Source organism: Deltaproteobacteria bacterium, assembly GCA_003194485.1.
In the GTDB taxonomy this organism is placed as follows: Bacteria; Desulfobacterota; Dissulfuribacteria; order Dissulfuribacterales; family UBA3076; genus UBA3076.
This window is the reverse complement of record PQXD01000016.1, coordinates 1-53,870: the sequence shown is the minus strand read 5'-3', so window position 1 is coordinate 53,870 and position 53,870 is coordinate 1. Positions and strand designations below refer to the sequence as shown.

55 protein-coding genes, 3 pseudogenes and 2 riboswitches are annotated in these 53,870 nt (G+C 50.0%); of the genes and pseudogenes, 39 read left to right on the top strand and 19 right to left on the bottom strand.

Going from position 1 to position 53,870, the window contains the following annotated elements; all coding sequences use genetic code 11:
- Window positions 1–107: 107 nt before the first annotated feature.
- Genes C4B57_09250 through C4B57_09235 form a run of 4 tightly spaced genes read left to right on the top strand, consistent with a single transcriptional unit; the run spans window position 108 to window position 2,983 of the window.
- Window positions 108–557: a hypothetical protein gene (locus tag C4B57_09250; protein ID PXF53765.1), complete on the top strand. Its 450-nt coding sequence runs from the start codon at window positions 108–110 to the stop codon at window positions 555–557.
- Window positions 557–1,414 (top strand): hypothetical protein, encoded by an 858-nt coding sequence (locus C4B57_09245; GenBank protein ID PXF53764.1) that lies wholly within the window; start codon window positions 557–559, stop codon window positions 1,412–1,414. The genes C4B57_09250 and C4B57_09245 overlap by 1 nt, the downstream gene beginning before the upstream one ends.
- A complete protein-coding gene (locus tag C4B57_09240; protein ID PXF53763.1) occupies window positions 1,368–1,688 on the top strand; it encodes a hypothetical protein in 321 nt (106 codons plus the stop codon). Before C4B57_09245 ends, C4B57_09240 begins: the two co-directional genes overlap by 47 nt.
- Complete coding sequence (locus tag C4B57_09235) at window positions 1,688–2,983, top strand: hypothetical protein (GenBank protein PXF53762.1); 1,296 nt, start codon at window positions 1,688–1,690, stop codon at window positions 2,981–2,983. Before C4B57_09240 ends, C4B57_09235 begins: the two co-directional genes overlap by 1 nt.
- A gap of 162 nt (window positions 2,984–3,145) precedes the next feature.
- Here the strand turns inward: C4B57_09235 and C4B57_09230 are convergent, their stop codons facing one another.
- The gene (locus C4B57_09230) at window positions 3,146–3,469 is read right to left on the bottom strand and encodes a hypothetical protein (protein ID PXF53761.1); all 324 of its coding nucleotides are present in this window, start codon (window positions 3,467–3,469) and stop codon (window positions 3,146–3,148) included.
- A 489-nt stretch (window positions 3,470–3,958) separates the two neighbouring features.
- Here C4B57_09230 and C4B57_09225 point away from each other — a divergent pair, with 489 nt between their 5' ends.
- The 13 genes from C4B57_09225 (at window position 3,959) to C4B57_09165 (ending at window position 15,156) form a co-directional block, all read left to right on the top strand.
- On the top strand, window positions 3,959–5,104 hold the full coding sequence (locus C4B57_09225; GenBank protein ID PXF53760.1) for a hypothetical protein: 1,146 nt from the start codon (window positions 3,959–3,961) through the stop codon (window positions 5,102–5,104).
- A complete protein-coding gene (locus tag C4B57_09220; GenBank protein PXF53759.1) occupies window positions 5,101–5,958 on the top strand; it encodes a hypothetical protein in 858 nt (285 codons plus the stop codon). The genes C4B57_09225 and C4B57_09220 overlap by 4 nt, the downstream gene beginning before the upstream one ends.
- Entirely contained in the window at window positions 5,772–6,953 is a 1,182-nt protein-coding gene (locus C4B57_09215; GenBank protein PXF53758.1) for a hypothetical protein, read from the top strand. Before C4B57_09220 ends, C4B57_09215 begins: the two co-directional genes overlap by 187 nt.
- Window positions 6,954–7,107: 154 nt before the next feature.
- The gene (locus tag C4B57_09210; protein ID PXF53757.1) at window positions 7,108–7,701 is read left to right on the top strand and encodes a hypothetical protein; all 594 of its coding nucleotides are present in this window, start codon (window positions 7,108–7,110) and stop codon (window positions 7,699–7,701) included.
- 237 nt (window positions 7,702–7,938) lie between these two features.
- On the top strand, window positions 7,939–8,133 hold the full coding sequence (locus tag C4B57_09205) for a DUF2191 domain-containing protein (protein PXF53756.1): 195 nt from the start codon (window positions 7,939–7,941) through the stop codon (window positions 8,131–8,133).
- A complete protein-coding gene (locus tag C4B57_09200; GenBank protein ID PXF53755.1) occupies window positions 8,130–8,528 on the top strand; it encodes a VapC toxin family PIN domain ribonuclease in 399 nt (132 codons plus the stop codon). Before C4B57_09205 ends, C4B57_09200 begins: the two co-directional genes overlap by 4 nt.
- 175 nt (window positions 8,529–8,703) lie before the next feature.
- Window positions 8,704–10,155, top strand: coding sequence for a B12-binding domain-containing radical SAM protein (locus tag C4B57_09195; protein PXF53754.1), 1,452 nt, complete (start codon window positions 8,704–8,706; stop codon window positions 10,153–10,155).
- Window positions 10,156–10,434: 279 nt separating this feature from the next.
- Window positions 10,435–11,163 (top strand): 3-oxoacyl-ACP reductase FabG, encoded by a 729-nt coding sequence (locus C4B57_09190; GenBank protein ID PXF53753.1) that lies wholly within the window; start codon window positions 10,435–10,437, stop codon window positions 11,161–11,163.
- On the top strand, window positions 11,160–11,807 hold the full coding sequence (locus C4B57_09185; protein PXF53752.1) for an outer membrane lipoprotein carrier protein LolA: 648 nt from the start codon (window positions 11,160–11,162) through the stop codon (window positions 11,805–11,807). The genes C4B57_09190 and C4B57_09185 overlap by 4 nt, the downstream gene beginning before the upstream one ends.
- Window positions 11,804–12,517 (top strand): hypothetical protein, encoded by a 714-nt coding sequence (locus C4B57_09180; GenBank protein PXF53751.1) that lies wholly within the window; start codon window positions 11,804–11,806, stop codon window positions 12,515–12,517. Before C4B57_09185 ends, C4B57_09180 begins: the two co-directional genes overlap by 4 nt.
- The gene (locus C4B57_09175; protein ID PXF53750.1) at window positions 12,478–14,190 is read left to right on the top strand and encodes a hypothetical protein; all 1,713 of its coding nucleotides are present in this window, start codon (window positions 12,478–12,480) and stop codon (window positions 14,188–14,190) included. Before C4B57_09180 ends, C4B57_09175 begins: the two co-directional genes overlap by 40 nt.
- The gene (locus tag C4B57_09170; GenBank protein ID PXF53749.1) at window positions 14,187–14,780 is read left to right on the top strand and encodes a hypothetical protein; all 594 of its coding nucleotides are present in this window, start codon (window positions 14,187–14,189) and stop codon (window positions 14,778–14,780) included. The genes C4B57_09175 and C4B57_09170 overlap by 4 nt, the downstream gene beginning before the upstream one ends.
- Window positions 14,758–15,156 (top strand): hypothetical protein, encoded by a 399-nt coding sequence (locus tag C4B57_09165; protein PXF53748.1) that lies wholly within the window; start codon window positions 14,758–14,760, stop codon window positions 15,154–15,156. The genes C4B57_09170 and C4B57_09165 overlap by 23 nt, the downstream gene beginning before the upstream one ends.
- A 139-nt stretch (window positions 15,157–15,295) precedes the next feature.
- Here C4B57_09165 and C4B57_09160 read toward each other — a convergent pair.
- Window positions 15,296–15,379: pseudogene (locus C4B57_09160) on the bottom strand (four helix bundle protein).
- Window positions 15,380–15,474: 95 nt separating this feature from the next.
- Here C4B57_09160 and C4B57_09155 point away from each other — a divergent pair.
- From C4B57_09155 to C4B57_09130, 6 genes and pseudogenes are all read left to right on the top strand, one after another.
- Window positions 15,475–15,942, top strand: a complete 468-nt coding sequence (locus C4B57_09155; GenBank protein ID PXF53747.1) for an acyl-CoA thioesterase — start codon at window positions 15,475–15,477, stop codon at window positions 15,940–15,942.
- Complete coding sequence (locus C4B57_09150; protein ID PXF53746.1) at window positions 15,939–17,090, top strand: beta-ketoacyl synthase; 1,152 nt, start codon at window positions 15,939–15,941, stop codon at window positions 17,088–17,090. Before C4B57_09155 ends, C4B57_09150 begins: the two co-directional genes overlap by 4 nt.
- A 116-nt stretch (window positions 17,091–17,206) precedes the next feature.
- Window positions 17,207–17,329: pseudogene (locus tag C4B57_09145) on the top strand (hypothetical protein).
- Entirely contained in the window at window positions 17,329–17,526 is a 198-nt protein-coding gene (locus C4B57_09140; GenBank protein ID PXF53745.1) for a hypothetical protein, read from the top strand. Before C4B57_09145 ends, C4B57_09140 begins: the two are co-directional and overlap by 1 nt.
- Window positions 17,527–17,534: 8 nt before the next feature.
- Window positions 17,535–18,536, top strand: a complete 1,002-nt coding sequence (locus tag C4B57_09135) for a hypothetical protein (GenBank protein PXF53744.1) — start codon at window positions 17,535–17,537, stop codon at window positions 18,534–18,536.
- Between the two features lie 6 nt (window positions 18,537–18,542).
- Window positions 18,543–18,800: a hypothetical protein gene (locus C4B57_09130; protein ID PXF53743.1), complete on the top strand. Its 258-nt coding sequence runs from the start codon at window positions 18,543–18,545 to the stop codon at window positions 18,798–18,800.
- A gap of 345 nt (window positions 18,801–19,145) precedes the next feature.
- Here C4B57_09130 and C4B57_09125 read toward each other — a convergent pair whose 3' ends face one another.
- From C4B57_09125 to C4B57_09100, 6 genes are all read right to left on the bottom strand, one after another.
- Window positions 19,146–19,724 (bottom strand): hypothetical protein, encoded by a 579-nt coding sequence (locus C4B57_09125; protein PXF53742.1) that lies wholly within the window; start codon window positions 19,722–19,724, stop codon window positions 19,146–19,148.
- A 404-nt stretch (window positions 19,725–20,128) separates the two neighbouring features.
- The gene (locus C4B57_09120) at window positions 20,129–20,362 is read right to left on the bottom strand and encodes a hypothetical protein (protein ID PXF53741.1); all 234 of its coding nucleotides are present in this window, start codon (window positions 20,360–20,362) and stop codon (window positions 20,129–20,131) included.
- Window positions 20,362–20,733 carry a 4-amino-4-deoxy-L-arabinose transferase gene (locus C4B57_09115; protein ID PXF53740.1) on the bottom strand — a complete coding sequence of 124 codons (372 nt, stop codon included), beginning with the start codon at window positions 20,731–20,733 and terminating at the stop codon, window positions 20,362–20,364. Before C4B57_09115 ends, C4B57_09120 begins: the two co-directional genes overlap by 1 nt.
- A gap of 41 nt (window positions 20,734–20,774) precedes the next feature.
- Entirely contained in the window at window positions 20,775–22,277 is a 1,503-nt protein-coding gene (locus tag C4B57_09110; protein PXF53739.1) for a hypothetical protein, read from the bottom strand.
- Window position 22,278: 1 nt separating this feature from the next.
- On the bottom strand, window positions 22,279–22,551 hold the full coding sequence (locus C4B57_09105; protein ID PXF53738.1) for a lipid A biosynthesis protein: 273 nt from the start codon (window positions 22,549–22,551) through the stop codon (window positions 22,279–22,281).
- A gap of 27 nt (window positions 22,552–22,578) precedes the next feature.
- Window positions 22,579–23,397 (bottom strand): glycosyltransferase, encoded by an 819-nt coding sequence (locus tag C4B57_09100; GenBank protein ID PXF53737.1) that lies wholly within the window; start codon window positions 23,395–23,397, stop codon window positions 22,579–22,581.
- 673 nt (window positions 23,398–24,070) lie between these two features.
- Window positions 24,071–24,280: riboswitch (cobalamin riboswitch) on the top strand.
- 134 nt (window positions 24,281–24,414) lie between these two features.
- Here C4B57_09100 and C4B57_09095 point away from each other — a divergent pair.
- The 16 genes and pseudogenes from C4B57_09095 (at window position 24,415) to C4B57_09020 (ending at window position 45,311) form a co-directional block, all read left to right on the top strand.
- Entirely contained in the window at window positions 24,415–25,203 is a 789-nt protein-coding gene (locus tag C4B57_09095; protein PXF53736.1) for a hypothetical protein, read from the top strand.
- Complete coding sequence (locus C4B57_09090; protein ID PXF53735.1) at window positions 25,200–26,024, top strand: hypothetical protein; 825 nt, start codon at window positions 25,200–25,202, stop codon at window positions 26,022–26,024. Before C4B57_09095 ends, C4B57_09090 begins: the two co-directional genes overlap by 4 nt.
- A 22-nt stretch (window positions 26,025–26,046) precedes the next feature.
- A pseudogene (locus C4B57_09085) lies at window positions 26,047–27,147 on the top strand (ABC transporter substrate-binding protein).
- Window positions 27,144–28,172: an iron ABC transporter permease gene (locus C4B57_09080; protein ID PXF53734.1), complete on the top strand. Its 1,029-nt coding sequence runs from the start codon at window positions 27,144–27,146 to the stop codon at window positions 28,170–28,172. Before C4B57_09085 ends, C4B57_09080 begins: the two are co-directional and overlap by 4 nt.
- Window positions 28,169–29,431, top strand: coding sequence for an ABC transporter ATP-binding protein (locus C4B57_09075; GenBank protein ID PXF53733.1), 1,263 nt, complete (start codon window positions 28,169–28,171; stop codon window positions 29,429–29,431). Before C4B57_09080 ends, C4B57_09075 begins: the two co-directional genes overlap by 4 nt.
- A gap of 114 nt (window positions 29,432–29,545) precedes the next feature.
- Window positions 29,546–30,640 (top strand): radical SAM protein, encoded by a 1,095-nt coding sequence (locus tag C4B57_09070; GenBank protein PXF53732.1) that lies wholly within the window; start codon window positions 29,546–29,548, stop codon window positions 30,638–30,640.
- A complete protein-coding gene (locus tag C4B57_09065; protein PXF53731.1) occupies window positions 30,637–34,410 on the top strand; it encodes a cobalamin biosynthesis protein CobN in 3,774 nt (1,257 codons plus the stop codon). The genes C4B57_09070 and C4B57_09065 overlap by 4 nt, the downstream gene beginning before the upstream one ends.
- A 164-nt stretch (window positions 34,411–34,574) precedes the next feature.
- Window positions 34,575–36,590, top strand: a complete 2,016-nt coding sequence (locus C4B57_09060; protein PXF53730.1) for a magnesium chelatase — start codon at window positions 34,575–34,577, stop codon at window positions 36,588–36,590.
- Window positions 36,587–37,624, top strand: coding sequence for a magnesium chelatase ATPase subunit I (locus C4B57_09055; protein PXF53729.1), 1,038 nt, complete (start codon window positions 36,587–36,589; stop codon window positions 37,622–37,624). The genes C4B57_09060 and C4B57_09055 overlap by 4 nt, the downstream gene beginning before the upstream one ends.
- Window positions 37,621–38,460: an ABC transporter gene (locus tag C4B57_09050; protein PXF53728.1), complete on the top strand. Its 840-nt coding sequence runs from the start codon at window positions 37,621–37,623 to the stop codon at window positions 38,458–38,460. The genes C4B57_09055 and C4B57_09050 overlap by 4 nt, the downstream gene beginning before the upstream one ends.
- Window positions 38,454–39,194 carry an ABC transporter gene (locus tag C4B57_09045; protein ID PXF53727.1) on the top strand — a complete coding sequence of 247 codons (741 nt, stop codon included), beginning with the start codon at window positions 38,454–38,456 and terminating at the stop codon, window positions 39,192–39,194. The genes C4B57_09050 and C4B57_09045 overlap by 7 nt, the downstream gene beginning before the upstream one ends.
- A gap of 78 nt (window positions 39,195–39,272) precedes the next feature.
- A riboswitch (cobalamin riboswitch) is annotated at window positions 39,273–39,482 on the top strand.
- A 182-nt stretch (window positions 39,483–39,664) separates the two neighbouring features.
- Entirely contained in the window at window positions 39,665–41,695 is a 2,031-nt protein-coding gene (locus tag C4B57_09040; GenBank protein ID PXF53726.1) for a TonB-dependent receptor, read from the top strand.
- Between the two features lie 67 nt (window positions 41,696–41,762).
- Complete coding sequence (locus C4B57_09035; GenBank protein PXF53725.1) at window positions 41,763–42,089, top strand: hypothetical protein; 327 nt, start codon at window positions 41,763–41,765, stop codon at window positions 42,087–42,089.
- A 389-nt stretch (window positions 42,090–42,478) separates the two neighbouring features.
- The gene (locus C4B57_09030) at window positions 42,479–43,855 is read left to right on the top strand and encodes a cobyrinate a,c-diamide synthase (GenBank protein PXF53767.1); all 1,377 of its coding nucleotides are present in this window, start codon (window positions 42,479–42,481) and stop codon (window positions 43,853–43,855) included.
- A 50-nt stretch (window positions 43,856–43,905) separates the two neighbouring features.
- Window positions 43,906–44,556: a precorrin-8X methylmutase gene (locus tag C4B57_09025; protein ID PXF53724.1), complete on the top strand. Its 651-nt coding sequence runs from the start codon at window positions 43,906–43,908 to the stop codon at window positions 44,554–44,556.
- Window positions 44,553–45,311, top strand: coding sequence for a precorrin-6A synthase (deacetylating) (locus C4B57_09020; protein ID PXF53723.1), 759 nt, complete (start codon window positions 44,553–44,555; stop codon window positions 45,309–45,311). The genes C4B57_09025 and C4B57_09020 overlap by 4 nt, the downstream gene beginning before the upstream one ends.
- A 181-nt stretch (window positions 45,312–45,492) precedes the next feature.
- Here C4B57_09020 and C4B57_09015 read toward each other — a convergent pair whose 3' ends face one another.
- The 11 genes from C4B57_09015 to C4B57_08965 form a co-directional block, all read right to left on the bottom strand.
- Window positions 45,493–46,422 carry a GDP-fucose synthetase gene (locus tag C4B57_09015; protein PXF53722.1) on the bottom strand — a complete coding sequence of 310 codons (930 nt, stop codon included), beginning with the start codon at window positions 46,420–46,422 and terminating at the stop codon, window positions 45,493–45,495.
- 45 nt (window positions 46,423–46,467) lie between these two features.
- Window positions 46,468–47,523, bottom strand: coding sequence for a GDP-mannose 4,6-dehydratase (gene gmd, locus C4B57_09010; GenBank protein PXF53721.1), 1,056 nt, complete (start codon window positions 47,521–47,523; stop codon window positions 46,468–46,470).
- 235 nt (window positions 47,524–47,758) lie between these two features.
- Complete coding sequence (locus C4B57_09005; protein ID PXF53720.1) at window positions 47,759–48,949, bottom strand: NAD-dependent dehydratase; 1,191 nt, start codon at window positions 48,947–48,949, stop codon at window positions 47,759–47,761.
- A gap of 83 nt (window positions 48,950–49,032) precedes the next feature.
- The gene (locus tag C4B57_09000; protein ID PXF53766.1) at window positions 49,033–49,425 is read right to left on the bottom strand and encodes a diversity-generating retroelement protein bAvd family protein; all 393 of its coding nucleotides are present in this window, start codon (window positions 49,423–49,425) and stop codon (window positions 49,033–49,035) included.
- A gap of 443 nt (window positions 49,426–49,868) precedes the next feature.
- Complete coding sequence (locus C4B57_08995; GenBank protein PXF53719.1) at window positions 49,869–50,948, bottom strand: capsule biosynthesis protein CapD; 1,080 nt, start codon at window positions 50,946–50,948, stop codon at window positions 49,869–49,871.
- A 65-nt stretch (window positions 50,949–51,013) separates the two neighbouring features.
- Window positions 51,014–51,193: a hypothetical protein gene (locus C4B57_08990; GenBank protein ID PXF53718.1), complete on the bottom strand. Its 180-nt coding sequence runs from the start codon at window positions 51,191–51,193 to the stop codon at window positions 51,014–51,016.
- A gap of 36 nt (window positions 51,194–51,229) precedes the next feature.
- Window positions 51,230–51,484, bottom strand: coding sequence for an excinuclease ABC subunit C (locus tag C4B57_08985; GenBank protein PXF53717.1), 255 nt, complete (start codon window positions 51,482–51,484; stop codon window positions 51,230–51,232).
- 12 nt (window positions 51,485–51,496) lie between these two features.
- A complete protein-coding gene (locus C4B57_08980; protein PXF53716.1) occupies window positions 51,497–51,685 on the bottom strand; it encodes a hypothetical protein in 189 nt (62 codons plus the stop codon).
- An 80-nt stretch (window positions 51,686–51,765) separates the two neighbouring features.
- Window positions 51,766–52,749, bottom strand: coding sequence for an epimerase (locus C4B57_08975; GenBank protein PXF53715.1), 984 nt, complete (start codon window positions 52,747–52,749; stop codon window positions 51,766–51,768).
- Between the two features lie 65 nt (window positions 52,750–52,814).
- Window positions 52,815–53,273 (bottom strand): DNA-binding protein, encoded by a 459-nt coding sequence (locus tag C4B57_08970; protein ID PXF53714.1) that lies wholly within the window; start codon window positions 53,271–53,273, stop codon window positions 52,815–52,817.
- Window positions 53,270–53,497 (bottom strand): hypothetical protein, encoded by a 228-nt coding sequence (locus C4B57_08965; GenBank protein PXF53713.1) that lies wholly within the window; start codon window positions 53,495–53,497, stop codon window positions 53,270–53,272. The genes C4B57_08970 and C4B57_08965 overlap by 4 nt, the downstream gene beginning before the upstream one ends.
- Window positions 53,498–53,870 lie beyond the last annotated feature (373 nt).

The window sequence follows — 53,870 nt, the reverse complement described above, 5'->3', positions numbered from 1 at the left end:
GGGGTGGAATAAGGCTCTTATGACAATGAATCTCAATAATCAGCATTTCCAGAAAGTCCAGAGGGGCATAAGGCCAAAATTTGGCCGAATCGAAATCTTCGGCTGATATGATTTACGGGACACGCTCTACAGCGCCACATCCTGAAGGACGGGGCCTCAAGTGCGCCTTCGGCAAGGCAATTTCAGACGCCGGTGTCCATGTACAGGATATTGCCCTGATTAATGCCCACGGGACAGGAACCAGGGCAAATGACCTTGCTGAGGCCAAGGCACTGGCAGCTCTTTTGCCAGATCCTGACGAGGTGCCGATAGTTTCCACAAAGGGGTTGACCGGCCACACCCTTGGTGCTGCCGGAGCCATTGAGGCGATTTTCACGCTCCTAGCGCTTCAACATGGGCAGGCTTCCGGAACAGTCGGGTGCTCTGTTCCAGATCCGGTCCTGTCGGTGAAACCATTGCCTGAGGGCCAGACAAGCCTATTGCGCAATAAACTGGGGATATCTCAGTCCCTTGCCTTTGGCGGTGGCAATTCAGTCCTGATTTTAGAGGCGGCTTAATGATTTCCCCGGTGGCAGTCAGTGCAACAAAGAAGGTGGTATCATCAAAGGATCTTTCGGTCCCAGACTCACTTGCCAGGGCCTTGCGTCGTGCCGACGATTTCATCAGATTGGCCGTTGTCAGTGCCAAGTCAGTTATCGATCTGGCTCCGTCCCGGCAACTGTTACCAGAGCAGATCGGCACCTTCATGGGTACGGCTTACGGGCCTATAGAGACCAGTTTCAGATTTCTGGATACCCTTATTGATGATGGAGAGAGGCAGGCATCCCCTACACTCTTTTCTCACTCGGTACACAATGCGGCAGCGGGTTATGTGGCCAGGTTACTCGATATCCAGGGTCCGGCCCTTACTATGACCTCCTTTTCATGGCCTTTTCTGACTGCTATCAGCGAAGCCAGGCTGGCAGTGGATTCAGGCCGTGTCCGCAGGGCATTGGTACTTGGAATAGAGGCAAATAGTCCCGTCTTGGAAGACGCATGCAGGCAGCTTCAAGGCAATAAAGCAGTTTCTTGGCAGCCGGGAGCTGTAGCCTGGGTACTGGATACTGTTGATCAGGCAGGCAGATATGCTGTTTTACTGGAGGACACGGTGCTTACAGAAATCCCTTGCAACCCTGATGTCTTTCTGACCAGGACCGGAGAGGCCTGGAACATGGACGGCTCTATTCCTCGTGGCAGCCGTCACCCCATGGCCTATGCATATGCCTTGACTGATGCTGTTTCAAGGTTGCGTTATTCAAGCCAGAATATTATAAAATGGACTATTACCGCTCCATTTGGTCAAGCTCAACTGACATTAAGAAACAGGGATTTTGATAAGCAGGGTAAGCTCAGGGAGATCGTTGGACAGTATTAATATTCGCGGAACATTACAGGACAGACTTGTAGAGGAAATTCAGGCCGGCCTCCAGACCTATATCTGTCAGGATTTAGGTGGCGACATCCCGGATCTCGATCCAGAGACTCCCTTGGCCAACGCAGGCATTGACTCCATGGCCCTGCTTCGGATCCTGCTATTTGCGGAAGAACGCTTCGGGGTATATCTGCCTGACGAGGCCCTGACAGCCGAGAATATTTACAATCTCTCCTCCCTGTCCGCTGTCATTGCCTATTACAAGACCCATCGCTAATGACTTCCGATGTTCTTCGTGGGACTGATCTGTTTCTGGATGTACTTGACTTTGATCAGCGTCGGTCGGGCCTTGCCGGAAACCTGGTACAGTTAATCCTTTACCTGGAATCCACGCCTGAGCGGGATAGACTTGAACAACGCATAGCAGATTGGACGGCAACAGAGCCTGCCTGCCGGATTGCCATTAGCAGATCCCTGTGGAAGTTGCCGCGATGGCGTTTTCTCTCGAAGCCTGTGCCACCGCCAGTCAACTGGCACAGGGCAGTTGACCCGGCTTCAATCCTGGATCAGAGGATCAACAGCCCTATTTCCATTTCAAGACTACCTGCCTTTGCCATAGATATTATTGCGCTTGAGGACGGAGGAGCCATTCTGGCACTGACGTGGCACCACCTTCTGACCGACGCGCATGGCGGCGAGTTTCTCCTGGCCCGATTGGCCGCTACTTCATCGGCGCCGACCGGGTACCTTCCGGCTGCAGACAATTCTTCCCTGCTTTCACGCCTTAAGGAGGCCAGGCGATTCAGGCCGGTTGTCAGGCAAATGGCCGTTGGCGGAGTGACGTCCCCGGGAAGAGAAAAACCGAAGGGTCCTTTCAGGCTGGCAAGCACCTTCAGGGTAATTGAACCAGAGGCTACGGCTGTGCTGTCAAAACGGAGCCACAGGGTGCATCCCATTTTCGGGGAGACCGCCCTTTTGCTGGCCGCAGCCCTTCGACGCGTTAATATACTCTGCCGGGGCCAGGACAGGAAATATGGAGGCTATCTTGTTCCTGTCCCGGTCTCCAGGCGTCTGCCGGGAAGCCGCTCACCTGTTCTTGGGAACCCCGTGAGTTTCTTTTTCATTTACATCAAGATATCAAGGATTGAAGAGTCCGATATGGATGCCGTAGCCAGGGATATTGCCCGCTCATTTGTTGAGCAGGTCCGTAATGACCTTCCTTTGGCGGTGGACGCATCCCTTTCCCTGGGCAGCCATCTCCCCAAGCCATTTTATCGGTGGTTACTCCGCAGGACAATGCAGGGAGAATTGGCCTCGTGCTTTTTTGCAAATACAGGTCCTGTCAGTTTGGGAGAGAGTCCGGGCGGGCATTATGATTTTTTGGGAGTGCCGGTAACTGCATGCTTTCACCGCCCGATGATATGTCAACCTCCTGGAGTAGGGTTTTTTGCATGCAGATATTCAGGCTGCCTTCACCTGACCATCTGCTGGATCGACGGCGCCCTTGAAAGAGGAATAATGGAAACAGCGGCCAATGATCTGGTAAACGAACTGGTCAATGACAATAAGTAGAGTCTATGCGGCCACGACATATGGCTTAACTACCATTCGAACCATAAAGCCGCAAAGGCCGTAAAAAGAAAAGCATAAATTCATGATGTCCCCTATTTTCATCCTAAAGCTCCCTCTGGGGGTCAATCTCAAGCCACCACCTCTGGTAATGGTTTGTAAAATTTATTTTTCCTTAACTACTGTTCCCCTTATGGTAGTACTGTAACCGTTAAGAACATAAGCCCAGAACCACCGTTCTGAAATTACCGGATTAAGCAATTTATCCCCACCCTTACTCCTTACTGCAGCATTATACGCCTTTTCAAATCGGTGGTTTTGATTAATGGGAATAAACTGAAACAGCATTATGCCGACTGACCGACCCATGCCTTCTCCCAAGACCTCATATTTGCTGGGATCTGGAGCAGGGCTGGTCATGCGCACAGGAGTCCCGGCACAACCGGCAACAAAGGTTATTAAAATCACGCATAGCAATGGTTTTTTCATTGTTTCCCTCCCTCCCTTTGTTTATATTTATAATAACTCAACTTTTGGGGTAGTCTTCTCGTAACTTTTCAATAAGTCAGGCGTAAATATTTACTCACAGAATTTTGTCATTCCAAGCGTAGCGAGAAGTCCTGTATTACGATTTTCCATAGCCAAATGAACATTTCAGTTTTGTTCCCGGATTAAAAATCTTCCAGGGCTAAATCATCTCAAAAGTCTAAGATCATATAGTCTTGAACTGGTATACGCTGAACTCACTGTGCCGTCAACCCATGAGTCTACGAATCAGATCTTCATCTATCCTGCCCTTATGTTTCAGCTTCCCAGAGCTCTCATCATAAATGGCTTGAAGTCCTGGTGGTTGTTCTGCATAATATTCCATAATGACTATTGTGTGAGACCTTGCGGATGATATATAGAGGAGGTAACCGCATATATGGATTGTCTTTGCGATTTTCGTTCAGAAACTCGCCCCGTATAACAAGCTGAATGTCACAGGCTGAACCAATTTTGTCCGCTCATGTTATGGTCGCAGGGGCAGGACCGGCCGGACTGGCTGCTGCCCTGGCTGCAGCACGGAATGGAGCAAACACTCTGTTGGTGGACAGTCATAATGAAGTAGGGGGTACTGTAACTCATGCAGGGATCTGTAGCGTATGCAGGCTTTTTGCCCCAGACAGGCCCTATCCTGAGTATGTGGCCGGACCGGAGGCCATTAAATGGGCGAAGTCTTTAGGTGGCCATGTCGTCCGAATGGGAAGGCTCTTTGTCTTGACTTTGAACCCCGGTGCTTTCACTGCAACGGCCCGCGGATTTCTCGATGACTGCCCCAACCTGACTATCTGCCTTGGGTGCCGCCTGAAATCCGGCATGCGTTTGAGGGTCAGGGTCCTGGTGGACTGCACTGGTTGTGCAGCATTGGCGCATCTCCTCGGGCGATCCGTCAGACAGACTGAACCTGCATGTCCGGCTCTTGGGTTCAGGATAAGCGGCGTAGACCTAAAACGCCTCGCTCCTGGCTGCTTAAATATCTTGAGGCACTTGGAAAAGGAGGCTCCTGGCTGTCTTTTTCGTCTCTATCCGGACTTTAGTAATCCCGGAGGAGAAATCCCCGGATTTCTGAATCTCCCACCTGTTATCCGTCCTGCTGATCAGCGGTCTCTTTACGAGAAGGCCTTGAGAGAGTTAGAAAGAATTCTGACATTGCTTCGCGCCTATCAACAAGGATTTCGTATGGTCAATCTGGCCTGGGTTGCAGAGGAAATAGGCTTCAGGAGTGGTGAGACAATAGTTGGTGAAGATACACTGGATATTGACTTGGCCTTAAATGAAACCAGCGATCAAGAGCAAGCTCATAGCTGGTGGCCTGTGGAGCACTGGACAGGGACGACAGGCCCATGCTTTACCTATCCCGGTCCTGCAGGCTATTTGATAACAGACGGGTGTCTTATGTCTCCCGGGGAACCGCCATTATTTGCGGCCGGTATGAGTCTTAGTGCCACTTCCAAGGGGCAGGCCTCCTCAAGGGTCATTGCTGCCTGCCTGGATACGGGTTTTCGTGCCGGTACTCTCGCGGCTGAAGCCGCCAGTGATGGGCAGACATACGATATATATTTACAAGATTATATAACATGACCCCTGATCTCAACAGCACCAACGTCCTGACAGGCATCGAAAGGCAGGCGGAGACAGATCCGGATCATCAAGCACTGGTCTCTGATGCCATTGTAATGACCTATGCCGAACTCTGGCAGAAAGTCTGCTGCCATGCTGCAAAGCTGGGGCAACTGGGATTGCAGCCAGGCGAACGGCTCGCCCTGACGATGGAAAACCGTACAGATCATCTGGTTTGGGCACTTGCAGTGATCAAGGCCGGGGCCTGCCTTATTCCTCTGCCGCCAGATGCTACTTCATCAGAGACAGAAGATTATTTACGCTGCTCGGCAGCACAGGGCCTGCTGGATCTGGATCAAGGAAATGCCAATTTAACCCTGGTTTCCGAAGTCGAAGACCCTCTGACTGAAACAAGATTTGCCACCTTGTCTTCACCTCCTGCCATTATAAGGCCTACCTCCGGGACTACAGGGGCACAAAAAGGCGTCCTTCTCTCCCATGCATCTGTTGCAGGCCGGATTGCCTGTGCAAACAGTGTCCTGGGGATTGGGCCAGACGATATCGTCCTATGGACCCTTCCCTGTGCCTATCACCTGGCCGTGTCTATTTTCCTGTATCTGAACTACGGTGCAACTATCCTCCTTGCAAAGGACCAAAGTCCTGATACCTTACTTGAGCTCGCCTCTATATGGCCAGTGACAACTCTTTTTACGGTACCCCATGGCAGTATAGGCTTCTGGCTGCAGATGTTACAGACCGTAATTTCCCTGATCTGCGCTGGGCCATTTCTACAGGGATTTTTCTTCCAAGATCTGTTGCCCTGGCGTTTGAAAAGCGCTTCAGGCATCCGGTCCGCCAGGCATATGGTGTCATAGAAGCCGGACTTGTTGCCATCAACGCTTCAGACCCCCCGGCACCCGATGATTCTGTTGGTCAGGTGGTCCCAGGCTATGAAGTGACCATATTGGATGAATTCGGCAGTCCAGTGTCTGACGGAGAGGTCGGTGAAGTCCTGATACAGGGACCTGGCCTGTTTGAAGGATATGTGTCTCCGTGGCTGCCAAGGGAACAAATCGGATTTCACCCCGGAGATTTTGGGCGTTATGAGAATGGGGTATTGACATTGATGGGCCGCAAATCCTGTGTGTTGAATGTGGCCGGGCTCAAGGTCTTCCCCGAGGAGGTGGAGGCAGTGCTTCTTGAGCATCCATCAGTATCAAAGGCCAGGGTTTTCGGGGTTCCGCACCAACGTTCAGGTGACATAGTCCGCGGCGAGGTGTGTCTGCATATCGGGGAAAACTTAGAGAGAGAAGAACTGCTGGCCCTCTGCCGCAGGCATCTTGCATGTCATAAGGTGCCGGTGTCACTGAAGGCAGTATCTGATATCCCCACCACTTCCAGTGGGAAAGTGCAAAGGCGCCCCCTGCCGTATCCCGCCCAGCTTCTGGTCCCACATCGCCCGCCCATGCTCATTATTAACCAGCTCCTTGAAAAGGATAAGGATACAGCGGTGGCGGAGGCTGTGGTCCCATCAAAGGGTATCTTTGTGGACCCGGATAAAGGGCTTCTTCCCGAGTATATTATCGAGTTGGTGGCACAGTCCATGGCCGCAGCAAACGGATTTGACGCCAAGCAGAGCGACCAAATTCCATCCAGGGGCTTTTTGGTTGGAATAGACAACTTTTCCTGGATGGGCAAAGTTTGTCCAGGAGAGACTTTGCGGGTGGAACTCAAAAAGACCCTTAAGTTTCAGGCAGTAACCATTATGGAAGGCAGAGTAGTTGGTCCCAATGGACTTGTAGCCTGCGGTGAAATCAAGGTGTGGGAGGAAAAAGAAACGGCAAACTTCCATCATTTATCCACGACATAAGTGAACCTCAAACAGGACCCCTGAACCACGCACTGACCATTACTAAGGCGCTTACGCACTTGCGAGGCAAAGGACCTGATGATATTATCGATTTTAATATTACGTCTCCTTTTGGAGATGCCCGGCTAATCTGACGTATAAAGGAGGAAAAACCATGAAGATGACCGGTGTATGGTCTTTGGTCTGTGTATTCATTCTTTGTCTTGTCTTGATGCCTACCCACAAATCAGCTCTTGCAGGCAACAGTGATATCGAGGCCGGCAAAACATACTATCTTAAATGTAATCTCCATGCCGACCCGAACAACAACAAATTATCATCAGTAAACTATCAACTGGCAGGTAAGGTGCTGAAATGGGGCACCCCGATAAAAATAAAGAAGATTTCTGGGAAAAAAGTCAAGTTTGAGGCATCCGGCGAAAACTTTACGTACGAAATCCATAAACGGACACGTAAAATAACAACGGTTAGAGATCACTTGGCGCGTTTCCTGACTACTGATCCCAACAAGCTTAAAACAAGGGTCGGGAGTCTGTCGAGCGTGGACAAAAAGGGGATTGAGGACGCCAGGGCCATGGTAGGTATGAGCAAGCAGGGTGTCCTGATTGCTATAGGATATCCGCCTGAGTTTGTTGTTTCTGATCCCATGGCGGCTTCGAGTTGGCAATACTGGCGGAACCGGTGGGGTAAGTTTATCGTAGCCTTTGGTACGCATGGCAAGGTCAAAGATATCATAGGAAACTATTAGAGCGGGAATTTATCTAAAAGATGCCATTCTGCGGATAGTCAATCGCATAGCAGTTGTTGAACTACAGAACCGATAATTGATTTTTCCAGGACTTCCGGTCCCCTGTCACAACCTGAATGCGTGCGCTGCCATCCATGTGTACATCTGCTTACAATTCATAAAAAATATCAGGTCTTGACATCGATCGAATGTGTATGTATTATATTTTTAATACACATTAATCATAGAGGCAATACTATGAGAACCAATATTATTATAGATGACGAATTAATGCATGAAGCCATGACACTCAGCCAGCTAAAAACCAAAAAAGCTGTTGTTGAGACAGGGCTTAAATTATTGGTTCAAATTAAAAAACAAGAACGTATCAAAAGCTTACGTGGAAAATTGAAATGGGATGGTGACCTTGATGCAATGAGGTTAGACCAGTGATTTTGGTCGACTCATCCGTATGGGTCAATTATTTCAACGGTATTTCCACATGGCAAACAGACCTTCTTGACAATTACCTTTCAAATGTACCCGTCGTCATCGGTGATTTAATTCTCACAGAGGTCCTTCAGGGTTTCAGATCTAATAAAGATTACGAAATAGCCAAGAACTTCCTCAGTGATCTTCCGTTTCGTCAAATCGGTGGATACAATGTCGCCATTAAAAGTGCCCAAAATTACCGACTCCTTCGAAAAGCTGGTGTCACTGTACGAAAAACAATTGATATAATAATCGCGACGTTTTGTATTATGGAGGGATTGACCTTGCTCCATGATGATCGTGATTTTGATCCCATGGTATCCCATTTCTCCCTGAAGACACCTATGCCATTATAATTTCGTTTTGCTTTCTTCTCAATTATTGCCTTGATGTACAACTATTTAAGTTAATGTTACTTTCAGGTACATTAGCTGAAGACAGCTCGTCTATATAAGCCTTTGAAGCTCCAGACGTGCCTTATTGACTCGTACGCTTTTTCAAAGGATTGCGCCTCAATGGCATGAAAAGAAAATGACCACTCTGAATGCAAAAAATATTCTGCTGGTCCATCCGCTCGGCTATCGGACAGAAGCCGCGGGCAGGGACATCTCCAGAATGGCAAACATCATGCCTCCTCTGGGACTGGCAAGCATTGCGGCCTTTCTCAAAAGACAGGGAAATGATGCCGCCATTATCGACTACTACGCCCGGCCTGACTCGGATCGTCTTGTCCGTGATTATCTGTTGACAGAACAACCTGCCTTTATAGGCGTGAGCTGCACCACATCGAGTTTTCTTGACGCAGTCCGCATCATAAAAATTGCCAAGAGCATCCTGCCTGACATCCAGGCGGTATTGGGCGGTCCCCATGTTTCGGCCATGAAAGAACGGGTCTTGGAAGACTTCCCTGTTATTGATTTTGTCGTTGTAGGTGAAGGGGAGCAGACCCTTGCCGAACTGATGGAGTGCGGCGGAAAAGAGGCTGCCCTGATTCAGGGTGTAATATACCGGGATGCCGGAGGAGATACCTGTTTTACCGGTTATCGGGACAAAGGGATTGTGCTCGACACCCTTCCGTTTCCTGCCTACGAGGAGTTGGAAGGGTACCCCGAAGCCTACAGGCTGCCCATATTCAATTATCCCAGGGTTCCCAATACCAGTTGCATATCCAGCCGTGGCTGCCCTTATGCCTGCAGCTATTGTGACCGGTCTGTATTCCGGCGCACTTTCCGTTACAACTCAGCCGAGTATATGTATCACCACCTGCGCTATCTGAAGGAACGCTTCGGGATACGGCACATCAATTTCTATGACGATCAATTTACTTTCAACCGCAAAAGGATTGATAAATTTACACAGATGCTGATAGACAGCCCATTGGGAATGAGTTTTAACTGTGCAGTGCGGGCTGAACATATCGATTTGGATCTGCTTCGACAGATGAAGGCAGCGGGATGTTGGATGATCAGCCTTGGAATTGAAACCGGTGACGAGAATCTCTTGGCCCGACACCGGCAGCATGTAAACCTGCAACTATTGGCAGACAAAATACGCTTGATCAAACAGGCAGGGATCCGTACTAAAGGACTTTTGATGATGGGGTTGCCGGGTGAGACTGAAGCCAGTATCAAGAAGAGCATGGACTATGTATTTTCCCTGCCCATTGACGATTTTAACCTGGCCAAGTTTATTCCATTCCCCGGCTCTCCCATTTATCAAAACATCCATGAATTAGGAGAGTTTGATGAAGACTGGGAAAAGATGGACTGCATGCACTTCCAGTTCATTCCAAAAGGGATGACCAAGGAGCAAATGGAGGAACTTTTCCAGAAATTCTACAAGACCCATTTTATGCGCCCGAAAGTCCTTTTAGGTTATGCGGCCATGGTCTGGCGCTCACCTGATAGTTGGTTACGTTTTTTGGAGAATATGGGAGATTTTCTCAGATTTGCCAGAAGCAATAAACGACTTGGAGAGGGCTGAAAAGATGAACGTCGAACATCGAACGTCGAACGTCCAACGTCCAACGTCGAATGAAAAACAAATATTCAATATCGAACATTCAACGGTACACGCTGAATGAGTTTTAACTATCTCCGGGTTTCCCTAACTTCCTTTAATAAGATACGAAGCTTATGGATAAAGTCCTTTTCCCCATTCAATATTCGATGTTGGACGTTCGATGTTCGATGTTCATTTTTTTCTCGAACCCTAAACCTCTGAACCTGTGAAAGGTTACGATGTTATGCATAGGAACGTATTATGGACAAACCACGCACAGTATTGATTACAGGCGGCAGCCGGGGTATTGGAGCTGCGATTGCCAAAAGACTGGCCAGCGCGGGCTATGATATCTGGCTCAATTACCGCTCCTCGCATGAAGCGGCCGCATCTGTAAAAAGTGACATAGAGGCCCGGGGACAGCGCTGTACTCTCCTGCCCTTTGATGTGGCTGACGAACCGGCTGTGGACAAGGTTCTCACCCCATTGCTGGATGAGGAAGTGCCATACGCTTTAGTCCACAGTGCCGGAGTCACCCGTGACACAGTGGCGGCCCTGATGCGCAGGGAGGATTGGGATACAGTGCTCAACGTTCACCTGACCGGTTTCTTTCTGCTGACGCGTATTTTGTTAAAGGCCATGCTGTCCAAAAGACAGGGCCGGATCATTGCCATTGCCTCTGTGTCAGGGGAGACAGGCCTGGCAGGTCAGATTAACTACTCTGCGGCAAAGGCAGGGCTCATAGGGGCATCCAAGGCCCTTGCCAGGGAGGTGGCCAAGCGCAACATTCTGGTCAACGCAGTATCACCCGGACTCATTGAGACGGAGATGATCCGGGACCTGCCCAGGGAAAAACTGCTCCCGACTATTCCCCTTGGCCGCATCGGACGGCCTGAAGAGGTGGCAGGGGTGGTAAATTTCCTGCTGAGCGATGAGGCAAGCTACATTACAGGGCAGGTTATAGGGGTAAACGGGGGCCTTTACATGTGAGCGGAAAAGGAATGAGGCAGAAACTGATACTTATACTTTTATCCTTTTTTATTATTTCTCCTGTTTTTGCAGAAGACAATGGCAGACTTTCATCATTTATCCACGAGGTAGAGGCAAAGGCCGCCACTGTCAAGACCTTAACGTGCACACTGAAACAGGAACGTCATTTAGCCATCTTTGCCCGGCCGGTTATTTTTCGAGGCCGCATGGCCTTGGAAAAGCCGGACAAACTGCGCTGGGAATTCACAAGCCCTATAGCCTCTGTGTTGATTTTTAATGGCGCCAAAGGGATAAAATGCAGTGGCAATAGTGAGCCTCAGAGATTTAATCTGGCTACGGATCCGGTAATGCAAATGGTATCTAAACAGATATGGACCTGGGTAAACGGATCATATGCTACTCTACAAGAACAATACCATATGGTATTGCTTGAACCAGGCCCTTGCCTTGTACTTACAGCAAGCGATCCAAAGATAGCAAGGGCAATTTCCAGTGTAAAGATCAGCTTTAATCCTGATTCGTTGCAACCAACCACAGTAAGAATACAGGAAGCCGGCGGGGACCATACTGTAATTTCGTTTAGCGATTTTATCCTGAACCAACCCCTGAACCAATCCCTTTTTACCAGGTGTAGCAGCCCGTGAACACAAAGTCCGTCTGGCTGAAATGGGGCATTGCTTTTTTTCTGGCCGCATTTGGATTGTTTGCAGCCAGGGGGATATATCTTGGAGAGGATGCATTGGACCTCTTGCCGGATTCAGCAGTACGCGGGGATATCCAGTTGCTACAACGTATGGGGCTGGTAAATCGTGTCTTTATCAGCTTGGAAATAAATCCTTCCCAGACGACTGTTTCAAGGAATGGAATTGAACAGGCACTCAAAACTTCTGCCAGACAAGTTGGATCAGTTCTTGCAGAAAATCCCGTATTCAGGGAAGTGTTATATCAGCTTCCTCCAGGCTATGAATGGAGACTTCTGGATCAACTATGGTCCCATCTGCCGGCCCTTCTGGCAGAAGAAGACCTGCGCTGGATACAATCCCAGCTTACTACGGATGGACTTAATCAGGCCCTTACAGAGGATTTTGCCCTGTTAAACAGCCCTGCCGGATTGCCACTCAAGGAACAGATACGCCGGGACCCGCTTGGGCTGTCACGTCTTCTTATAAAGCGCCTTTCCAGGCTCCGTGGTGAATTTACTGGTCAAATTCGAGATGGATTTTTTTTAGTCAGGACGGCAGAAGTTGTCTTATTTGGGCTGAAAGCGCACTCCCGCTTACAGATTCCAAGGCTGCGGAACAAGTACAGGGTGAGGTGCAAAAGGCCCTTAAGCAGGGCCTGGTTCATGGAGTAAGCGCACGAATCATCGGCGCCCTTCCACATACCCTGGCAAACGCCCGCACAGTCCAGAAAGATCTGCGCAAGCTCCTGCCATTGGCCACTTTGACACTGTTTATATTCTTTTTCCTGATTTTTCGGGATCCCCGCGCGTTATTGGTAGTGGGCATTCCCTTTATGGCCGCCCCTGTGGCAATAGCCGTTCTGAGGCTCTTTTACGACCGGGTAAGTGCTATTGCCCTCGGGTTCGGCATTGTCCTTCTGGGTATTGCAGTAGATTCTGCTATACATATCTATCTTGCGCTTTCCAGAAGTCCCGGCGGCAAAGATGCTGTCCTCAAAGGTGTTAAACGCCCGGTAATTTTGTCCACAGCGACCACTCTCGCGGTCTTTGTGGTGTTGCTCTTCTCTGAAGTCCCATCTCACAGGCAAATGGCCGCTTTGGCCATAACCGGGGTCTTTCTGGCAGTGGTATTGGCCTGGATACTTGTGCCCACCCTCGCAATAAGAAAACCCCGGATTTCAAAAGAAGAACATATAAAGCCCGGCCTCCGGTATTCAAAATCAAAGCTCATACTATGGGGGCTGTTGCTTGCCGCCGGAGCTTTGGCCTGGCCCAGGTTGCACTATAACGGAAACCTTCAGACACTGGACATGATTACTCCAAAGATAAAAGCAGACGAGGCCCATTTTCGCGCTACCTGGGGACCCGCTGGAGATGAGGCATTTGTTCTGGTTTCAGGAAGCACCCTGTCACAGGCCCTGGATCGAAACGACCGAGTCTATGAGGAACTTCAGCATCATTCCATATCGGGTTTGCGAAGTATTTCTCCAATTCTTCCCGGACCATGCCTGCAGGCACAAAACATATCAAACTGGAACATTTTTTGGGAAAAGCGGCGCGTTAGCGCTGAAAAGGAAATGGACCGAATTGGAACAGAACTGGGTTTTATCCCCGGGGCCTTTTCACCCTTTTTTGAATGGTTGTCTGCCGAGCCTGTTATCCTGGATCCAGGTGTTCTGATTTCCGGGCCGCTTTCACCATTGATATGTTCCATGCTGCGTCTGCCGGATAAGCACGGCACAAAAAACCAGGACAATAATCGGCATGAGATAGTGATAGCTACAATTGCCCCGGACATCCCCGGCACATGGCCTGTGCTTAAAAAACTGGAGGAACAAATTCCCGGAGTTGCAGTCCTCTCCAATTCCAAATGGCGCTCCAGCATAGAGATACTATTGCGTCGCGACTTAACCAGGCTTTCCATCGCAGCCGGCATACTCATAGTATGTCTGGTGTGGTTTTTCTTCCGAAGGCCGATGCCTGTGCTTGCAGCATTGGCCCCTGTGCTTTCCGCCCTGTCGTCCATGGTCATATTCAATTACCTGTGCAACAAAGACATCAACCTCATGCACATTCTCATTGGGATCATGGTAATAGGCATTAGCGTGGACTACGGCATCTTTGTAGTATGCGCCTACCAGAGGGCGATTTTCAAAACCACGTTTTTTGCCGTGAGCATGTGTACTGCCAGTACCCTTTCAGGCTTTGGGGTATTGACCCTGGCAGAGCATCCGGCCCTCCACATACTGGGAGCCACAGTGCTTGCCGGGATCGGTGCAGCCTGGCCGACCGCACTATGGATAACACCGGCGATTCTGAAGCTACATAATGGAAATGTAACATGATGCATTGGATATCGTTGATATTAATGATTCAGTTTATTTCAGGATGTGGTATCAACAGGATCCCTGAACATGCCGGTCTGCATTTTCCATATGTGGAGGAATCTCTCTGGAAACTTACTATAGAAAAATGGGGGGCTGAACGATTTACCGGTCTGCTGGTAGTGAGGACTATTGGCCCTGATTTCCATTTGGCCCTGCTTGATGCCACTGGGATTAAGCTGCTGGAGACCACAATGTCTAATGGAAGTGATGTCAGAGCTATTTTTGCCTTAAAGTCAGTGCGCGACCGCGGTTTGCCGGAATATCTTTCCAAATCCGCCTCACGCATTTTTGATACCGTGTCAGATGATGTCCATTGTTTCAGACATGGTTTCATCAGAATATGCAAGAAAAAGCCTGCTTCGGATGTGGAAAGAAAAGAGGCCCGCTTCGGCCCTTTTTTGCTTTGGTCTGTGGACTATTTTTATAGTAAAGACACATCTGAAGGATTTGTTTGTGCGGTGTTGCAAGAGCCATGGAGGCGCTCTAAGCTGACCCTGGAGCTATTCCATGGTTTATATCTGACTTATGATAAAAGAAATCGATACTGATTCCATAGAACAGGCTTTGATGGAATCTCTATCTGAATACACTGTAGATAGAGATGAAGACATATCAGTGAATGGCACGTTTGTCTTTCAGCCTGATTTCCCCTGCTTCCAGGGCCACTTCCCAGATCAAGCAATACTCCCGGGCATCATACAAATGGCGGCGGTTCGTTCATTGGCCAATAAGGCCCTGAACCAACAGCTTGTGCCTACTGCTGCAAAACGAATCAAATTCCGAGGCCTTATCCAGCCAAAGGAGCGAATATCGATAACCGTGAACTTGAAAAGGCACCGAATGACATGGAGGGCCATATTCAGCATCCGTAATGAGAATGAGACTGTGTCTACAGGTAGAATAGATTTCTGTGAAAAAAATTAGATCTGTGCGGTTAGCGGTTAGCCATTAGCATTAAGTTGTTTTGTAAAAGTTCACAGGTTACATTTATGCCGTAATGAATTGTTTTGAAAGATGAACGTCGAACGTCGAATGAAAAAACGAATATCCAATTCCGAACATTCAACGGTATACGCTGAATGAGTTTTAACTGTCTCCGGGTCTCCCTAACTTCCTTTAATAAGATACGAAGCTTATGGATAAAGTCCTTTTTCCCCATTCAATATTCGATGTTGGACGTTCGATGTTCGATGTTCATTTTTTTCTCGAACCGTGAACCCGGAACCCCTGAATGGAGAAGACATGAGATCTCAACGTTGCTACTTTCCTCAAGAGCCTGATGCTCCCAGGCCTCTTACAGTCACTGTTCCCCGCAGGGTCAGGTTTGAAGAAATAGATCCGTTGGGGATGGTATGGCACGGCCGGTACGTGAGTTATCTTGAAGATGGCCGCGTGGCATTTGGAGACAGGTACGGCCTGCGTTACACGAAGTTCCGGGATGAAGGGCTGGCAGCTCCTATTTTGAAAATGCACATCGACTATAAGGCCCCGTTACGCTTTGATGAGATAATGAACATTGAGACCGCTCTACACTGGAGCGATGCCATGAGGCTGAACTTTGAATATCATATTACAGGCCAGGACGGACGTTTAGCAGCCACTGGGTATACGGTCCAACTCCTGACAGATATGAAGGGGGATGTTTTGCTCGTACCGACTGCCTGGATTGAAGATTTCCGGCAAAAGTGGAGAGATGGCAAGCTGGAATGAAATCAGTAGCTATTGTGGCCACCAGAGCGATAACTTCTCTTGGCAATTTAGACGAGACGTGGAGCGGACTGATGGAAGGACGCTCTGCCCTTGCCTGTCTTAAATCAGACGGTTTGTTTGGCAGATGGCCGGTAGGGTCAATAGATAGGCTTGAAGGAGAGCCGGGAACGGCAAAACGCCTTTACGCACTGATAAAATTGCTTCTTGCTGACAGCCCCCCGGTTCCGGATGACACCACCCTCATTCTGGCTATTACAAAAGGCGCTCCGGACGAACTCCTTGCCCGGTCAGTCGGTCCCACACCAGGCCAACCTTGTGATACTGCAAGTTATATAGCGAGAGAACTCGGCCTTAAGGGTCCTGTAAGCACAATCAGCGCTGCCTGTGCATCCGGAACAATAGCTATAATCCAAGGAATACACAGGATTATCAGTGGTGATGCAAAAACGGTCGCCGTAATCGGTATAGATATATTAAGCCGGTTTGTGCTGGCCGGTTTTGCAAGTCTTATGGCGCTTTCCACTCAACCTTGCCGTCCTTTCGATCATAGACGTGATGGGCTTAGCCTGGGCGAAGGGGCTGGAATCATACTTCTATGCGCCACAGAAGAGGCCCATAAACGCGATCGGCCCATCCTTGCCCGGATAACCGGATGGGGGGCGGCCTGTGACGCAGCTCACATCACAGCGCCGGACAGGGAGGCGAGCGGGCTGATAGCTTCCATAAAAAAAGCTACGGACAATTGCCGCAGGAAAGTAGGCGCCATAAACGCCCACGGTACCGGTACCCGGCATAACGATGCCATGGAGATATGCGCATTTACCACTCTGTGGGGCAAAAACAATCCGCCTTTTCATTCTGTGAAAGGAGCTATAGGCCACTGCCTTGGAGCTGCAGGCGTAATTGAGGCGGTCTTATCTGTTGAAAGCCTGAAGAGGGGCCTGATTCCTCCAAGCGTTGGACTGACGACACCGGAATCCGGCATCGGCCGTATAACCGGACAAAAACCCCTCGCCGTGGATCATCCATCCATATTATCCTGCAACTCAGGATTTGGCGGCATAAATGCAAGTTTACTTATTGGAGCAAAGCCCCTTAATCAGCTTAAAGGGGTTGATTACGATAGCTCTTTGAGCTTTTATCTTTGACTTTGAGCTGATTTCTGTGCCCGGCACCTGCCTGCCGGCAGGCAGGTGTCGGGCTTTTTGAGCAGTATCATATTTCAGAACTTTTTGTAGTATAATTTTTTACAAGCAGGCAGAAGAGGAAGTTGGGTTCAAAGGCCTACTGGCAACAGTTTGAGCCAGCTCCTGAGTTCGTTGTCATGTTTTTACCAGGAGAAAATTTCTTCAGTGCGGCCCTGGAGCAGGACCCCGCGCTAATCGAATGAGGTGTAAAAGATTGTATAATCCTTGCGACACCGAAGAGAGAAGGGTGTTTCCGTCAGCCAGGCGCTTTACGGAACTTGGCGCTTCATCAAAAAAAGAGATATCACCGATATTGCCTGCAGAGAAATTGTCAAAGATGCCTCTAATGCCGGAACTTGTTCACGACCAAGGTCCGTCAGAGAATGAGCAGAGCTGATTGGCATTATGATCGACTTTTTGGGATCAGGAGCACTCAATCTCGATCTGGTCTATGAGATAGATGACCTTGAGGATGTGCGGTCAGCAGGCTTTGATCTCTATGCCGGGCGCGAGATATCAGGAGATCACAAGACGGCAAGAGTCCTTATCGATTTTCTGGATAACCGGGGGACCCTCATTACCAAAAGCGGAGGTGGCTCTTCCGCCAATACCATATGTGCTCTCAGCCGTCTCGGACACAGGGTCGGCTTCATAGGTACAGCAGGTAAAGACGAAGCCGGGGATTTCATACTTGGCTCCATGAAGGGTGTGGAATTATCCCTTGTGAAACAAGTAGGGAAAAGCGCTGTCTGTGTCGTTGTGATAGATAAAGAGATGCGGAACAGGGCCATGTTTGTTGCACCTCATTATCATAAGGCAGGCTTTCCGGATGCCGCTGTCCTGAAAGGCGTATCCGATACAAGAGTGCTCCATTTCAGTTCCCTGGCCCAGCCCGGCGGTATCTCTGCCCAGACAGAGATGGCCAATGCCCTTAAGCCGGAACAGATACTTTCCTTTGATCCGGGTGAGCTATATGCAGCAAGGGGTATTGAGGCACTGTCAGATATTCTCAAAAGGACGGATTTGCTATTTATCACGGAAGAGGAAGTAAGGATAATGACGGGCATGGCAGGCGGGGCCGGGCTTGAGGCCGTTTATCCCCTGCTGGGTCGCAACGGCTCTTTGGGATTAGGCCTCTTCAAAGACACAGGAGGAGCTGCCATAATATGCAAACAGGGTCCAAAGGGTGCAGCTATCTATAGTCCTGAAGTATCTTTTACAATTCCGGCCGAAAAGGTTCCGGAAATAGTTGACAACACCGGTGCAGGGGATGCATTTAATGCCGGTTTTTTGGACGCCATGCTTCAGGGGGCACCTGCCCTTGAATGTCTCAGGTCCGGTGCCCGGCTTGCCGCCTTTTCTCTGTCCGCCTTTGGCAGAGGCTGGCTGGACAGACTGAAGGCCTGAAAAATATTGAGCTTTCAGATCTATTCAGGTAAATATCTGGTGAACCCGTTATATCCTGCCTTGAAGCGGTTGCCTTTTTCCGGGTTTCAAAGCTCACTCATCGCAGACCGGAGAGGCAGTGCAATCCGGCCCGCGGTTGAAACCCTGCAAAAGGCAAACCGCTCCTGCGGCAGGGCACGGATGGCAACTTCCATAATGGACCACGGGTTCACCGAATATTTACATCTGCTCCTGAATCAGAAGCGGGGGAATCAAATTCCCTAATCCCCTCCCCTGTCAGGAAGGGATTAGGGTGGGAGATGAGGGATAATCCCGAATTATGCAGCAGCCAAGTTTGCCAAAGATGCGAGGCGGAAGGCACGCAGACGTACTTTTGTACTTCAAGTGCCTGACAACAAAGCAGATTTGGTAAAATTGGCTGCCCCTTGTGGCTTCAAATACCGAACAATTTTTAACTCCGGTGGAATGCACCTTTTGGGTGAACATTCCAAACTGGACAATACACCATAACTTACTGATTTTTCTATTTGTTCCTTATTGTTCGGTGTTTGAAGTGCATAATTTGGGATAATTATTTATTGCAAATACTTACTCAATAGGCATATTCTTCTATATTATAACTAAGTAAGCCCGCCACGCATTCTTATTGAACCAGAACATATTATCATTCTGAGGCTCGACACAGACAATTTTGTTGTGCTGGTAAGAATAAAAGATATTAATAGCGTGACCCCAATGCTCCGTCTTATGGTAAAACCAGAGGGTACCAAATGGAATTCCCTTGAATACCCGGTTAATACTTCCCTGCAAAACCTGGGCGAAATCGTCGCAGTCGAATATCTGTGACATGTAAGGAATCAGGTCGGTATGCTCAGAATATTTGAGGTATCTCCACAGCTCGTTAAGAGTGTATCCAGTATAACTGCTGTCGGATAGATAGGCATGATAACCTGTATTACCAAATGCGGCTTTGATTGCATTGGCGACATTTATATTGGGAACATTGGGATGTCCAGCATACGGCAAACCTACTTCCTCTTCGACTGCAAATTTCTCTTCATCAACAAATTCCACTTCTGAAGCTTGCATAGGAATAGCTGTCGAACCCCTTCTATCCCGTATTATAACCTTAGCCTCTTCTTCCATCATTCTTCTACTGTCATCACTTCCAGGAATAGTAATGCCCATTTTTTTTCTCCTTTTCGATCTTCGAATGCTTCAGCACATTCTTTCTGGATATTATCTTTTGTATCTGCCAAGAAATTAGTAACTCTTTTACAGAGTCCGGTTAGTGGAAATTTTTTTATCCTCCTTTTCTCATTTGATTTTGATCACTCCCTTTTTCGTTTTCTTGAAATTGCTATTGAGCGAATATTGTGCCAGACTGGGGAAACGGGGAGGGATGCGGGGATTTTTGATAATAACTTACGGATTTACTGATATAATTTAATGTGAATTTGATTCTAAGGACGCGCTCCAAGACAAAGAAAGATAATGCATTCTGTCAAGCTAATATACATTTTCAGAAATAAAATGTAAATTCAGTTGACAGAATGCGCTTTTCTGGAATCGATTTCTTGCCTATTCAATTATTATACTTGTCTTGGATCTGTGGACATGAGGCTCTCAGAGAATAAGCAGGAATGGCAGGAACAAAGACAAAAGGAATAAATTGAGAACACGGAAAATCGTAAAAGATGGTATCCCTTGACAGTGGTCAGCCAGCCGGAGCGCAGGCTGTCCGCCACCTCGTCTATTTCTGCCTGGCCGATGGTCGGGCGGGAAAATGGCAAAAAAACGGACCTCACAGGGATGTTGCCAGTCATTATACACTCCTTGTAACGAGATATACACCCAGGCAGATTATCAGTATGCCTGCCCAGCGTACAGGCCCCAGGACCTCGTCAAAGAAAAACCGTCCTGCAAAGGCAGTCACGATGTAGCCCGCGCTCAGTAGTGGATAGGCATAGCTCACGTCCACCCTGGAGAGGACCATCAGCCACACGATGACACTCATCACGTAACAGAGTATACCTGCCATTACAAAGGGGTTCAGTGCCACTTTGACCCCGATGGGTAAGATATTTTGGATGGAAAATGCAAAATGGCCTATGTTGCGCATGCCCTGTTTGAGTACGAGTTGAGCACAGGCATTCAGCAAGACCCCTGACAGGATCAGCGGTAGGTATCTGTTCATTTCTTTATCATCTCTCTCCGTTCTTAATCATTTATCATTGATCAAAGACGCTTCGGCATACAGGATTTAGGTGCCTCCTTTTCTGCCAGACATGTGACCCAGTATCTGTCATGAAACCGCTGAAAATCAATACCTGATTCTTTCAGTATATTACAGAGGCTATGGGCCTCCTTCTTATCTGTAATAAATACATATGATCTTGACGATCCCGGTCCTCTTATTTTTCTTATGTCCTCCTGTATGCTTCCATCGGCCCAAGCCTCTCTACCGGTAAGAGATGTCCTGCGAAGGTCTCCGTTCAGATAGTACTGAAGGCCATAGAGCTTTGATCTATTGAAGGAAACAAACCTTGTATCGTCCCGGCCAACTTCACGACACAGTTTGTAAAGGGCTTTCATGTCCTTTTTGTTAAAAGAATAGGATGTAACTCCCTTTAGGCCGGCGAGCGTGAATGCCGTGAGCACACTTATAATAACAACTCTGTGCAAAATGCCGGTTCTCCCGGCGCCTGTGTAAATCCCCCGCGCAATAGCCAATACAATAGGGGCGTAAATGGGCAGGACATAGAGCTCCAGCCGGCTCTTTACCAGGCAAAATATAATCAGGGGGAGGAGGAGCCAGAGCAACAAAAAGGAGCCTTTACTCCCTTTTCGCAAGTGAGATCGAAGGACTGTTGGACTGATGATGCGTTTCTGCCAGAGCACTCTTAATCCGAAATACAGCCATGGTCCTGCGCCTAAGGTCAGAACCGACAGATAAACAACAAACGGTTTATACCATTCGTGGTTATGAACAGAGTTTGACGTGACCCTGTCTATTATCTCATGACCCAGAAAATATGACATAAGCCCCGGATGACGGAGACAGACGAGCAGATACCAGGAAAATCCTGCCAGGATGAACAGGAGTATCCCCAGGGGACTTATAACACTTATCTGTGGCTTGTGCTGGAAATGCCATATGAGAACAGGTATGAGTGGAAGTAATACTGCCGGGCCTTTGGTAAGAAAGCCAAGACCGAAAGATATCCACATTGCCGCGATCCATCTTTTCCCTTCTGCTGAAGACATGGCATGGTATGCTTTGATATAGCATAGGACAGCGCTTACCTCCCAGAGGGTCAAAAGCGTGTCAGTAGTGACTGCGTAAGCACCAAATACCGGAAAAGGTGACGATACATAGATAAGGCCTGCCATGAGTCCGGTGGTCTTATCCCAGAGTGTCGCCCCGATGTAAGCTACGGCCAGGACCGTAAAGAAAAAGGCGATCACATTGTAAAATCGGACTCCCCATTCGCTGGGGCCCAAGAGTTTTATGCCTCCTGCAATGGCCCAATATGTCAGAGGGGGTTTTGCCCAGTGAGGCCGGTAACCCAATGTCGGCTCCAGGTAGTTTCCACTTTCTATCATCTCGCGGGCACATTCTGCATATCGCCCCTCTGAAGTCTCATAGAGTCCCCTGGAACCCTGAAAGGAAAAGGATACCAGCAGGGCCAAAAAGACCATTGCCAGCCATGACTTCCCAGGTATATTTTCATTGTGCATCTCAATCAATATGGGGCCTTCTCTTCTCACGCCGGATCAGATAGAGGTTCCGGCTGTAAATAAATATCCCGCCCGCCTGACCGAAAATAAAGACCGGATCCTGACGATATATCGCATATATCAAAAGCAGGACAGACCCTGCAAGGCTCAAATACCAGAACAGGACGGGAACGACGCTCTTGCCGGCCTTCTCACTGGCTATCCATTGGACAAGAAACCTTGAAGAAAAAAGTATCTGGGCGAAAAAGCCCAGACCTAACCAATAAGTATTCATACCGTCTTTTCGTACAATTCAAGTCCGTCATCGGGTTTGGGGTCCGCGAAGACGCGGTTTACTGAACATGTACGTCCTTTCTTTCTCTTTATTCAACGATGAAGTCTTTATCTCTGGATATACCATTCGAGTCTGCATCCATCGCACGGCCAGGGTATCCATCAACCCTACCCAAAGACGGTTATGGATGCCATACTTTGTCTGTCCATACCTGCGAGGACGGTGGTTCACCGGCATTTCAAGTATGACGGAACACCCGCTGATTCGTATCAGTGTAGGTAAAAAGCGGTGCATTCCCTTGAATACCGGGATATTTTCCACGCACCGGTGGCGAAAGACCCGCAGTGAGCAGCCTACATCATGTATCTGTTCATTGGTAACCCAATTCCGGAAGGCATTCCCAATACGCGAGGAGACCTTCCGTATGAAGGTGTCCCTTCGTTTCCGGCGAAAGCCGTTTACCATGTCTGCATTATCTTCAAGCAGACGTCTTACCAGGACAGGGATATCCTTAGGATCATTTTGTCCATCACCATCCAGGGTGACCAGAATCTCCCCGCGCGCGCAACCAAAGCCTGTATATAGGGCTGCCGATTGACCATAGTTGCGTGACAGGGCAATAAATTGATGGCGGGAATCCTTTGCGTTTATTTGCTGTAGTTCGGATAGCGTATTATCTGTTGATCCGTCATCCAGCCAAAGGCATTCCCAGGACCATAATGCGGCATTCATCACCATTCCGACCTCTTTTGCAAGTCGGGAGATATTTTTTTCTTCATCCTTGACAGGAATGATGATGCTCAGGTCTAAATCCCATCGGTTATTTTTATCCGCAATCAAATCCATATATCTGTATATACTGGTTCTCGTTTCCGGCACGGTGGTCCAATGAGAAGTTACTAAATATTCGGTAAATTAGTATAGATAAAAACCGCTTTACATATTTATCAAGGATGGATACTCAGTATGCATTTTTTCGCTGATCAGCATATTCACAATCGCCTAATTTTTAAATTGGTTCTTACTTTCATATATCATTCTTCCTTATATGACAATTTCAAAACCCCATAGCGAGTCTGTTTTGAAAGCATTGCCCTTTTCCGGGCATCTCTTCCGAGGGATGCCTGCCTGATTATTTATAGGAACGCCTTGAAAAGGCTAAGGAAATCATTGACTCCGGGTAAATATCCGGTGAACCCGTTATATCCTGCCTTGAAGCGGTTACCTTTTTCCGGGTTTCAAAGCTCACTCATCGCAGACCGGAGAGGCAGTGCAATCCGGCCCGCGGTTGAAACCCTGCAAAAGGCAAACCGCTCCTGCGGCAGGGCACGGATGGCAACTTCCACAGTGGACCACGGGTTCACCGAATATTTACGACTCCGGACATGTCATGGACAGGCTATAGGAGTGGGCGGAAGTGCAAAATCGCGATCCAGAAGTGGGGAGGGATAAGCTGGGGGCCTTGCTGGAGAAACTTTGGGTTCATTTCGATATTTTTTTCTTGACAATGGCACCCGCTTTCGGATAAAGGAAATTCGGTGCCCTCATGGGCTTAATAGGGAATCCCGTGAAAGTCGGGAGCGGGCCCGCCGCTGTGACCCTGCCCTTTTTCATTAATAAAAAGGGAACCCTTTTAGCATTCATGTGCCACTGTTCCGGTGAACCGGGATGGGAAGGTCGCTAAAGGGGCGGGGAAGCCAGAAGACCTGCCGGGAATAATATATTGAGGCAAGCGTCGTGGACAAGCGCTTACCTGTGTGGTCCTGCGGATAAAAAAAGGGAAATCCCCGGATCGGTTTAATTCGGTCCGGGGATTTTTTTTACCTTCTGACAATGTACTAATAAATCGGATACGCAAGGACCATGTTTTTACCGCGCGACATGTTTTATGTGGCAGTATCCTTTTATCTTTTGAGCGGGTTTCTGTCTATTTTTTTGCAGGGCAAAAGGGCACTTCTGTTTCGATGTATATTCGGCATCGGCCTTTTCGCCAACTTCTTGTCGGATGCCGGCCGTTATTATTTTTCCTGGCCCCTGATGCCCATGTTCCAGGGCCCGTTTTTCCTGCCGCTTTTTATCGGCATCCTGTCCCTGAAGACAATATGGCAAAAGCGGGCGGGATGGAACATGCTCGTGGCTTTGATATGCCTATTGTCGCTGGCAGCGGCCTTTTTCCCCAACGACTTTTATCTCCCTTTCCTAAAATCCAAAACCATCTTCTCCCACCTCTTTTTGTTGTCAGGCATTATTGGCAAGTCCTGCTTTTTGATCGCCGGCATCCATGCGCTTGATCATATCCGTCAGAAGGGCAGATCAAGAAAACAGGCGGTTTTGAGAAACAGGAGCTGGGCTGCCTCCTGGATTGTCTGGGGGTTTGGCTTCTGGACCTTCTCCATGTTTTCCGGAGAGATATGGTCCTATCTCAGCTGGGGAAGTCCGGTGGTCTGGGATGACGCAGCCATCACCATGACCACGGCCACCTGGTTTTACTATGGGTGTTTTCTGCATCTCCACCTGCTGAAAAGCTGGGATGTCGAAAGGAGGACATATGCTGCCGTTTTCGGCGCGGTGTTGATCTTGACTTTTAATTGTTGTCCTGAGCTGGGGGGATTCCGGCTTCCCGACACGGGTATTTTGATGAAGTTTCTATGAAAGACATCGTGAAAAAAATATGGAAGGTCTTGGGAAGCGTCCGTCTGACCACGGTGGTTCTCTTGCTGCTGGTTGTTGATCTGGCAGGCGGCTACCTGGGGCTTAAAGGACACGAGAACCTGTTTAAACCGCTCAATGACTTGGGACTTATTGAATGGATCAAGACTTACGGGATAACTTACGCAGGCCATACAGTGTGGTTTTTCGGACTGTTAATTCTGCTGTTTCTCCTGGCTGTAAACACCTTTGTCTGTACTACCAACCGGGTTTTCACCCTGGCGAAGTTCCGTTCCCGTTTTACAGGCCGCCTGCGGTTTATTTTGAAATTTTCACCCCACATCATGCATTATGCCTTGATTGTGATCCTGATCGGCTACCTTGTCAGTTATCTCTATGCCAGGACATATCCGGACATAATTATCGTTCAGGGACAAAGTGTCCGGATCCCGCATTCGGAGATTCAAGTGCAACTGGGATCGTTGGATGTCCAATATTATCAGGGAAGCCGGCTGAAATTTCTCAATAACCGGGCCATCAACGTCCAGGCAGCCCTGCGCTTGACCGCGGGGCAAAAGGAGGTGTGGAAGGCCATCGGCATCAACGCCCCTTTCAGATTCAAGGGCCTGAGCTTTCATCTTAAGGATTTTGCCCCCCAATATAAGACCGGCATGAAACGCCGGCCTTACATTAATCTGATCATCAAAGACGATCCTGGAATGATGTTCTGTTTTACCGGGACCGTGCTCTTTATTGTGGGACTGTGCATGTATCTCTATCAGTGGTTCTTATTACAGGCGAAAGAAGGAAAACGCCGTGTATAAATTCCATTCTCACCGGGCACTCATAAAGCTGTGTATCGCCGCGTTAGGCGTGTTCCTGCTTGCAGCCTGCCGTCAGGAAGCAGGCGGCAGGACATCGTTCAGGAGTATCGGTGAATTTTCAGTAAAAACACTGCCTGACAACTGCAAGGAGATCCGGGACGGTGCGGGAAGAACCCTGGTTCTGGTGCCCAGAGGACAAAAGCCGCCGGACGGATATGAAAGACATCAGATCATTGAAATACCGGTCCGCCGCGTGGTGGTCTATTCCGGGTATAACGTGGCGCTGCTCAAGGCCCTGGGCATCCTGGACAAGGTGCTCGTGGGCGTCACCAGGAAAAAGGAGTACTGGACCATCGAGGAAGTCAAAAAAGGAATGGAAAACGGACGGGTCACTTACATCGGCGAATCCAGCGCGGTTGATTTTGAAAGACTCAAGGCCATCGAGCCCGACCTGGTGCTTACCTGGGACCCGTCTGTGATTTCCGGAATTATGGAGCTGGATATCCCGGGGGTGATCACGACCACTGCCGAAGCCATGAACCTTGATACGCGCATGCGGTTCGTCCAGTTCCTGGCCCTTTTTTTCAACAGGGAAAAGGAGGCGGATAAATATGTTGCCAGGGTGTCCAGCGCCATCAAGCGGATATATAGCCTTAATCTCTCTCCTGATGTGCGGCCCAAAGTGATCTGGGGAGATATTTATGAAAAAAGGGTGCTGGTGGAGCCGGGGAATTCCTGGGTTGCGGAGATGGTGAATCTGGCCGGGGGGGATTACCTGTTCAGCGACATAGCAGGCGGGTCCTGAATTGAAATTACACTGGAAAGGTTTCTTTCCAGCGGCAAAAAAGCGGACATACTTTTTACATACAGGACCTATGAAACAGGGGCCTCATCCAAGGCGGCCCTGGCCCGGATCAATCCCCTGCTGAAAGGTATCGGCCCACTTACACACGGCAAGGTCTTTTCTCCCCTGCCATGTTATGCGCAATCCGCTGACCGGCTGGATGAAATCATCGAAGAGGTGGCTGCCGTTTTAAACCCGGGACGTTTCCCTGAGTATCGTATGAAATTTTTTACCAGGCTTCCGGATACGGATAATCCTCCACAGGCCATGCTGAAATGAAAGAAAAACGCATCATCGACGCAAAGAGACACTACCTGCTTTTCGCCCTGTTTTCCGCGGTTTTGCCGGTCTCTGTGGCCGTTAATATCATCGCTGGGTCCATTGACATATCTTTACCCGATCTGCTGCGCATTATCAGCAGTCATGACGTGGGGACCACAAGCGGTTTCATCGTATGGAACATCCGCATTCCAAGAGCCGTGGCCACAGTCATGGGCGGCGCATATCTGGCCGTGGCCGGCCTGTTGCTCCAGGTGTTTTTCCGCAATCCCATTGTCGGCCCTTTTATCCTGGGGATCTCCTCGGGCGCAACGTTGACGGTCTCTATTGTGATGCTGACCACACTGAGCCTGGGATTCACCGCTCTGGCCCCTTTTTTAACCACTCTTTCCGCCCTTGCCGGCGCTTATGCGACCATGGCCGTGGTGCTGGCCATTGCCGCAAAGGTCAAAAACGTGATCACCCTGCTCATTGTGGGTCTGATGATGGGGTATCTGTGTCATGCCGTTACCAGCGTCCTTGTGGCCTTTGCCAGACAGGAAAAAATCAAGGGTTTTGTGCTCTGGCAGCTCGGCAGTTTTGCAGGGTTTAAATGGAGTGAAATTCAAATCCTGTTTTTCCTGGGCGGCTTGATCCTGATCATTGTCTATGGACTCAGCAAACCATTGAATGCCTTTCTCCTGGGGGAGGCATACGCATCCACCATGGGGGTGAATATCCGGCTGTTCAGATTTCTCATTATTTTGTGCGCCTGCGCTCTTGCCGGCATGGTGACGGCCATGGCCGGGCCGGTGGCCTTTATCGGCCTGGCCGTGCCGCACATGACGCGTCTTTTTTTCGCAACATCGGACAATCGGATACTGATCCCCGGAGTTGTTTTTTTAGGCGCCATCGTGACCAGTCTGTGCGATCTTATCGCCCGCCTGCTTTTTTCGCCGGTGGAGCTGCCGGTGAGCGCCGTTACCGCCATGTTCGGTGCGCCCCTTGTCATCAGCCTGTTGATGAAACAGAGGGTGTCGGTATGACAAATACTCAAATTGATACGGTTCTGACGACAAAAGATCTCTCCGTCGGTTATGACGCAGAAGTTGTTCTTAAGGCCGTCAATTTTTTCTTGGGCAAAGGCCGGTTTATCTCCCTGCTTGGCCCCAACGGCGCCGGCAAAACCACCCTTTTAAGGACGCTGGCCGGGCTGCTTGCGCCCATCAAGGGAACGGTCCTCATCAATGAAACCCAATTGCAGGGATTCCCCCAGGCGGATCTGGCCCGGATAATATCGGTGGTATTAACGGAGCGGGTCTCTCCCGGCCTGTTTTCCGTGTTCGAGTTTGCCGCCCTGGGCCGCTACCCGCATACGGGATTTTTAGGAAGACTGACACGGGCTGATGAAAAAATAGTCCTCGATTCCCTGGCCCTGGTTCATGCCCGGGACCTGGCCGCCCGACAACTGGACACCCTGAGCGACGGCGAGAAGCAGAAAGTACTTCTGGCCCGGGCCCTGGCCCAGGAGCCACGGGTGATCCTGCTGGATGAACCCACGCTGCACCTGGATTTAAGGCACCGCATGGAGGTGATAACCATTTTGCAGCGGCTATGTCGGGAAAAAGGTATCACAGTGGCGGCCTCCCTGCACGATGTGGACATGGCCGCCAAGGTGTCCGATCGCGTCCTTCTGGTCAAGGACGGCGGCATCGTCGCCTGGGGCCCGCCGGAAGATACGCTTAATGAAGAAAGCGTCTCCGCCCTTTACGATTTTGACGGGGCGAGCTTCAATCCGGCGCTGGGGAGCATTGAGATCAAAGGCAACGGCCATAGAGGAACGGTTTTTGTTGCCGGCGGCATGGGCAGCGGCACAGCTCTCTACCGGCTGCTGGCCAAGCGGGGATTTGCCATTACCACCGGGGTCCTTCATGGAAACGACCTCGACTATCACGTGGCAAAGGCCCTCGGCGCAAAATGCGTCACTCAGTATCCTATGGGAAAAATTACCCAAAACGAGATAAATAAGGCGCTCCCCCTGGTCCGGCAGGCTGTTTGCGTCATCGACGCGGGATTTGCGGTAGGGACGCTGAACCGGATGAACCTTCGGCTTATGACAGAGGCCATAGAACAGGGCAAACCTGCTTTTACCTTAAGAAAAGAAGAAGAGGCCCGGCAACTGCTGCAGACGGATTCAGGCAGACTGCTTATCTGCCAAAGTGAAGTCCGGCTGTTGCACAGGATGGAGATATATTTAGAAGATAACCGGTCACAGGGTGCTTCTTTTGAAAACGATTTGCGTTAGCCCCGCAGGTTTTCTTGGCTTTTGCGGCATGGGAGACCCCGGCTCCGGAGCACAGCGGAGGAGAACGGGGAGGGTCACGTGCTGCAAAAGCCTCAGAAAACAGGGGGCGAGAGCATGTTGGGAAAAGAAGCACCCTGTGACCGGTTCCATGGAAAGAGGAGAAAAATAATCAGCACTGTGCGGAAACAGATAACCCCGGCGACCAGATACCTTATTCTGGCGCTTACGGATGAATGCAATCTTCGCTGTCTTTACTGCTACCGGGGAGAACCGGAAGCAAAGCAGTCAATGTCACGGAAAACGGCTGGGAAAAGCCTGCGGTTTGCCGCCGCTTCGGGCAAAGCGTTCCACGTCCAGATGACCGGCGGGGAACCGGCATTGGTACCGGAAATGATCGAATGGACGTCGTCACAGATACGTTCGGTCGGCCGGCCCGCCACCATCGCCGTCCAGACCAACGGCACCCTGCTGGACCGCGCGCTTATCAAGTATTTGAAACGGTATGATGTGCAGGTGGGAATCAGCCTGGACGGAACACCGGCGGTTCAGGAGAAATTACGGGGCAGGGCGGCAGAGACGATTCGGGGCATGAAACTCCTTTCCGATGCGAATATGGAATTCCGGGTAACCGCCGTGGTAACCCGGCAAAATGTAAAACATCTCCATGACCTGGCCCTGTTTCTGGCCGCATTCCCCGGATGCAGAGGGTTGGGGCTGGACATGCTGGTCAACAGGGGGCGCGCTGCGGCATCAAAGACAGTGGCTGCCCCTTTGCCGGAGGCGCTTAAAACCGGTGTTATCCGTCTTACGGAAACACTTCGCCGGATAAACAGGAGACGCTCGGTCCCCATACAGCTCCGGGAATGGGAACGGATAAAAGGGCGCCGCGTACGCGGAGCCAGTGACTATTGTCACGCCTGCCGCGGCGAAAGTCTGGCTGTTTTGCCGGATGGCACCCTTTTCCCCTGCTCCCAGACCGCTGGTGATCCGGCGTTTGCCTGCGGCACCGTGGACGCTCCGGATACGTCGAAAATAACGGCATTAAGCGGATTGACCCTGCGCGGGGAGCAGTGCGGGGGCTGCCTGCTGGCGTCATACTGTCCCGGTGATTGTCCAAGCAGGCTATATTACAACGGCATCCAAAACAGTCGGCTGGCCTGTGTCATGTATCAGACGCTATGGCAAGAATACACAAGGAGTCTGCAATGAGACCTTTTACACTTTGCTACTTCAGCGCCCATTCCATGGAGATCCCCTCCTTAAGCGCCGGCGTGCGGCAATATCAGGAAGGGGGCGGAAAGATCAGGATCGTGGCCAGGACCCGGAGCCAGCTTTTTGATGAATCGAGAATAGAGGCATTTGTCCGGGACGCACTCAATTGCGATGCCGTCCTTGTTGTCCTCCACGGCGGCAGGGAATCCTGTCCGGCCTTTGATGCCCTGGCGAAAGCTGTTACGGAAAAGAAAGACCATGGGGAGAAAACGCCCTGTTTTCATATTCATCCCCAGGGGAGCGATGAAGACGGCCTTTTGGCTGCCCGGGAGTATGACGACGCATTCGGCACGGACAGATGGGACACGTTGAACCGTTACCTTATGCACGGCGGGCGCGTCAATTTCCAGAATATGCTCATCTATCTTTACAATCTGCTGTTTGACGAGGAAGTGCCGTGCGATCCCCCGCAAAGGCTTCCCCAGGAAGGGATCTATCACCCAGATATCCCCGGTATTCCAGACGTAAAAGATTATCTGAAACAAAAGGTGGACCCGGAAAAGATCACCGCGGGTCTCTGGTTCTATCAATCCTACTGGCTCAATGACAATCTGGCCTATATAGACGCCGTTATCCGTGAAATTGAACTCCAGGGGGCCAACGTCATCTGTGTATTTCATTTCAGATATAAGGATGCCGAGCGGGGAAACCGCGGCGCCGACTATGTGGTCGATAATTTCTTCATGGATAACGGCAGGCCGCGGATTGATGTCCTGATCAGCCCGATGATGTTTTCTCTGACCCTGGCGGCCCCTGAGTACAAAGACCTCCTGCCGAAGCTGAATGTCCCGTTCATCCAGGCCATGGTCACCATGAATTCCTATGCCGAGTGGAAGGAGGGCCTTCAGGGGGTCTCCACCATGGATGTCTCCTTTTCGGCGGCCCAGCCTGAATTTGACGGTGCCCTGATTACCGTTCCTGTGGCCACGCGAGAACAGGAGGACATTGATCCGGTCACGGGCGCGCTGCTTGCCAGATATGTACCCATACCCGAACGGGTCAAAAAGATGGTTTCCCTGTCGCTCAATTGGGCCAGGCTGCGGAAAATCAGCAATAAAGACAAAAAGATCGCTATTGTTTTTCATCACTACCCGCCGAGAAACGACCGCATCGGCTGCGCTGCGGGCCTTGACAGCTTTGAGAGCGTAAAACTCCTTCTCGACCGGATGAAAGAAGAGGGCTATTGGATCGACAGGATTTATGAAAGCGGCGATGAGCTGGCCAGGGAGTTGCTCGACCGCATGACCTGTGATCAGCGCTGGCTGACCCCGGAACGTATGGCCCAAAGGGCCGCGGCCCATGCCGGTGAAGAGATGTTTGGGCCATGGCACGAGGCATTGCCCGCACCCATCCGCGAAAAGATGACCGCGGACTGGGGCGAGGTCCCCGGAGACCTTTTCGTGCATGAAGGAAAAATGCATTTCGCCGGGTTGATCAACGGTAATATCTTCATCACCATCCAGCCCCCCCGCGGTTATTTCGAAAATATCGACAAAATCTATCATGATTTTTATCTCTCCCCGCCCCACCACTATCTGGCCCATTACCGGTGGATCAAGGATGTTTTCAGGGCGGACGCGGTGATGCACGTTGGCAAACATGGTTCCCTGGAATGGTTGCCGGGCAAGGCCCTGGGCCTGTCTGATGCGTGCTATCCCGATCTTGCCATCATGGACCTGCCGAATGTTTACCCTTATATCATCAACGACCCCAGTGAAGGCACTCAGGCCAAGCGCCGTTCCTATTGCTGCATCATCGATCACCTCACCCCGGCGTTCACCAACGCCGACCTCTACGAAGACCTGGCAAAGGTGGAGAATCTTTTAAAAGACTATGCGGATGCGGGCCGGGAGGATCCAGGGAAGCTGCCGGTCCTGCGTCCCATGATCTGGGAGGCACTGAAGGCAGCGGACCTGCATAAGGATTTAGAAATAAGTGAAAAAGACGCGTTTGCCGATTTCGACGCACTCCTCGAAAAACTCCACGGCTACCTGGCCGATCTCGCAGACACCATGATTAATGACGGGCTGCACATTATGGGCAAATCGCCGGAGGAAGACCGGCTTGTGGAATTTCTCGTTCAGCTTACCAGGTTGCCCAACGGGGGCACTCCTTCGCTGCGCGAATCGGCTCTGAATGCTCTCGGCTATGACTATGATGATCTTTTGGAAAATAAAGGCAAATCTCTGCTGCGCTTTCAGAACAAAACCGGTGGACAAATTATTCAAAGCGCCCATGAAAAGGGGTTGGCCATGGTGAAAGCGCTGGAAGAAAGCCGGTTTGATGCCGCCGGCATTGATGCCGTTGTTGAATCCCATCTGGGCCGCAGGGACAAGAATGTCGCTGCTGTCTTGCACTACATCTGTGAAATATTGACGCCCAATATCCGGAGGGTCACCGATGAAATCGACTCAAGCCTTACCGGGTTCGACGGCGGGTTTGTTCTGCCCGGGCCGTCGGGCGCGCCCAGCCGGGGGCAGGCCGATATCCTGCCCACGGGCAGGAATTTTTATTCCGTCGATCCCCAAAAAATCCCGACCCCGGGGGCCTGGGAAGTAGGCAAGAAGCTGGGAGAAGCCCTGATTTCAAGGTGCCTGGAAGAGACGGGGAAATATCCTGAAGGCGTCGGAATTATCGTTTGGGGCGGCTCCACCATGCGCACCAAGGGAGATGATATCGCCGAGATTTACTACCTCATGGGCGTAAAGCCCGTGTGGGCCAAGGGAAGCGGAGACGTGACCGGTCTTGAGGTAATTCCGGCATCTGAACTGGGACGGCCCCGACTCGATGTGGTGCCGCGCATCTCCGGATTTTTCCGGGATTCGTTTCCGAACCTGGTTGAGCGGATCGACGAGGCGGCGCGAATAGTGGCCGCGTTAAACGAACCGCCGGATGCCAATATCCTGCGGCGCAATGTCCTGCGGGACGCGGAAGGCTATATGAAAGAGGGCATGGCCGGGGAAGAGGCCATGCGGGAGGCCACGTTCCGGGTCTTCGGCTGCCCGCCGGGCACATATGGGGCCGGGGTCTCCGAACTGATTGAGTCGAAAAACTGGAAGACCCAGGAAGATCTGGGCAACAACTACATCCGATATAGTGCTCACGCATATGGCAAGGGAAGTTACGGCAGGCAGAAGCCGGCCGCGTTCCGCAACCTTCTTTCCCGCATGGATGTGACGGTCAAAAACGAGGATTCCAGAGAATACGACATGATGTCGTGCACCGACTTTTATAACTACTACGGCGGCCTTATCGTAGCGGCCAAGACCGTGCGCGGCGAGCTTCCCTTCGCCCTGGTAGGTGACAGCGCCGACCCCAGGCGGGTGAAGATGCGTACCACCTTTGAGAAGGCCAAACACGTGCTGCGCTCCCGCCTTGTCAATCCCAAGTGGCTGGAGGGAATGAAACGCCACGGCTACAAAGGCGCCGGGGACATCTCCCACATGATGGACGTGGTCCTCGGCTGGGACGCCACGGCAGAAGTGATCGATGACTGGATGTACAAGAAAATCGCGGAAAAGTTCGCCCTTGATCCTGCCATGCAGGAATGGATGAGGGAAGTAAACCCCTACGCCCTGCAAAACATCTTAGATAAGCTGCTGGAGGCGATCAGCCGGGGGATGTGGAACGCTGACCCGGACATGGAAAACGAGTTGCGCGAGGCATACCTGGAAATGGAAGGTGAGATTGAAGGGCTTACGGAATAGGAAACGGGGCGTCCTGGACGGGAGGCGGGTTCGGTCTTCCGGAGTTCTTCGGAGAAGTCAAAAATATCGGGGATAAGACATATCGTTACGGAGACGGCTGGCTGGCGCCGCCGCGAACCTGGATTTGCGGCTTCAACTACGAGTTTTAAATACCAATAGAGATGATGTTTAAAAAAATATATCCATTTGCAGCCATTGTCGGTCAGGAGGAACTAAAACTCGCATTGCTGCTCAATGCGGTTAACCCGAAGATAGGAGGCGTCCTGATCCGGGGAGAAAAGGGCACGGCCAAATCGACGACCGTCCGGGCCCTGGCTGCCCTGCTGCCCGAAATCAGGGTGGTTGCTGGATGTCCCTATTTTTGCGATCCCGACGATGAAGACGGGATGTGTGAAAGGTGCAAGGGAAAAGCGCCTGTCCGTGAAATCCGGCGCCGGAGGATTCGGGTCTTGACCCTGCCGCTCAACGCCACGGAAGACCGGGTGGCGGGTGGAATCGATTTCAGCCTGGCCGTCAAGGAAGGCAAGCGCGCCGTCCTCCCCGGACTCCTGGCCGAGGCCAACCGGTCGATCCTTTATGTGGATGAGGTGAACCTTTTAGACGACCACATCGTGGACATCATCCTGGATGCGGCCGCTTCCGGAGAAAACCGCATCGAGCGCGAGGGGATTTCGTTTCGGCACCCGGCCTCATTTATCCTGGTGGGGACCATGAACCCGGAAGAAGGAGAGCTCAGGCCCCAGTTCCTGGACCGTTTCGGCCTCTGCGTGGATATCGAGGCGGAGACCGATATCGAGCAACGGGTTGAGTTGATGAAAAGGAGGGAGTCCTTTGATCTCGATCCCAAAGAATTTCTGAAGGGGTTTGAAAAGGAAAACGCCCAGACGTCTGAACGTATTCTGTCGGCAAGGGATCATTTAAACGCAGTCAGGCTGCCCAAACACCTGAGGACCTTTATTTCCGAGTTGTGCACGAAAAATCTCGTGGCAGGCCACCGGGCCGACCTGGTCATGGAACAGGCGGCCAGGGCCCATGCGGCGTTGCGGCAACGCTTTGAAGTCACCACGGATGATATCGCAAAAGTGGCGCCTTTTGTCATCGTCCATAGGAGACGGGATGCGGCGCCCCCGCCACAGCCTGATCAGCCCAAAGAAGAACCGCCTGAAGATAAGAATAAGAGTGAGCAGGACCCGCCGCCGGAGACGGAAAAACCGGACAACAGGCCGGATGCGCAACCGGAGGCCGTGACCGGTGAAGGGTCACGGCCTTCCGGAGATCAGCCCGGGGATGCAGATAAAACGGATAGCGTTGAGCAACCTGATGAAAAGATATCTCCCGAGCAGATTTTTGAAGTGGGATCCACCTTTGCGGTCAAAAAAATCGTCTCCCCACGGGACCGGATTTACCGGCGGGGTTCCGGCCGGAGATCCCGTACCCGTGTTTCCCTGAAACAGGGGCGCTACATCAAGAGCATGCCTGGAAGCAGGAGCGGAGATATCGCCCTGGACGCCACCCTGCGGGCCGCGGCCCCTTATCAGCTCAAAAGAAAGGGGGAGAACGGCCTGGCGGTAGTCTTGAAGAAAGAGGATATCCGGGAAAAGATCCGGGAAAAACGGATTGGAAATTTCCTTCTCTTTGTCGTGGATGCCAGCGGTTCCATGGGCGCCAGGGGAAGGATGGCCGCCTCCAAGGGCGCAATCATGTCCCTGCTCCTGGATGCTTATCAAAAAAGGGACAAGGTGGCCATGATCTCTTTTCGGCAAAATGGAGCGGATCTGAACCTGCCGCCCACATCTTCCGTGGAAATGGCGGGCAAGCTGCTGGCGGAAATGCCGGTGGGCGGCAGGACTCCCCTTTCCGCAGGGCTTGCCGCGGCCCACGAACAGGTCAGGAATCATCTTTTGCGTGATCCCGCGGCCCGGCCCATTGTGGTCATCATTACGGACGGCAAGAGCAACGTGGCCATGGGAGACCAAAAACCGGTTGAAGAATCATTTGACTTTGCAGCAAAAATGGCCGCCGACCCGAGGGTTATATATATCGTGGTGGATACCGAAGAAACAGGACTTGTTACATTCGGCCTGGCAGAGCAGCTTGCCAGGGTTTTCAATGCCCGGTATTTCAAAATCGAAGAACTCAAAGCCGACCAACTGGTGAATATTGTCAAGGAAAGACGATGAAAAACAAGCAACATATTTATCCGTTTACGGCCATTGTAGGCCAGGAAAAGATGAAGCTCGCGCTTATATTGAACATCATCAACCCCACACTTTCCGGGGTACTGATCCGCGGGGAAAAGGGCACGGCCAAATCCACAGCGGTCCGGGCACTTGCGGATATCCTGCCGGAAATCGAGGTGTTTGAAAACGATCCGTTTAACCTCTCTCCGGATGAGGAATTCGATGTGTACCTGGAGTGTATGCGCGCCGTGGGCCAGGAAGAGATTTCTCAAGCAGGACGGCCGGCAACAGTAAAACGAAAGGTGCGGGTGGTGGAGCTGCCGGTAGGCGCTACCGAGGACCGGGTGGTGGGGACTCTGGACCTGGAGCATGCCCTGAAGACAGGGGAAAAACAAATTGAACCCGGTATCCTGGCGGCCGCGCACCGGGGTATCCTTTATGTGGATGAGGTGAACCTGCTGGATGATCACGTGGTGGATATCCTGCTCGATTCCGCGGCCATGGGGGTCAACACCATCGAGCGGGAGGGGGTTTCATTTTCCCACCCTGCCCGTTTTATCCTGGTGGGGACCATGAACCCGGAAGAAGGAGAGCTCAGGCCCCAACTCCTGGACCGGTTCGGCCTGTGCGTTCTCATCGAGGGAATCCGGGACCCTGAAGCCCGGGTGGCGATCATGGAGCAGCGGACCGGCTTTGATGCCGATCCCGTTGGATTTTGCAGGGAGTGGGAGCCGGCTTCGAAGGAGCTGGCCAAAAAAATCGAGCAGGCAATCGCACTCTACCCCAGGGTCACTGTTGAACGAACGCTGCTTTTTGAAATCGCTTCCTATTGTCTTGACGTGGGAGTGGACGGTCACCGGGGAGATATCATTATCTTGAAGACAGCCAAAACCCTGGCCGCCTATCACGGCCGGCGGGAAGTCATGCCTGAAGATATTGAAGCGGCCGCCGGACTGGCCCTGCCCCACCGCGTTCGCCGCCAGCCGCTTCAGGAAATAGGAGGCGATGTGAAGGGCATGCGGACGAAAAGATGATACGGGTCGAAAACTTGAGCAAATCCTACAGGGGCATCCATGCCTTAAAAGGTGTCAATTTTCATGTGCCGGAAGGGGAACTTTTCGCCTATCTCGGCCCCAACGGCGCCGGCAAAACGACCACAATCCGGATCCTGACCGGGCTCACCCGGCGTTCGGCAGGCAATGCCTGGCTGAACGGTTTCAATATCGAAAAAGAGGGCCTTGCGGCCAAAAGGGAATTCGGAATGGTAATGCAGTCCATCAACCTGGACCAGGAACTCACCACTTTTGAAAATCTGGATATTCACGGCAGGATTTTTCATATGGCCGCACGAGAAAGGAGAAAAAAGATCGACGAACTCTTGAGCTATGTTGATCTCATTGACCGGAGAAATGATCTGGTCAAACAGCTTTCCGGCGGCATGAAACGCAGGCTGACGATTGCCAGGGCCCTGGTCCATTCCCCCAGGATTCTCTTTTTAGACGAGCCAACGGTGGGCCTTGATCCGCAAATCCGCAGGAGGATCTGGGGATTAATAAAAAGGATTCAGCATACCGGCACTACTATATTTTTGACCACCCATTACATCGAGGAGGCTGAATTCCTGGCCGACCGGGTGGCCTTTCTGGATGAAGGGAGGGTTGTTGCCACCGATACGCCTGCAGAATTAATGGCACAGACAGGCGCATGGGCCATTGACCGGATAAATGACGACAAGATAGAGACGGTCTGTTTCAAAACCCGTCACGACGCCGGCGTCTTCATTGCCGGTCAAAAAGGGAGTTACACCCTGCGGAGGGTAAACCTGGAGGATTCATTCCTAACACTCACCGGAAAGAGGGTCCAATGCTGAGGGGTTTTACCGCAGTCTATCTCCGCGAGATATTGATCCTGAAACACCGGCTCAAACGGCAGATCCTGAGCATGGCGGTCTCCCCTTTGCTCTATCTGATCGCCTTCGGATACGCCATGGGGGATGGGGCAAGCTTTGACGGGCATACCTATACGGAATTTCTGATACCGGGCCTGGTGGCCATGAGCAGCATGACCCAGGCCTTTGCCATCTCCACTGATATCAATGTGGCGCGTTTCTACTGGCATATCTTTGAAGAATTCCAGGCCGCGCCCATCAGCAATGCCGCCTATGTGGCCGGCGAAGTCCTGGCAGGCATGACCCGGGCCCTGCTTTCGGTTGCCGTGATCATAGTCCTCGGCATGCTTTTCGATGTGATGCTGAATTACTATAACCCGCTCTTCTGGCTGGCCGTCGGGCTCAACAGCTTTGTTTTCGCGTCCCTGGCCGTGGGCCTTGCCATGCTGGTGAAATCCCATGCAGATCAGGCGATGTTCACGAGCTTTGTGATCACGCCCATGGCCTTTTTAGGGGGCACTTTTTTTCCTGTGGACCGCCTTCCGGCCTGGGCACAGAAAATCATTTGCCTGCTGCCGCTTACCCACGCCTCAAAGGCGATCCGGCAGACGGCTTTCGGCATGACACCCGGCTACTATTCATACCCGTTGCTGGCGGCAATCGGAGGGGTGTTCTTTTTCATGGCCCTAAAATGCGTCAACCAGGCAAGGGACTGACATGGGGACGAAGGCATTTACAAATACGTAAAAGAAAGGAGGTGATGCCGTAACAACCTGATCAAAATCATATATCGGCAAAGAAAGGAGGATACCGGCGCCGTTGAGGCTTAATAGGGAATCCCGTGAAAAACGGGAGCGGTCCCGCCGCTGTAACCCCGCCCCTTGCGGTTAATGCAAGGAGGACCCTTTCGGCACTATCGCGCCACTGTTTCGATGGAATCGGGACGGGAAGGCCGCCGGAAGGGAGGGGGAGCCAGAAGACCTGCCGGTATCTTAAGGATCGTTTCAAGCCGTCGAGGAACGGGTTGCGATCAGCCGGAATATAAGCGCCATATTGGTTTCAACAAGGTGTTGATGAGCGGCTGTCCCGCTTCCCCGGCTTGTCCATCGGGGACCGGCCGTGAAGGTCTCAACACCGGCCTCCCCGTACAACAGCGAACAGCGTATGGAGATAAAAGGGAGGAAAGATGAAAATGAAACTGATGACGGCGTTTTTGATTATTGGTCTGATAACCGCCTTCCAGCCGGCCATGGCGGAAGAAAAACAGGAAGAAGCTAACGCTGCGAAGCTGGAGGAAATTGTCGTTACGGCAACACGATCGGAGGTAAAAAAAGAAGAAGTCCCGGCCGTTATCGAGGTTATTGGCAAACTGGATCTTGACACCACGGTGGACCGCAACATTGTCCGCATTCTTAAAAAGAACAGCAGCATCGACGTAATCGACTATCCGGGCGTGCTGTCCGGAATCAGTATCCGCGGCTTCCGGCCGGAATTTTCAGGGATTACCAAACACAGCCTGGTGTTGATCGACGGCCGGCCCGCGGGCGCTACCAATCTCGCCACAATCTTAAAAGACAATGTGGAGCGCGTTGAAATCCTCAAGGGTCCTGCATCCGCCCTGTACGGCGCCGAAGCCATGGGCGGCGTGGTGAATATCATCACAAAGAGATCAAAAGGTAAGATCAAGACGCATCTTACCGGAGGTGGCGGGAGTTTCAGCACCCACTATGAGAGCATTGCCTCGGGCGGCAAGATAAACGACAGGCTTGATTTTGACGCCTCTGTCAGCAACAAAAACCAGAATACCGACTTCAGAATGGGCAACGGCCATAAAAGAGACAATACGGGCTACAAGGAGAGATACGGCAACTTGAGACTGGGCTCATCGTTTACGGGCAACTGGCGTCTCGATATCAAGGGCGACTGGTATGCCGGCAGGGATATTGCGACCCCCGGTCCGCTGTATTACGAGGACAGAAGGCCCTCTGAAAAGGATATAGACCGTTACGGCGGAGATATCTCCATGAAAGGGAAGATCGGCAGCAATGAGCCGCTGCTCACCGTGTACGCCTCCCATGAAGATACTGAATATACCCGGGAATATGAGGGACAGCCTCATTACAAAAATTACGAAAGCGAAATCGAGTGGTGGGGAGCACAGCTTCAGGACTGCTTTCACTTCCTTGATAACGATATCACGATAGGTGCAGATTATCAGGATATCGACATTGAATCAAAGAGCTATAATAGCGACGGTACCCGCAAGGCCCCCTATTCACCGGATAATGAGCGTGAAAATGTGGGGGTTTTTGCCGATGCCTTTTTGAGGCTCTTTGACGAACGGCTCATACTGAACACGGGAATCCGCTACGACTGGTTTGAGCTGACCACCAAAAAAACGCCGCTGAAGACCGACTTTCACCCCGGCTCCGAGACCTTTGACCATGCTAGTCCCCGTGCCGGCCTGAAGTATTTCATCACGAATGACCGTGTCTTTCAGTTCCATACCACCATTGGAACGGCCTTTGTCCCGCCCCAGGCAAACCAGATGGCGGGTTACTCCGAGCGGGAAGTCAGCGGAGGAATAATGATTAACAGGGGCAATCCGGGTCTCGATCCTGAAAAAAGCCTGACGTGGGATGCGGGGCTTTCCTTTCAGAAGAAGGTTTGGGGCATATTTGCGGACATCACCTATTTTCATACCGACGTGGACGACAAGATATCAAAGGTGAAAGCCAGCGACACCGAAACTACTTACGACAATTCCGATGAGGCCGAGATACACGGGCTGGAATTTGAATTATCGGTGGATGCTGGCCGGATCATGAACCAGGATCGAACCCTTGAATTTTTTATCAATGGAACGCGTCTTTTCAGCGCGGTTGAAAAGGTCCCCGGAGAAAATGAACGGGATATCCACAACGTCTCGCACTGGAAGCTCAATACCGGCGTCCGCTACGATGACGGCATGTTCTTCGGGAAATTCCTGGTCCGCTATATGGGAAAAAGAAAAGACTATGACTGGTATACAATCGGTTATCCCGTTATCACTTACGACGACTTTACGGTATGCGATCTGGAAGCAGGGGTCAAATTCCTGAAGCACCACCGGGTCAAGCTGAGCGTCGAAAATATTTTTGACAGGTACTACTATGAAAAGCCTGAATTCCCGCTTCCCGGACGGGCAATCTATGCGGAGTATTCGTTCAATTTTTGATCCGAGAGATGCCTGATCGAACCAGGGACCGGAAGAAGCTCGGGCTGAACGTATTGGACATATTTTTTTGAGTCCGGAGGAAAGAAGGTTGAAAAATTTTGTATTCATCATTGTATGCATTACCGGTTTTTTCTGCATTTTTGAAAGCCTGCCGGCATTTTGCGAAAATTTTCCGGTCCGGGTCAAAAGACCTGTGGACGATTCAATTTCGATCCGCCGGAAGACCCAGCAGACCGAGGATAAGTGGGCCGGAGAACGTGCAAGGCTCAAGATTGAATATGAAAAACTGGAAGAGGAAACCGAGCGCCTAACCGCTCAAAACATGGAGATGGGAGCGAGAAGGCGGTCCGTGGACCTGCTGGATCTCCCCCTGGGGGAGGTAGTGGTGAAATGAAAAAGACAGCGATCAGAATCCTTGCCGCTGCCGGAATTTTCCTGCTCCTGTCCGGGGCCGCCCATGCCGAAGATATGCGGGCATTGCAGATAAAAGCCATGAAAAAAAAGCGGCCCTTCTCGAAAAGGCAAATCAGGAAAAAGAGCGCGCCTTAATAGAGGCCGAAGCTGCTGGCGTATTGACTTCGGTACACATAAATCCAAACCGGACAGCCTTTGGTGTTAAAGGATGCAGAATAAAGCCCTTGAAATATCTTGAATCCATGGGCAACCTATCAAGGGCGGGATTTTCTGGATGCGAGAGCATGTTGAAAGAATATCCCACCCTTGATCGGCTACATCCATAGGAAACAGATGAGTACTGCTTTTCAGGTGGAAAAACGTGTAAAGATCGCCCGGCTGTGTATTGCCGGAACCCATAGCGGGTGCGGTAAGACCACTGTTTCCCTGGGGATCATAGCCGCCCTTGTAAGAAGAGGTTACACTGTCCAGCCCTTTAAGGTGGGTCCTGATTTTATTGATCCGGGTCATCACAGAAGGGTAACCGGAAGGGATTCCCACAACTTGGACGGATGGATAATGGACCCTGAGCATAACCGGCAGATCTTTGCACGCTATGGTCATGATGCGCATGTGTCTGTAGTCGAGGGCGTCATGGGCCTGTTTGATGGGTTCTCCGGCAGCGATGAAGCCGGCTCAACGGCCCAGATGGCCAAGTGGCTTGATCTGCCCGTAGTCCTTGTCATAGATGCCAGGGCCATGGCACGATCCGCTGCCGCTGTTGCCCTGGGCTTTTCCAGGTTTGATCCCGGTCTTTCTCTGAAAGGCATCATTTTTAACCGCGTGGGGAGTAAAGGTCATGCCCAAGTGATAGAAGATGCACTGCGTTCCAATGCCGGTCTGCCGGTGTTCGGGTGTTTGCCTGATAATGAGGGACTTGAAATCCCCTCCAGGCACCTTGGGCTTGTCACGGATGAAGATTTCAGGGTACATGAAGACCAGATTGAAAGACTGGGGCGCTGGGCAGAGGACAATCTGGATTTTGATCAACTTTTGGGGTTGTTGGAAAGGGCAAAGGTTCATGGGTCTGAGTTTTACATTCCTGACGGCCGTCAAAAACATGGCCCTGAAATAAGAATCGGAATTGCCAGGGACAAGGCGTTTTGCTTCTATTATTCCGAAAACCTGCGATTGCTTGAAGAGGCGGGCGCAAAGCTGATCCCCTTTTCTCCATTACATTCAAGGCATCTGCCCGGGGAAATCAATGGCCTGATCCTGGGAGGAGGTTATCCCGAACTGCACTGTGAGATGCTTTCCCGGAACCGGCAACTATTGGCCGAGATAAGGGAGTTCGGGTTGAGCGGCAAGCCCATATATTCAGAGTGTGGGGGCTTTATGTTTCTCACAAAAGAAATCCAGGACCTTGAAGGTCATATCTTCTCTATGGCAGGGATTTTCCCCTTGAGGGCAAAGATGGGAGGTCGGCTGAGGGCCCTCGGGTATCGTGAAGTTATCACTCAAAAGGAAAGTATCCTGGGTGCTAAGGGCACAAAGATCAGAGGGCATGAATTCCACTACTCCAGGATTTACAATATGGAGCCGAACCCCGAATGCATTTACACCATGACGGATCGGAAGGCCGGCTTCCAGGCTGAGGAGGGCTTTGTCCAAAATAGGGTCTTGGGCTCCTATGTGCATCTACATTGGGGTTCCAATCCTGAAGTTGCGAAAAACTTTGTGGATTATTGCCGGAGATACGGCCAATAGCGTATTGTCCCTGGATGAATGCGACGGAAAATCAGTAAAGGTAAGTATTTATGAGAGATATTGATGCACATATTGAACCGGAGGCCATAGAAAAACGTTCCTTTGAAATCATTGACTCCGGGGTGCCTGAGCCGCGTCCTTTTGAAGGTGACGAATGGCTTGTAGTCAGGAGGATGATCCATACAACCGCCGATTTTGGATTATTATCTCTTGTCAATTTTCACCCTGATGCTATCAAGTCCGGTATCGCAGCCCTGAAATCAGGCTGTCTGATCGTGACTGACACAGAGATGGCCCGCATGGGGATTACCTTAAGACGTACGGACCGATTGGGCTGCCGGGTTGAGTGCTACATGGGTGAACCCGAAGTAAAAGAGAAGGCGCAAAAGGAGAAAATTACAAGGGCATCCGCGGCAGTTGATTATGCCCTGTCCAGGCTAAACAGGGCCGTATACGTTGTGGGGAATGCCCCTACGGCCCTCTTGAGGCTTTTGGAGTGTATCAAAGAGGGGAAATGCAACCCGGCGGTCATCGTGGGTATGCCGGTGGGCTTTGTGAATGCGGCTGAGTCCAAAGAAATGCTCATGGGGCAGACAGGTATCCCATTCATCACTGTTGAAGGCCGCAAGGGAGGATCAGCCTTGGCTGCATCCGTGGTAAACCAGTTGGCCGAGATGGCCCTGGCAAGGTTTAAGAAATGAAGAAGATATATCTTATCGGAATTGGGCCCGGCAACCCTGATTATTTGACCATCCAGGCGATAAACACAATGAAAGAGGTAGATGTCTTTTTCATTCTTGAAAAGGGAGAACGGAAGGGATTTAAGGAGTTCATTAAGATAAGAAAGGAGATATTGGAGAGGTATTTGGATAGCGGGACATACAGGGTTGTGAGCGCAAAGATCCCTGAACGTAAAAAAAACCGTAAGTCATATAAGGAAGAAGTTAAGACATGGCGTCAACAAAAAGCAGAGGTTATGACCGGATTGATTGAAGACAAGATGAAAGACGGCGAGATCGGCGCCTTTCTTATCTGGGGCGATCCATCCCTATATGATGGACATTTAGAAATTCTTCAACATATCCTTAAGGAAGGAACGGTAGATTTTGAGTACAAGGTGATACCGGGAATAACCAGTGTCCAGGTATTGGCAGCAAGGCATAAAATTCCCCTAAACCGTATAGGAGAGTCCGTTGTGATTACAACGGGCAGAAGATTGAAAGAATATATGCCTGCTGAGATTACAAATACTGTAGTATTATTAGATACTTATTCTGCCTTCAAGCATTTTAAGGATTCGGATATTGACATCTATTGGGGTGGATATTTAGGAAGTAAGGATGAAATTCTGCTTTCAGGGAGGTTAAAAGATATAATTGAGGATCTTAAAAAGATAAGAAGTAAGGCCAGAAGGGAAAAGGGTTGGCTTATGGATACATATATTTTAAGGCGTTAAGGGCGGGGGATTTGCTGGAAAATGAGATTAAGTTTGAAATTTGGGACGATTAAAAGATGCTAATTAATAATGGGAACAAGCTCAAAACTTTACACCTTAAATAACGCAATTTTTTGTCTCGACAAAGGGGTACACTTCACTTCAGCAGATCTTGGAGATGCCTCCCACCGGATTCATTTGATTAATATACCGTCTCTTTATACCATTGATAGGTTTTTGTTATTCCCCCCCTGAGACCGGTCTTTGCCTCCCAGCCTAGATCTGTTAGCTTGCTCACATCAAGTAGTTTCCTCGGGGTACCGTCCGGTTTTGACACGTCAAATTTCAATTCTCCTTCATATCCGGTTATTTCCTTTATCAACAAGGCAAGCTCTCTTATGGAGATATCTTCTCCTGTCCCCACATTAATGATCTGATCCTCATCATAGTTTTGCATCAAAAAGACGCAGGCATCGGCAAGGTCATCAACATACAAAAATTCCCTTCGAGGGCTCCCTGTTCCCCATATTTTTACGAAGGGCTCTTTGTTCATTTTAGCTTCATGGAACTTTCTTAAAAGGGCCGGTAAAGCATGTGACGTTTCCAGGTCAAAATTATCGTTAGGGCCATAAAGATTTGTCGGCATGATAGAGATAAAATTGGTTCCATATTGCCTGTTGTAAGACTGGCACATCTTAATACCAGCAATTTTGGCTATGGCATAGGGTTCATTTGTGGACTCTAACTTGCCGTCCAGGAGATACTCTTCCTTCATCGGTTGAGGGGAAAGCTTGGGATAGATGCAGGAACTACCTAAAAACAGTAACTTTTTTACCCCGCAGACATACGCATAATGGATTATATTGCTTTGAATCATGAGATTATCGTAGAGAAATTCAGCAGGGTATGTGTTGTTTGCCAGGATACCGCCCACCTTGGCGGCAGCAAGGAATACATAATCAGGGCGCTCCTGCTCAAAAAAGGAGTTTACATCCGCCTGGAGGCGCAGATCCAGCTCTTTGCTGGTCCGCGTAACAAGATTGTTATACCCCGATGCCCTGAGCTTTCCTGCAATGGCAGAACCAACGAGTCCTCGATGGCCTGCAACATAAATTTTACTGTTTTGTTCCATGCTTTTCTTCCCAGGACGTTTAGATCCATTGAAAAATTCTGTTCATCAAAATCCGGCCCCGATACCAACTACCTTAACCTTATTGTTCATTATCTTCTGTATAACATCTTTTGAGTTCTTCATCTCCTCCAGTTCTCGCATATCGGCATCCACCATGATCCGTACCAATTCTTTGAAGGTAACCTTCGGTTCCCAGCCCAATTTTTCTTTTGCCTTGCCGGCATCACCTTGAAGGAGCTCGACCTCGGTAGGACGGAAATATTGCGGATCGATCTCCACATGCTCCTGCCAGTCTAAATCAGCGTAAGCAAAAGCCTCTTCCAGAAATTCTTTTACCGAATGGGTTTCACCAGTTGCAATAACAAAATCTTCAGGTCTTTCCTGCTGCAACATTAACCACATGACCTCCACATACTCCGGAGCATAGCCCCAGTCTCGCTTTGCCTCCAGATTGCCAAGGTAAAGCTTGTTTTCAAGGCCGTATTTAATGCGGGCAACAGCGCGGGTAATCTTCCGTGCAACAAAGGTCTCTCCTCTCCTTGGAGACTCATGATTAAAAAGTATCCCGTTGCAGGCAAACATATTATACCCCTCTCTATAATTCCTGACCATCCAGAAGGCATATACCTTAGCTGCGGCGTATGGGCTTCTCGGCCTGAAGGGCGTTTCTTCATTCTGAGGATGGGGGGCGTCCCCGAACATCTCACTACTTGATGCCTGATAAAATTTTGTTTTAATGCCGCTTCTTCTCACGGATTCCAACAGACGGGTCGTCCCCAAGCCGGTTACATCGCCTGTAAACTCGGGCATATCAAAACTGACCCTTACGTGACTCTGGGCGGCCAGATGATAGATTTCTTCGGGTTGAATGTTATAAATCAGATTCGTTAACTGACCTGAATCCGACAGGTCTCCATAGTGGGTAAAAAATTTTGCATCAGGGACATGGGGATCAACATAGATATGTTCGATTCTACCTGTATTAAACATACTTGCACGCCGAACTATACCATGGACCTCATATCCTTTAGATAACAGAAGCTCTGCCAGATAAGATCCGTCTTGGCCTGTAATGCCGGTAATCAAAGCCCTCTTTGTCATTAGAATCCTCTCAGTGAAATATTTATCTACCCTTATTTACTGGCAAAAAAGTCATGTAATCGTCCTTTATTTAACCGGGGTAATCCATGCCCTGTGAAATGTTTACCCCGTGGAATACGTAGCCTATTTCTCTGGGGCGTAATCTGCGGATTGCACTCAGGCATTGCAAACGGCACTTTCATATTTCCTTCTACTTTCTGTTATTCGCTTTCAGCTCTGTGCCAGGCGCTCTGCGCTATCCCCACTTTACCCCTCTAAATATCACGTCTTTCCTCACGTTGTCTTTGAACTGATCAACAATCCTCATCATTCCCTCAATGACCTCATCCGTCAGATAGTGCGGCTTTACCCCTATCTCGATTAGCCCCTGATATGTGGGATTGTAGTAATGTTTTTCGGCCTCCTTGCGGGGATTTTCGAGATGATCGATGCGTACCTCGTAGCCGAGGGACCTGCTCACGCGCTGCACCTTTTCAGCCAGCTCGTTGGCACTGAAGGTCTCCATGATCTGGTTGAAAATACGGAGTTGTCCTTTCTTTGCGGGGGTCTCCGCAGCCTTATGCACGCATTGCATGGTGTCATTGATATTCAAATACCCCCGGGTTTGACCTCCTTTTCCATAAACTGTCAACGGGTAGCCCACAATGGCCTGAACAATGAAACGGTTCAAAATGGTCCCAAAGATCTCGTCATAATTAAAGATTGTCCGCAACCGCTCATCAATGACCGAATCCTCGGTCTCCAACCCATAAACAGGTCCCTGCATCAGGTCCGTAATCCGCAGGTCCCACATACGCACCCCGAACCACATCAGATCCGTATCCATGATCTTGGTCGTGTGATACAGAGAACTGGCCTGCCGGGGAAAAAGAAATCGATCTTTTCTGCCCTTGTGCTCAATTTCGAGCCACCCTTCTTCAATATCGATATTGGGCGTCCCATATTCTCCCATGGTACCCACATGAACCACATGGGTATCCCTTGAGAAATCCCGCAAAGCAAACATCAAGTTATTCGTTACGAGCAAGTTATTCGTTATAGTAATATTGGCGTATTTGTAGTTGATCAATGAATATGAAGCCGAGGGCTGCTCTGCATAATGGACCACAGTCTCAGGCACACCGGAGAAGATCCGGTCCACCGACCATGTGTATTCCACCCGTCCATCAAACAGGCCCCTCATAACCTCGGCATCTGTCAAATCTCCGATCACAACCTTGATCTCTTTTCCCGTGTGTTCGTACCAGATCTTGGCCCGCTCGATCAGAGTCGGAACAGGATAGAGCATGCCTAAATCAAGCTCCACGCATGCGTTACGGCGGAAATAATTATCTACGACCGTAACATCATATCCTCTGTTCGAAAAATACATGGCAGTAGGCCAACCAAGATAGCCGTCACCACCCAGTATCAGAATATGGCTCACTTCGTTCCCCCTTTTTCCAGATGACAGTGTTCAGATGACAGAGATCAGATGTCGGATGTCAGAAGTCAGGATTACATGATACATCATTGTTTGAAGTTAATAAGAAATGGTGATGGTTTCTTGATCATGGAACCCAGCATTGCGCCGACAGCTTGACATTCTTCTACAAGGTAGCGGCGGTGTTCTTCGCTGAGATACCCACAGTCTTTGGCAAAATCGAGCCAGGTATCTGTCTCGCTGTTTTCTCCATCTGCATCGGTCAACTTGCTGATAAAATGTGCCTCATATCTGCGCTTTGCCCATGCTTCTCTCAAATTACTACAAACTGAACGAGATGATCTTCTGATCTGATCCGTCAACGAATACTTTTCTTCTGAAGGCCATCGCTGGCTGATATTGAATATTTCCATAGCAAGCGCGTAGGCCTTTTTATAGACTTTCAGGTCCTTTGCAGACTTTATTTGTTTTGTTTCGATATCCGACCTCCGTCCTCCGTCCTTCATCCTCTATCTTACCTGACCTCCGACATCTGACTTCTGACCTCTGTCCTTCCCCGTCCTCCGTCCTTCATCCTCTATCTTACCTGACCTCCGACATCTGACTTCTGACCTCTGTCCTTCCCCGTCCTCCGTCCTTCATCCTCTATCTTACCTGACCTCCGACATCTGACTTCTGACCTCTGTCCTTCCCCGTCCTCCGTCCTTCATCCTCTATCTTACCTGACCTCCGACATCTGACTTCTGACCTCTGTCCTTCCCCGTCCTCCGTCCTTCATCCTCTATCTTACCTGACCTCCGACATCTGACTTCTGACCTCTGTCCTTCCCCGTCCTCCGTCCTTCATCCTCTATCTTACCTGACCTCCGACATCTGACTTCTGACCTCTGTCCTTCCCCGTCCTCCGTCCTCCGTCCTGCCGATTATGGCCAATATCGTTCATCAGGATGTCTACTAATCTCTGAGGGCAGATCTAATAATTTGTATTTCACAAAGAACTCTTCGATTTGCTCTTGCGTCATTGTTGGCTCATCGGAGGAAATATACGGCCGATCAACTTTTTTGGATACGATATCAGAATAATCATATTCGATCTTTCTATACATACTCCTAAATGCAGGCTGGACTACAAAATAATCTTTCAATTCCCATGCTCTCCTGGTTTCCTCATCACTCATCAGTTCTTCGTACATCTTCTCGCCAGGCTTCACGCCGATTTCTTTGATCTCGATCTTTTGAGGATCATGACCGAAGTGCGGGGCCAAAATCTTAATCATGACCTCGGCCAAATCTTTGATGCGCAGGACCGGCATCTTGGTGATGAACACCTCGCCGCCTTTTGCCAGGGAATGGGAATCAATGACCAACTTCACGGCCTCGCTGGCACTCATGATAAAACGAGTCATGTCTGGATGGGTCAACGTAACAGGAGCGCCTCTGCGAATCTGTTCTTTAAAAATAGGTACTACTGATCCCCTTGATCCCAGTACATTTCCAAAACGGGTGGAGGCAAATACAGGACCATCTCCACGCTGATTACTGTTGGCAGCAGTCATCAGCCGCTCGCCCATAAGCTTGGACGTACCCATGACGCTGGTAGGATTTACGGCCTTGTCTGAGCTGGTGAATATGACTTTTTCCAGACTATTTTCATAAGCTGCATAAATTATGTTTTGTAGTCCTACTATATTGGTCTGCACAGCCTCAAAGGGGGAGCGCTCACATAAAATCACATGCTTGAATGCCGCGGCATGAAAGACAATATCCATCTTTCGCATACAGCGAACGAGCTTGTCCCGGTCCCGCACATCCCCCAGTGTAAATCTGGCATTAGGATATTCAGCAAAGCTCTGCTCTAGAAAAAAAAGTTCACTCTCGTTGTTATCCAGGCCAGAAAACTCTCCGACCTGATACACCTCCAATAGCTGCCGTACTAATTCAAGCCCGATCGTTCCGCAGCATCCTGTGACAAGTACCCGCTTGCCCTTGAAAAATTCGTTCATACTATATGCTCCGCTTTATGCTACGCAGGTTATTTGTTAATGGTTATTCGTTATTGGTGTGCAGCTTAGGAAATCTTTGCTTTATTTAAATACCTGATGTATCCATTGAGCAAGACCAGCGCTCCATTGATGAGTTCTCTTCCTCGCTCATATTCCCCGTCGGTGATATGGCCCTCATCTATCGAGGTGATCAACTGATCGATAAGCTCATACAGCGATCCCCGACTTATTCTGCAAAACTGGATATTTTCCTGGAAATGAAACCTGCCATAACCCTCAGTTTACCCTGTTAAATAAGATTTGAGCCTCTTTTTCAGGTACATTTTCCCATGATGCGTTTTCAAATACTTTTCCCTCTTTGTCGCATCATCCTGATCCAAACATGCCTCATAATAAACTAGCTTCAAAGGCCTCCGATCCCTTGTCGAGTCTACATCGCCCTTATTATGCTGCTCAAATCTTAGCTTGAGGTTCTTGGTAAAACCTGTATAGAATCCTCCACCATTTTCGCTCTGCAAAACATATGTGTAATACACTTTCTCCTCAAGCTATTTAACAGGGCAAGCATTATGACTCGTAGATCGGGCCGCTCTCTTCATATCATCCACCAAGGAGTATTTCTCATCCTTCGGATACTTCTTCACCAACTCGGTGATGTATCTCCGCACCTCCGTACACGCTTTCCAACATTCCAGGTCTTCAAATGATTGAAAGCTCTTTTTATTATCTTTTTTCACGAATAACCATTAACAAATAACTTCTGCCCTTCCCGCAAGGGGCTTTTCACAAATAACCAATAACGATTAACCAATAACGATTAACTTTCACCCAGAAACCATTTGAACGTCAGTTCGAGACCACTCTCCAAGCCCACCTTCGGCTCAAATCCAAGCATCCCCCTTGCCTTCGATATATCCGAATAGTTTCTCCGGACCTCTCCCTTCCTCTCCTTCTCGTAGACGAGCTCACTCTTCCGCCCCAGGTATTTCCCGGACAGGTCATTCAGGGCCTCAGCCAACTCTATTACCGTGTGTTCCCGATGGGTAGCGATCTGAAAAACATGTCCGCCGACGCCAGGAACCGTCACCCCAGCCCAAACAGCTCGAATCAGGTCATCGATGTAGATGAAATCCCTGGTCTGACTGCCATCGCCGTAAATAGTCAATGTCTCTCTTTCAAGGATCTGTTTGATAAACTTGGCCACTACACTGCCCTTATGCGTGGAATATGGCCCGTAAACATTGCCAAAGCGCAGGCATACCGTCTCCACTCCGAAAGAACCATGAAAGGCCGAGCAGTATGCCTCGCCGCAGAGCTTGCTTGCACCATAAGGGGAAATAGGTCTTGGCAGCATCTCTTCATGAATAGGCGGTTCCTGTTCACCTAAAGGCGCACCAGAGGAAGCAAGCACAAAGCGTTTGACATTGCTTTTTCTGCAGGCATCCAGGTAGTTAAATGTACCCAGCACGTTAACCACGCAGTCCATTCGGGGATCTTCAATGGAGGGAATAACTCCGGTATTGGCTGCCAAATGGACTACACCATCCGCTTCTTGGCAAACAGAATCAGCAAGCTTGGCATCCTGGATATCCCCAACAACGAGAGTTGCTCCATTGTCCCAGCCCGTCAGTTCCTCCGCTTTGATTATCCGGAATGTGCAGACTTTATTCAGATCCTCAAGCTGTCCAACGCTTAGATTGTCCACAACACGGATACAAACACTTTCATCCGTTTTCATTAAAAAACGGATGAGATTTACACCAATAAACCCGCATCCGCCCGTTATAACGATATTCTTCACTTATCTGCCCTATGTACCAAAGTAACGCAACTTCGTACCAACGTCCTCCATTACTTATCTCTATATTATGATGTCTCTCCCTGGAACTGAGGAAGCGTGTTGATAACATCTCCTAATAACATTATTTGTGAGAAATCACGAGTCTTGAGATGGGTATATAATCGTTTATCACTGGTAACCAATGCCAAATTGAGTTCGAGCGCAGCGGCAATATAGACCGTATCTTTTTCATCAATCTCTTGACAAAGTTCATACGCTTTAGTTAATGAGGCTTGAGACAAGAGCAGGTTTGGAATCACGGTCACATCTTTCAGGAGCCGGAGAACAAATTCTTGAAACTCGTGTTCCGTCAATTTGGTCTTTTTGATGATACGCTGCTTATATTTTTCCAGTTCAAGAAAAGCAAAATCCGGCAAATAGATAGTATATTCTGAGAATAAGAGTGTATAGACCTCTTTCCCACTGATAAAGGCACTGAACAGGATATTGGCATCAATGACATACTTGTGTGTCGTTGATGTCATAGTTGTGGTAAATATTTCGCTTTATATTCTTGCCAAGCCTCTTGACGAGCTTCTTCCACCTCTTTGTCGTGGTCGAACCCTGCCTGCTGCATGGCTTGAGTCATCTTCTCGCCTAAATATTGGACTCGTAACAGCGAGAGTTGGCGTTCTATAAACGCTTTAATGGCTCGTACTCCTATTGCTTGGACTAACGTCTCGTCAATGTCAAGTTGAATCACACTCATAGACTCTTCTCCTTTTAGCCAAGTTCTTTCATGTTGAAAAATCAACTTACGATCTGGTTATGATGAATGCAATGAAAATCTGTTGTATTTTCAGAAAGAAGACTCTTTTGATGGTATGTTACCTTTCTCTATCATGCATGATGTGCTGACCACCAAATAACATTCTGACATCTGATCTCTCATCTTTAATCTGCGTCAATCTGCGTAATCTGTGGATCAATAAATCCCATCCGCCCTGCCCTCTTTAGAGTCTGTCCCGCAAATATTAGTTGCAAAATGAGGCCGAATTCGGTAAAATATTATATAATTTCAACATGATAATTGCTTTTTGAGGGCCTCATGAACTACAATTTCAGAAGCTATAATCCGGAGC

Coding starts and splice junctions, on each gene's coding strand:
- C4B57_09025 (PXF53724.1), top strand. CDS start 43,906: ATGAGAGATATTGATGCACATATTGAACCGGAGGCCATAGAAAAACGT.
- C4B57_09105 (PXF53738.1), bottom strand. CDS start 22,551: ATGAATACTTATTGGTTAGGTCTGGGCTTTTTCGCCCAGATACTTTTT.
- C4B57_09110 (PXF53739.1), bottom strand. CDS start 22,277: ATGCACAATGAAAATATACCTGGGAAGTCATGGCTGGCAATGGTCTTT.
- C4B57_09205 (PXF53756.1), top strand. CDS start 7,939: ATGAGAACCAATATTATTATAGATGACGAATTAATGCATGAAGCCATG.
- C4B57_09225 (PXF53760.1), top strand. CDS start 3,959: ATGTCACAGGCTGAACCAATTTTGTCCGCTCATGTTATGGTCGCAGGG.
- C4B57_09135 (PXF53744.1), top strand. CDS start 17,535: ATGATCGACTTTTTGGGATCAGGAGCACTCAATCTCGATCTGGTCTAT.
- C4B57_09215 (PXF53758.1), top strand. CDS start 5,772: ATGGCCAGTGACAACTCTTTTTACGGTACCCCATGGCAGTATAGGCTT.
- C4B57_09220 (PXF53759.1), top strand. CDS start 5,101: ATGACCCCTGATCTCAACAGCACCAACGTCCTGACAGGCATCGAAAGG.
- C4B57_09065 (PXF53731.1), top strand. CDS start 30,637: ATGAGACCTTTTACACTTTGCTACTTCAGCGCCCATTCCATGGAGATC.
- C4B57_09170 (PXF53749.1), top strand. CDS start 14,187: ATGATGCATTGGATATCGTTGATATTAATGATTCAGTTTATTTCAGGA.
- C4B57_09250 (PXF53765.1), top strand. CDS start 108: ATGATTTACGGGACACGCTCTACAGCGCCACATCCTGAAGGACGGGGC.
- C4B57_08995 (PXF53719.1), bottom strand. CDS start 50,948: ATGAACGAATTTTTCAAGGGCAAGCGGGTACTTGTCACAGGATGCTGC.
- C4B57_09015 (PXF53722.1), bottom strand. CDS start 46,422: ATGGAACAAAACAGTAAAATTTATGTTGCAGGCCATCGAGGACTCGTT.
- C4B57_08965 (PXF53713.1), bottom strand. CDS start 53,497: ATGAGTGTGATTCAACTTGACATTGACGAGACGTTAGTCCAAGCAATA.
- C4B57_09090 (PXF53735.1), top strand. CDS start 25,200: ATGAAAGACATCGTGAAAAAAATATGGAAGGTCTTGGGAAGCGTCCGT.
- gmd (PXF53721.1), bottom strand. CDS start 47,523: ATGACAAAGAGGGCTTTGATTACCGGCATTACAGGCCAAGACGGATCT.
- C4B57_09195 (PXF53754.1), top strand. CDS start 8,704: ATGACCACTCTGAATGCAAAAAATATTCTGCTGGTCCATCCGCTCGGC.
- C4B57_09155 (PXF53747.1), top strand. CDS start 15,475: ATGAGATCTCAACGTTGCTACTTTCCTCAAGAGCCTGATGCTCCCAGG.
- C4B57_09050 (PXF53728.1), top strand. CDS start 37,621: ATGATACGGGTCGAAAACTTGAGCAAATCCTACAGGGGCATCCATGCC.
- C4B57_09245 (PXF53764.1), top strand. CDS start 557: ATGATTTCCCCGGTGGCAGTCAGTGCAACAAAGAAGGTGGTATCATCA.
- C4B57_09040 (PXF53726.1), top strand. CDS start 39,665: ATGAAAATGAAACTGATGACGGCGTTTTTGATTATTGGTCTGATAACC.
- C4B57_09140 (PXF53745.1), top strand. CDS start 17,329: ATGAGGTGTAAAAGATTGTATAATCCTTGCGACACCGAAGAGAGAAGG.
- C4B57_09080 (PXF53734.1), top strand. CDS start 27,144: ATGAAAGAAAAACGCATCATCGACGCAAAGAGACACTACCTGCTTTTC.
- C4B57_09150 (PXF53746.1), top strand. CDS start 15,939: ATGAAATCAGTAGCTATTGTGGCCACCAGAGCGATAACTTCTCTTGGC.
- C4B57_09120 (PXF53741.1), bottom strand. CDS start 20,362: ATGACTGGCAACATCCCTGTGAGGTCCGTTTTTTTGCCATTTTCCCGC.
- C4B57_09045 (PXF53727.1), top strand. CDS start 38,454: ATGCTGAGGGGTTTTACCGCAGTCTATCTCCGCGAGATATTGATCCTG.
- C4B57_09055 (PXF53729.1), top strand. CDS start 36,587: ATGAAAAACAAGCAACATATTTATCCGTTTACGGCCATTGTAGGCCAG.
- C4B57_09070 (PXF53732.1), top strand. CDS start 29,546: ATGTTGGGAAAAGAAGCACCCTGTGACCGGTTCCATGGAAAGAGGAGA.
- C4B57_09210 (PXF53757.1), top strand. CDS start 7,108: ATGAAGATGACCGGTGTATGGTCTTTGGTCTGTGTATTCATTCTTTGT.
- C4B57_09020 (PXF53723.1), top strand. CDS start 44,553: ATGAAGAAGATATATCTTATCGGAATTGGGCCCGGCAACCCTGATTAT.
- C4B57_09100 (PXF53737.1), bottom strand. CDS start 23,397: ATGGATTTGATTGCGGATAAAAATAACCGATGGGATTTAGACCTGAGC.
- C4B57_09115 (PXF53740.1), bottom strand. CDS start 20,733: ATGAACAGATACCTACCGCTGATCCTGTCAGGGGTCTTGCTGAATGCC.
- C4B57_09095 (PXF53736.1), top strand. CDS start 24,415: ATGTTTTTACCGCGCGACATGTTTTATGTGGCAGTATCCTTTTATCTT.
- C4B57_09060 (PXF53730.1), top strand. CDS start 34,575: ATGTTTAAAAAAATATATCCATTTGCAGCCATTGTCGGTCAGGAGGAA.
- C4B57_09165 (PXF53748.1), top strand. CDS start 14,758: ATGATAAAAGAAATCGATACTGATTCCATAGAACAGGCTTTGATGGAA.
- C4B57_09125 (PXF53742.1), bottom strand. CDS start 19,724: ATGGGCATTACTATTCCTGGAAGTGATGACAGTAGAAGAATGATGGAA.
- C4B57_09190 (PXF53753.1), top strand. CDS start 10,435: ATGGACAAACCACGCACAGTATTGATTACAGGCGGCAGCCGGGGTATT.
- C4B57_09235 (PXF53762.1), top strand. CDS start 1,688: ATGACTTCCGATGTTCTTCGTGGGACTGATCTGTTTCTGGATGTACTT.
- C4B57_09075 (PXF53733.1), top strand. CDS start 28,169: ATGACAAATACTCAAATTGATACGGTTCTGACGACAAAAGATCTCTCC.
- C4B57_08970 (PXF53714.1), bottom strand. CDS start 53,273: ATGACATCAACGACACACAAGTATGTCATTGATGCCAATATCCTGTTC.
- C4B57_09230 (PXF53761.1), bottom strand. CDS start 3,469: ATGAAAAAACCATTGCTATGCGTGATTTTAATAACCTTTGTTGCCGGT.